This window comes from Variovorax ginsengisoli, from assembly GCF_030486595.1.
GTDB lineage: Bacteria > Pseudomonadota > Gammaproteobacteria > Burkholderiales > Burkholderiaceae_C > Variovorax > Variovorax ginsengisoli_B.
This window is the reverse complement of the sequence record NZ_JAUJZH010000037.1, coordinates 1-57671: the sequence shown is the minus strand read 5'-3', so window position 1 is coordinate 57671 and position 57671 is coordinate 1. Positions and strand designations below refer to the sequence as shown.

General features: G+C 66.3%; 49 protein-coding genes and 3 pseudogenes (1 of these 52 running past the window's edge). 24 read left to right on the top strand and 28 right to left on the bottom strand.

Annotated elements, in window-relative coordinates:
* Both QZH52_RS33790 and cls read left to right on the top strand, forming a co-directional pair.
* Window positions 1–438: the 3' portion of a type 1 glutamine amidotransferase domain-containing protein gene (locus QZH52_RS33790; protein WP_301815572.1), read on the top strand. 132 nt of this gene lie to the left of the window's left edge; the window shows 438 of its 570 coding nt (coding positions 133–570); its start codon lies off the left edge, out of view; the stop codon is at window positions 436–438.
* Between the two features lie 206 nt (window positions 439–644).
* A complete protein-coding gene (gene cls / locus QZH52_RS33785) occupies window positions 645–2075 on the top strand; it encodes a cardiolipin synthase (RefSeq protein ID WP_301815570.1) in 1431 nt (476 codons plus the stop codon).
* A gap of 21 nt (window positions 2076–2096) precedes the next feature.
* Here cls and QZH52_RS33780 read toward each other — a convergent pair whose 3' ends face one another.
* The gene (locus tag QZH52_RS33780) at window positions 2097–3455 is read right to left on the bottom strand and encodes an NAD(P)/FAD-dependent oxidoreductase (protein WP_301815569.1); all 1359 of its coding nucleotides are present in this window, start codon (window positions 3453–3455) and stop codon (window positions 2097–2099) included.
* A 436-nt stretch (window positions 3456–3891) separates the two neighbouring features.
* On the opposite strand from QZH52_RS33780, the gene QZH52_RS33775 reads away from it, so the two are divergent.
* The 3 genes from QZH52_RS33775 to QZH52_RS33765 all read left to right on the top strand — a co-directional run bounded on the left by QZH52_RS33775 (window position 3892) and on the right by QZH52_RS33765 (window position 9057).
* Window positions 3892–4857 (top strand): NADP-dependent oxidoreductase, encoded by a 966-nt coding sequence (locus tag QZH52_RS33775; protein ID WP_301815567.1) that lies wholly within the window; start codon window positions 3892–3894, stop codon window positions 4855–4857.
* A gap of 237 nt (window positions 4858–5094) precedes the next feature.
* Complete coding sequence (locus QZH52_RS33770; RefSeq protein ID WP_301815566.1) at window positions 5095–6315, top strand: alkene reductase; 1221 nt, start codon at window positions 5095–5097, stop codon at window positions 6313–6315.
* A 90-nt stretch (window positions 6316–6405) separates the two neighbouring features.
* A complete protein-coding gene (locus QZH52_RS33765) occupies window positions 6406–9057 on the top strand; it encodes an excinuclease ABC subunit UvrA (protein WP_301815563.1) in 2652 nt (883 codons plus the stop codon).
* A gap of 11 nt (window positions 9058–9068) precedes the next feature.
* On the opposite strand, the gene QZH52_RS33760 is transcribed toward QZH52_RS33765, so the two are convergent.
* From QZH52_RS33760 to QZH52_RS33745, 4 genes are all read right to left on the bottom strand, one after another.
* The gene (locus QZH52_RS33760; protein ID WP_301815561.1) at window positions 9069–9302 is read right to left on the bottom strand and encodes a hypothetical protein; all 234 of its coding nucleotides are present in this window, start codon (window positions 9300–9302) and stop codon (window positions 9069–9071) included.
* 17 nt (window positions 9303–9319) lie between these two features.
* The gene (locus tag QZH52_RS33755; RefSeq protein WP_301815559.1) at window positions 9320–9700 is read right to left on the bottom strand and encodes a helix-turn-helix domain-containing protein; all 381 of its coding nucleotides are present in this window, start codon (window positions 9698–9700) and stop codon (window positions 9320–9322) included.
* 121 nt (window positions 9701–9821) lie between these two features.
* Complete coding sequence (locus QZH52_RS33750; RefSeq protein WP_301815557.1) at window positions 9822–10133, bottom strand: hypothetical protein; 312 nt, start codon at window positions 10131–10133, stop codon at window positions 9822–9824.
* A 310-nt stretch (window positions 10134–10443) separates the two neighbouring features.
* Entirely contained in the window at window positions 10444–11952 is a 1509-nt protein-coding gene (locus tag QZH52_RS33745) for a sigma 54-interacting transcriptional regulator (protein WP_301815555.1), read from the bottom strand.
* 152 nt (window positions 11953–12104) lie between these two features.
* Between QZH52_RS33745 and QZH52_RS33740 the strand changes: the two genes are divergently transcribed.
* On the top strand, window positions 12105–12770 hold the full coding sequence (locus tag QZH52_RS33740) for an MEDS domain-containing protein (protein ID WP_301815553.1): 666 nt from the start codon (window positions 12105–12107) through the stop codon (window positions 12768–12770).
* Between the two features lie 14 nt (window positions 12771–12784).
* On the opposite strand, the gene QZH52_RS33735 is transcribed toward QZH52_RS33740, so the two are convergent.
* Window positions 12785–13813, bottom strand: a complete 1029-nt coding sequence (locus QZH52_RS33735; RefSeq protein WP_301815551.1) for a universal stress protein — start codon at window positions 13811–13813, stop codon at window positions 12785–12787.
* 38 nt (window positions 13814–13851) lie between these two features.
* Here QZH52_RS33735 and QZH52_RS33730 point away from each other — a divergent pair, with 38 nt between their 5' ends.
* Entirely contained in the window at window positions 13852–14382 is a 531-nt protein-coding gene (locus tag QZH52_RS33730) for a phosphate-starvation-inducible PsiE family protein (protein WP_301815548.1), read from the top strand.
* Window positions 14383–14774: 392 nt separating this feature from the next.
* Here QZH52_RS33730 and QZH52_RS33725 read toward each other — a convergent pair whose 3' ends face one another.
* Entirely contained in the window at window positions 14775–15089 is a 315-nt protein-coding gene (locus tag QZH52_RS33725) for a hypothetical protein (RefSeq protein WP_301815546.1), read from the bottom strand.
* Between the two features lie 256 nt (window positions 15090–15345).
* Here QZH52_RS33725 and QZH52_RS33720 point away from each other — a divergent pair, with 256 nt between their 5' ends.
* The 8 genes and pseudogenes from QZH52_RS33720 (at window position 15346) to QZH52_RS33685 (ending at window position 23626) form a co-directional block, all read left to right on the top strand.
* Window positions 15346–15930 (top strand): response regulator transcription factor, encoded by a 585-nt coding sequence (locus QZH52_RS33720; RefSeq protein WP_366919352.1) that lies wholly within the window; start codon window positions 15346–15348, stop codon window positions 15928–15930.
* A gap of 119 nt (window positions 15931–16049) precedes the next feature.
* The gene (locus QZH52_RS33715) at window positions 16050–16913 is read left to right on the top strand and encodes a helix-turn-helix domain-containing protein (protein ID WP_301815542.1); all 864 of its coding nucleotides are present in this window, start codon (window positions 16050–16052) and stop codon (window positions 16911–16913) included.
* 141 nt (window positions 16914–17054) lie between these two features.
* Window positions 17055–17723 (top strand): BON domain-containing protein, encoded by a 669-nt coding sequence (locus tag QZH52_RS33710; RefSeq protein WP_301815541.1) that lies wholly within the window; start codon window positions 17055–17057, stop codon window positions 17721–17723.
* 26 nt (window positions 17724–17749) lie between these two features.
* Window positions 17750–17947, top strand: a complete 198-nt coding sequence (locus QZH52_RS33705) for a DUF308 domain-containing protein (RefSeq protein WP_301815539.1) — start codon at window positions 17750–17752, stop codon at window positions 17945–17947.
* Window positions 17948–17976: 29 nt separating this feature from the next.
* A pseudogene (locus QZH52_RS33700) lies at window positions 17977–18539 on the top strand (Hsp20/alpha crystallin family protein).
* Between the two features lie 30 nt (window positions 18540–18569).
* The gene (locus tag QZH52_RS33695; RefSeq protein WP_301815537.1) at window positions 18570–19025 is read left to right on the top strand and encodes a PRC-barrel domain-containing protein; all 456 of its coding nucleotides are present in this window, start codon (window positions 18570–18572) and stop codon (window positions 19023–19025) included.
* 19 nt (window positions 19026–19044) lie between these two features.
* Window positions 19045–21867, top strand: coding sequence for an ATP-dependent Clp protease ATP-binding subunit (locus tag QZH52_RS33690; RefSeq protein WP_436411660.1), 2823 nt, complete (start codon window positions 19045–19047; stop codon window positions 21865–21867).
* A gap of 82 nt (window positions 21868–21949) precedes the next feature.
* Window positions 21950–23626: a sensor histidine kinase gene (locus QZH52_RS33685; RefSeq protein WP_301815533.1), complete on the top strand. Its 1677-nt coding sequence runs from the start codon at window positions 21950–21952 to the stop codon at window positions 23624–23626.
* Here QZH52_RS33685 and QZH52_RS33680 read toward each other — a convergent pair.
* On the bottom strand, window positions 23610–25097 hold the full coding sequence (locus QZH52_RS33680; RefSeq protein ID WP_301815532.1) for an aminotransferase-like domain-containing protein: 1488 nt from the start codon (window positions 25095–25097) through the stop codon (window positions 23610–23612). The genes QZH52_RS33685 and QZH52_RS33680 overlap by 17 nt on opposite strands.
* Before the next feature lie 193 nt (window positions 25098–25290).
* Here QZH52_RS33680 and QZH52_RS33675 point away from each other — a divergent pair, with 193 nt between their 5' ends.
* A complete protein-coding gene (locus tag QZH52_RS33675; protein WP_301815531.1) occupies window positions 25291–25728 on the top strand; it encodes a hypothetical protein in 438 nt (145 codons plus the stop codon).
* 99 nt (window positions 25729–25827) lie between these two features.
* On the opposite strand, the gene QZH52_RS33670 is transcribed toward QZH52_RS33675, so the two are convergent.
* Window positions 25828–27156 (bottom strand): EAL and HDOD domain-containing protein, encoded by a 1329-nt coding sequence (locus tag QZH52_RS33670; protein WP_301815530.1) that lies wholly within the window; start codon window positions 27154–27156, stop codon window positions 25828–25830.
* 194 nt (window positions 27157–27350) lie between these two features.
* Between QZH52_RS33670 and QZH52_RS33665 the strand changes: the two genes are divergently transcribed.
* From QZH52_RS33665 to QZH52_RS38765, 3 genes are all read left to right on the top strand, one after another.
* A complete protein-coding gene (locus QZH52_RS33665) occupies window positions 27351–27929 on the top strand; it encodes a hypothetical protein (protein WP_301815528.1) in 579 nt (192 codons plus the stop codon).
* A 457-nt stretch (window positions 27930–28386) separates the two neighbouring features.
* Entirely contained in the window at window positions 28387–28968 is a 582-nt protein-coding gene (locus QZH52_RS38770) for a GntR family transcriptional regulator (RefSeq protein ID WP_366919351.1), read from the top strand.
* 1 nt (window position 28969) lies between these two features.
* Window positions 28970–29806: an aminotransferase-like domain-containing protein gene (locus tag QZH52_RS38765; protein WP_366919350.1), complete on the top strand. Its 837-nt coding sequence runs from the start codon at window positions 28970–28972 to the stop codon at window positions 29804–29806.
* Between the two features lie 66 nt (window positions 29807–29872).
* Here QZH52_RS38765 and QZH52_RS33655 read toward each other — a convergent pair.
* From QZH52_RS33655 to QZH52_RS33640, 4 genes and pseudogenes are all read right to left on the bottom strand, one after another.
* Window positions 29873–31474, bottom strand: a pseudogene (locus QZH52_RS33655) (cation:proton antiporter domain-containing protein).
* A 12-nt stretch (window positions 31475–31486) separates the two neighbouring features.
* Window positions 31487–32530 carry an LLM class oxidoreductase gene (locus QZH52_RS33650; protein WP_301815527.1) on the bottom strand — a complete coding sequence of 348 codons (1044 nt, stop codon included), beginning with the start codon at window positions 32528–32530 and terminating at the stop codon, window positions 31487–31489.
* Window positions 32524–33027 carry a hypothetical protein gene (locus tag QZH52_RS33645; RefSeq protein WP_301815526.1) on the bottom strand — a complete coding sequence of 168 codons (504 nt, stop codon included), beginning with the start codon at window positions 33025–33027 and terminating at the stop codon, window positions 32524–32526. The genes QZH52_RS33650 and QZH52_RS33645 overlap by 7 nt, the downstream gene beginning before the upstream one ends.
* Window positions 33028–33079: 52 nt before the next feature.
* Window positions 33080–33268 carry a hypothetical protein gene (locus QZH52_RS33640; RefSeq protein ID WP_301815524.1) on the bottom strand — a complete coding sequence of 63 codons (189 nt, stop codon included), beginning with the start codon at window positions 33266–33268 and terminating at the stop codon, window positions 33080–33082.
* A gap of 765 nt (window positions 33269–34033) precedes the next feature.
* Between QZH52_RS33640 and QZH52_RS33635 the strand changes: the two genes are divergently transcribed.
* Complete coding sequence (locus tag QZH52_RS33635; protein ID WP_301815523.1) at window positions 34034–34405, top strand: response regulator; 372 nt, start codon at window positions 34034–34036, stop codon at window positions 34403–34405.
* 139 nt (window positions 34406–34544) lie between these two features.
* On the opposite strand, the gene QZH52_RS33630 is transcribed toward QZH52_RS33635, so the two are convergent.
* The 12 genes from QZH52_RS33630 to QZH52_RS33575 all read right to left on the bottom strand — a co-directional run bounded on the left by QZH52_RS33630 (window position 34545) and on the right by QZH52_RS33575 (window position 47639).
* Complete coding sequence (locus QZH52_RS33630) at window positions 34545–35207, bottom strand: ABC transporter ATP-binding protein (protein WP_301815522.1); 663 nt, start codon at window positions 35205–35207, stop codon at window positions 34545–34547.
* Between the two features lie 37 nt (window positions 35208–35244).
* Window positions 35245–36036 (bottom strand): ABC transporter ATP-binding protein, encoded by a 792-nt coding sequence (locus QZH52_RS33625; protein ID WP_301815521.1) that lies wholly within the window; start codon window positions 36034–36036, stop codon window positions 35245–35247.
* Entirely contained in the window at window positions 36033–37058 is a 1026-nt protein-coding gene (locus tag QZH52_RS33620) for a branched-chain amino acid ABC transporter permease (RefSeq protein WP_301815519.1), read from the bottom strand. The genes QZH52_RS33625 and QZH52_RS33620 overlap by 4 nt, the downstream gene beginning before the upstream one ends.
* Complete coding sequence (locus QZH52_RS33615; protein WP_301815518.1) at window positions 37051–37944, bottom strand: branched-chain amino acid ABC transporter permease; 894 nt, start codon at window positions 37942–37944, stop codon at window positions 37051–37053. Before QZH52_RS33615 ends, QZH52_RS33620 begins: the two co-directional genes overlap by 8 nt.
* A 30-nt stretch (window positions 37945–37974) precedes the next feature.
* Window positions 37975–39144: an ABC transporter substrate-binding protein gene (locus tag QZH52_RS33610; protein ID WP_301815516.1), complete on the bottom strand. Its 1170-nt coding sequence runs from the start codon at window positions 39142–39144 to the stop codon at window positions 37975–37977.
* 36 nt (window positions 39145–39180) lie between these two features.
* Window positions 39181–39993, bottom strand: a complete 813-nt coding sequence (locus QZH52_RS33605; RefSeq protein ID WP_301815515.1) for an enoyl-CoA hydratase/isomerase family protein — start codon at window positions 39991–39993, stop codon at window positions 39181–39183.
* Window positions 39980–41554: an AMP-binding protein gene (locus QZH52_RS33600; protein WP_301815514.1), complete on the bottom strand. Its 1575-nt coding sequence runs from the start codon at window positions 41552–41554 to the stop codon at window positions 39980–39982. Before QZH52_RS33600 ends, QZH52_RS33605 begins: the two co-directional genes overlap by 14 nt.
* Complete coding sequence (locus QZH52_RS33595; protein ID WP_301815512.1) at window positions 41547–42062, bottom strand: (2Fe-2S)-binding protein; 516 nt, start codon at window positions 42060–42062, stop codon at window positions 41547–41549. Before QZH52_RS33595 ends, QZH52_RS33600 begins: the two co-directional genes overlap by 8 nt.
* Entirely contained in the window at window positions 42059–42895 is an 837-nt protein-coding gene (locus QZH52_RS33590; protein WP_301815510.1) for an FAD binding domain-containing protein, read from the bottom strand. Before QZH52_RS33590 ends, QZH52_RS33595 begins: the two co-directional genes overlap by 4 nt.
* Complete coding sequence (locus QZH52_RS33585; RefSeq protein ID WP_301815509.1) at window positions 42892–45897, bottom strand: xanthine dehydrogenase family protein molybdopterin-binding subunit; 3006 nt, start codon at window positions 45895–45897, stop codon at window positions 42892–42894. Before QZH52_RS33585 ends, QZH52_RS33590 begins: the two co-directional genes overlap by 4 nt.
* 161 nt (window positions 45898–46058) lie before the next feature.
* Window positions 46059–46946, bottom strand: a complete 888-nt coding sequence (locus QZH52_RS33580; RefSeq protein ID WP_301815507.1) for an AraC family transcriptional regulator — start codon at window positions 46944–46946, stop codon at window positions 46059–46061.
* A 396-nt stretch (window positions 46947–47342) separates the two neighbouring features.
* The gene (locus QZH52_RS33575) at window positions 47343–47639 is read right to left on the bottom strand and encodes a LysR substrate-binding domain-containing protein (protein ID WP_301815506.1); all 297 of its coding nucleotides are present in this window, start codon (window positions 47637–47639) and stop codon (window positions 47343–47345) included.
* Between the two features lie 13 nt (window positions 47640–47652).
* Between QZH52_RS33575 and QZH52_RS33570 the strand changes: the two genes are divergently transcribed.
* From QZH52_RS33570 to QZH52_RS33555, 4 genes are all read left to right on the top strand, one after another.
* The gene (locus tag QZH52_RS33570; RefSeq protein ID WP_301815505.1) at window positions 47653–47838 is read left to right on the top strand and encodes a hypothetical protein; all 186 of its coding nucleotides are present in this window, start codon (window positions 47653–47655) and stop codon (window positions 47836–47838) included.
* 522 nt (window positions 47839–48360) lie between these two features.
* Window positions 48361–49509: a response regulator gene (locus QZH52_RS33565; protein WP_301815503.1), complete on the top strand. Its 1149-nt coding sequence runs from the start codon at window positions 48361–48363 to the stop codon at window positions 49507–49509.
* Between the two features lie 62 nt (window positions 49510–49571).
* Window positions 49572–53639 carry a PAS domain S-box protein gene (locus tag QZH52_RS33560; protein WP_301815501.1) on the top strand — a complete coding sequence of 1356 codons (4068 nt, stop codon included), beginning with the start codon at window positions 49572–49574 and terminating at the stop codon, window positions 53637–53639.
* Window positions 53640–53646: 7 nt separating this feature from the next.
* Window positions 53647–54270 (top strand): response regulator transcription factor, encoded by a 624-nt coding sequence (locus QZH52_RS33555; protein ID WP_301815500.1) that lies wholly within the window; start codon window positions 53647–53649, stop codon window positions 54268–54270.
* Between the two features lie 69 nt (window positions 54271–54339).
* On the opposite strand, the gene QZH52_RS33550 is transcribed toward QZH52_RS33555, so the two are convergent.
* From QZH52_RS33550 to QZH52_RS33540, 3 genes and pseudogenes are all read right to left on the bottom strand, one after another.
* A complete protein-coding gene (locus tag QZH52_RS33550; protein WP_301815498.1) occupies window positions 54340–56562 on the bottom strand; it encodes an EAL domain-containing protein in 2223 nt (740 codons plus the stop codon).
* Window positions 56559–57086, bottom strand: coding sequence for a hypothetical protein (locus QZH52_RS33545; RefSeq protein ID WP_301815497.1), 528 nt, complete (start codon window positions 57084–57086; stop codon window positions 56559–56561). The genes QZH52_RS33550 and QZH52_RS33545 overlap by 4 nt, the downstream gene beginning before the upstream one ends.
* A gap of 132 nt (window positions 57087–57218) precedes the next feature.
* Window positions 57219–57671, bottom strand: a pseudogene (locus tag QZH52_RS33540) (hypothetical protein); the annotation flags it as partial.

The following is a 57671-nucleotide window of genomic DNA, read 5'->3' as shown; positions in this document are numbered from 1 at the left end:
GACCAGCGCGTGCGTGCTTGGGAGTTCACGGAGTGGGGCGACGAGTTCCCGGTCGACGTTCCCCTCGATCAAGCCAAGGCGGAGGACTTCGACGCGCTGTTGCTGCCGGGTGGCGTCATCAATCCCGACGCGCTTCGCATCGAGCCCAAGGCTGTTGCCTTCGTGAAAGCCTTCTTCGATGCCGGCAAACCGGTGGCCTCGATCTGCCACGGGCCATGGACCATCATCGAGACCGGCGCAGCACGGGGACGCCGCATGACATCGTGGCCTTCACTCAGGACCGACCTGAAAAATGCCGGCGCGGATTGGGTGGATCAGGAAGCGGTTGTGGACCGAGGTCTGGTCACGAGCCGCAAGCCCGATGACATCCCGACGGCATTCAACAAAGAGATGATCAAGCTCTTTGCCGAAGCGCGAGGACGCCGTCATGCTGCGTGACGCCTCACGGAGCGAGCTGATGGGCCTCGCACGCCGGCATTTTGGTTCCCTCCGACGTGAGGTCGCGGTGATCGAGCCGCCGGCAACGAACCGGCGCTGGTGGCGGCGCTGACGGGCGCCACGCCGGTGCTGGGCCTGGTGTACTGGTCTCTCCGCGAGCGCGATGACCGCCTCGCCCCGGATGGGCTCGAGCCTGAGGGGATCGAATGACGGCGGCGCAGGCAGGCGTCCTCGGCGCGGCGTACGCGTTGCTGCAGGCGCTGGGCGTGCTGGCCGCGGGCCGGGCGGTGATGGAGGCCCGCACCGCCCAGGGCGCGGCCGCCTGGGCGGTGGCGCTTGTCGCCTTCCCTCTGCTCGCCTTGCCGCTGTTCCTGGTGTTCGGCCAGAGCCGGTTCGCGGACTACGTGGCGACGCGGCGCGAGGCGCTGGCCGGGTTGCAATTCATGCGACACATGAAGATGACGCTGCGACGCCGCGGCCTGCTCACGGACACCCGCTATACCCGCGACGTGCCGTTCGAGCGGCTGGCCAAGCTGCCGTTCACCGCGGGCAATGCAGCGACGCTGCTGGTCGACGGCGCGGCCACCTTCGACTCGATCTTCGCGGGCGTCGCTGCGGCACGCGACTACGTTCTGGTGCAGTACTACATCCTGCGTGACGACCGCGTGGGGCGCGAACTGCAGGTACGGCTGCTCGAACGCGCGGCGGCCGGCGTGCGCGTGCACCTGCTGTACGACGAGGTCGGCAGCCTGGGGCTGCCGCGCGCCTACGTCGGCGCACTGCGTGCAGGTGGCGTGCAGGTGCAGACCTTCCACGCGCTGGGCCGCGGCGGCGCCCGGCTGCACCTGAACTTCCGCAACCACCGCAAGATCGTGGTCGTCGACGGTCGCCGCGCGTGGGTCGGCGGCCTCAACGTCGGCGACGAATACCTCGGACGCGACCCGCGCATCGGCCCCTGGCGCGACACCCACCTGTGCGTCGAGGGGCCGACCGTGCAGTGCGTGCAAGTGGCGTTCTGCGAGGACTGGCACTGGGCCGCAGGCCATCCCCTGCGCCTGCAGTGGGAGCCGGCAGAAGCGGCCGGTGGCAGCTATTCGGTGCTGTGCCTGCCCAGCGGGCCGGCCGACGAACTGGAGACCTGCACCCTGTTCTTCATCGCGGCCATTGGGCGCGCGCGCTCGCGCCTGTGGGTGGCCAGCCCCTACTTCGTGCCCGACGAACAGTTCGTGACCGCGCTGCAACTTGCCGCCCTGCGCGGCGTCGACGTGCGCGTGCTGCTGCCGGAGCGCTCGGACAACCCGCTGGTGGGCCTGTCCGGCTGGTCCTATGTCGAAGCGCTGGAGCAGGCCGGCGTGGCGATGTACCGGTACCAGGATGGCTTCATGCACCAGAAGGTCACGCTGATCGACGACGACTGGTGCACCGTGGGCACGGCGAACTTCGACAACCGCTCGTTCCGCCTGAACTTCGAATTGACGATGGCCGTGCTGGACCGGGGGCTGGCAGCGCAGGTGCATGCAATGCTTGAGCGCGATTTCGGGCGGGCGCGGCGCATGGCCGCGGCCGACCTGCGCGCGCGTCCGCCCTGGTTCCGCTTCGCCGTGCGACTGGCGCGCCTGTCGGCGCCGGTGCAGTAGACGCCGCGGATGCAGCGGCGCTCAGCTTCCGTCCAGCACCCGATGCACGAAGGCGACCGCCATCGCGCCTTCGCCGACCGCCGCGGCGCAGCGCCGAACCGCGTTGTGGCGCACGTCGCCGATGGCGAACACGCCGGGGAAGCTGGTCTCCAGGTAGTAGGGATCGCGGTCGAGGGGCCACCCCGGCAGGCGCCCGCGCGGCAAGTCCGGCCCCGTGACGATGTAGCCGGACTGATCGCGCACCATGCCGATGCTCTCGGCCCACGACGTCTGCGGATCGCCGCCGATGCAGACGAACAGCCAGCGTGTGGGCACGCGGCGCTCGGTGCCGGAGCCGTTGTGGCGCAGTGTGATCTCGCGCAGCATGCCGTTGCCATGCAGCGCGGTGACCTCGGTGCGCGCCAGCACCTCGACGTTCGGCGCCGCCTCGATGCGATCCAGCAGGTACTGCGACAAGGTGCGGCGCAGCGAGTCGTCGCGGATCACGATGCTGACCTGCTGTGCACGCGGCGCGAAGTGCATCGCGGCCTGGCCGGCCGAATTGCCGCCTCCGACGACGAACACGTGCTCGCCTGCGGTCAGCGGCGCTTCGCTCGCGCCGGCCCCGTAGTAGAGGCCGGCGCCCAGGAAGCGGTTCTCGTCCGGCAGGCCCAGGCAGCGGTAGGCCACGCCCGTGGCGCAGATCGACGCGCGCGCGACGATGCGCGTGCCGTCCTCCAGTATGCCGACGCCCCGGCCCGGCTGCAGTTCCGCGCCCCGTCCTTCGCGCGCGAGCAGGATCTCGACGCCGAACTTGTCCGCCTGCCGGCGGGCGCGCTCGGCCAGCTCGGCGCCACTGACGCCTTGGTCGAAACCCAGGTAGTTCTCGATGCGGGAAGTGCTGCCCGCCTGGCCGCCGAGGGCCCAGCGCTCGACCAGCACCGTGCTCAGGCCGTCGGCGGCGGCATACACCGCCGCGCTCAGGCCGGCGGGGCCGGCGCCGTAGATGGCCAGGTCGTATTCGGTGCGCGAGGGATTGCGGAACCATCCCAGTTTGTCGGTGATCTGCCGGATGGTCGGCGCCGCCATGCGGGTGCCGTCGGGGAACACGCACAAGGGCTCCGCTGGCGCGTCGTCGTGCAGCTGCACCCACTCGAACGGCACGTCGCAGCGGTGCAAGAAGTCCCGGATGGCGTAGGCCGCGGCATTGCCCGGGCGGCCGTAGATGCGAACCTTTCCCTGGTCGCCGGCTTCCGCAGCGGCCGCATGCCGCTCCGGCCCCAGCGTCCAGGAGGGGGGATCGCTGGCCGGAAAAGACTCCCGCAGGGCCTCGTCGATCCGTTCGTCGAGTCCGGCATCGGCCGGTGCGCCCGCGGCTTCGTGCTTCTCGTGCTTGTCCATTGCCCGCCTTTCACCGCGAAGTCGCGGTTGCCGCCGCCCGGTACCGTTCGAGCGCCGCGATGCGTGCTTCGACCGGCGGATGACTCGCGAACGTGCCGAACACGATCGCGGTTTCCATTCCCACTATAGGTGACGGCCCACGGGCCGCACGGAGCCGGACGAAGTTAACCGCAGCTTCCGGCAAAAGAGCATTCCGTACGCAGGTAGCGGCCCGTGCTCTCGAGCTCCTGCAAAGAAGGCCTCCCGCACACTCACGCCAGCGAGATCGCACACACGCAGCTTGCTGTCCAGCGCCAGGCGCGTGACCGGGATTGCCTGGGATTGCTCGCAAATGACCAAATCCTGCGGGGTCTTGCTCTTGCGGGGACGTTTCATGCGTTCCCGGGTTTCAAATACCTGGAGGCCGGCGCACCAGCGCCATGACAGGAGGCCAGCCATGAGCGACAAAGCAGGTTCCCGAGCCACGATGCGTGGCTGGGCCATCAGGGCCTATGGCGAAGAGATGGTGCTGATGAACGAACTGCCGATTCCGACACCGGGTCCGCACGACATCCTGATGCAGATGCGCAGCGCCGAAGTCGGCGATTGGGACGAACTGGTGCGCGCGGGAGAATGGGACATGGAGCGGCCGTTTCCATTGGTCCTCGGTCTGGCCGGCGCGGGCAGGATCGCCGCGGTCGGCGCCGCGGTCACCGATTTCTCCGAGAACCAGGAGGTCTACGCCTACAGCTATCCATTGCACGACAACGGCGCCTGGGCCGAGTTCATGCTGGTGCCGCAATCCCATGTTGCGCCCATACCGGCGTCGCTCACGCCAGTCGAGGCGGGCGGCGTCCCGATCGTCGGCCTGACCGCCCATGAAACCCTGATCGACGTCCTGCGCGTGACCCGGGGCGAGGTGGTGCTGATCAACGCGGCCGCCGGCGGTGTCGGCCACATCGCCGTGCAGATCGCTTCCGGTCTCGGCGCCCACGTGGTAGCCGCAGCCAGCCGCCGCAACCATGATTTCGTGGCCGGCCTCGGCGCCGCCGCAGTGATCGACTACGACGCCACCGGCGACGTGGCCAAGGCCATCCGTGCGCAGTATCCGGGCGGGGTGGACAAGGCCCTCAACTGCGTGTCGGGCAAGGCGGCGAACGACTATGTGGCGGCGCTCGCGGATGGCGGGAAGATGGTTGACCTGCCGGGAGCGGTATCGGTGCAGCGAGCTGGCGTGCAAATCATTTCGGACTACGTCGTGCGCGGGAACGGCGCGCGGCTGGCCGAGCTGACCCGGCGGTTTGATAGTGGCGCCCTGCGCCTGGTCGTTCACGAGATCTTCCGGTTCGACGAGGCGCCGCGCGCGCTCGACCTGGTGCTTGCCCGTCACGTGCGCGGCAAGGTAGTGATCAGGACGACATGACCCGCGACCGTCAACCCCCCGCCCTCGTTAGACGTCGGGGGTCGCGCTAACTGTGAGTGTGTTCATGCACCGAAGGTAGCCGCGCGCCCCCGGGGTTTATTTCGGTTTCCTGCTGTCCATGGCGGAGCCCGGCTGATACTTGGAGCCCGGACACGCGGCGTGCAGCCTCGCCGCCGGCCCAGGGTCCACACTGCGGCCATGAATGACTACGCCTCTCCCCGGCAGAAGGAGTTCTTCATGTCCGCCACCATCGAGTCGCCAGCCGCGACAAACCAATCATCCGAGCCCGCGCACGCGGAGCAGCAGTTGTTGTTCCAGCCCATCAGAGTCGGTCGCTTCCAGTTGCCGCACCGCATCGTCATGGCACCGCTGACCCGGTCGCGTGCACGCCAACCGGGGAACGTGCCGTGGGCGCTGAACGCCTGCTACTACCAGCAGCGCGTCTCGGCCGCGCTGCTCATTTCCGAGGCGACGCAGATCTCGATGCAGGGGCAGGGCTACGCCTGGACTCCGGGCATCCACACCCGTGAGCAGGTAGAGGGGTGGCGCCTGGTCACCGATGCGGTGCACGAAGCCGGCGGACGCATCGTCCTGCAGATGTGGCATGTGGGCCGGATCTCCCATCCCTCGCTGCAACCCGACTGCATGCCACCGGTCGCGCCCTCGCCGATCCGGCCGGAGGGGATGGCCTTCATCGAGAACGACAAGGGCGAAGGCGAGCTGGCGCCCTTCGTGACGCCGCGAGCGCTGCAGCTCGAGGAAATGCCTTACCTCGTGCGCCAGTACGAGCGCGCGGCGCGCAACGCGATCAAGGCCGGTTTCGACGGCGTGGAGGTCCACGGTGCCAACGGCTACCTGCTCGACCAGTTCTTGTGCAGCGGCACCAACCGCCGGACCGACGCGTACGGCGGTCCGGTCGAGAACCGCGCGCGCCTGCTGCTGGAAGTCGTCGACGCGGTAACGCAAATCTGGGACGCCGACGCGGTCGGGGTGCGCCTGTCGCCGATGGCAACGGCAAACGACATCCGCGACGACGATCCCCTGGCCACCTTCACCTATGCCACGCGCGAGCTGAACGCCCGCAAGCTGGCCTACCTGCACGTCGTCAACCCGGCCATGGCCGCGCTGGAGAGCAAGACACCTCCCGGTGCGGCGGCCATGCAGATGCTGCAGCGCATTCGCGAGGCCTGGAGCGGCCCGCTCATGCTCGCCGGCGGCTTCGACGCCGAGACGGCCGAACAATGGCTGAGGGAGGGCCGGGCCGACCTCATTGCCATCGGCCGCAAGTTCATCGCCAATCCGGACCTTCCGGAACGGCTGCGCGCGAACGCGCCTTTGAACGCGGACGACGGGTCCACGTACTACGGCGGCGGCGAGAAGGGCTACACGGACTACCCCAGCCTGGCGCAAGAGCGCGGCGAGGTGCCCAAGGCTTGCGTGGACGAGAGCTGGCGCTAGGCACAATCGAGCGGCGGCGCGGGGAACGGGCGCCTGATCGACCCATCGGGATCGATCCCATCGCTATCGCACGAAGCGCAGGACAAGAGCATGCCCAACCCTTCTTTCGGTGAATCCTCTTGTACTGCTGCCGCCAGCGGCCTCGTGGATGTGCGCGGTGCGCGCGAGAACAACCTCAAGGACGTGGACGTCTCCATCCCGCGCAACGCGCTGGTGGTGTTCTCGGGCGTGTCCGGCTCCGGCAAGTCCTCGCTCGCCTTCGGCACCATCTATGCCGAGGCACAGCGGCGCTACTTCGAGTCGGTGGCTCCCTATGCACGGCGCCTGATCGACCAGGCCGGCGTGCCGGATGTCGATTCGATCGACGGGCTGCCGCCCGCGGTGGCGCTGCAGCAGCAACGCGGCGCCAGCAACGCACGCTCTTCCGTGGGCAGTGTCACAACCCTGTCCAGCCTCGTGCGGATGATGTATTCACGCGCTGGCGCCTATCCGGCCAATCAGCCGATGCTGTACGCCGAGGATTTCTCGCCCAACACGCCGCAGGGGGCATGCCCGACCTGCCACGGCCTGGGCCATGTGTACGAGGTGACCGAGGCCATCATGGTGCCCGATCCTTCCCTGACCATTCGCGAACGGGCGATCGCTTCGTGGCCACCTGCCTGGCAAGGGCAGAACCTGCGCGACATCTTGGTCAGCATGGGCTACGACGTCGATCGACCGTGGAAGGACCTGCCAAAGAAGGACCGTGACTGGATTCTGTTCACCGAAGAAACGCCGACGGTGCCGGTGTACGCCGGCTTCACGCCCGCCGAAACTCGCGCAGCGCTCAAGCGCAAGCTGCAGCCGAGCTACATGGGGACCTTCACTGGTGCCAGGCGCTACGTGCTGCACACCTTTGCCAGCACTCAGAGCGCGTTGATGAGAAAACGTGTGTCCCGCTTCATGGAAGGCAAGCCGTGTCCCGCCTGCCACGGCAAGCGGCTCAAGCCCGAAGCGCTGTCGGTCACCTTTGCCGGGGTGGACATCGGCGAGTTCATGCAGTTGCCGCTGGATCTGTTGGCGGCATTGCTCGAACCTATCGCCCAGGGAGATTTTCGCGCCCATGTGGCGGGAGCGGGGGCCGACAGGGAAGCCACCCGACGCGATCGCGCAGAACGCGCTGCCTCCGGCCGTGCGGTCCATGCGGTATCTCCCGACGTGCGTCGGACCTCCGCGTTGTCGGAAGAAAAGCTTCTCGCCGCGCGGCGCCTGGCCAACGGGGTGATGGCGCGTCTGCGTCAGTTGCGTGGGCTGGGGTTGGGCTATCTGACGCTGGACCGCGCCACGCCCACTCTTTCGGCCGGGGAACTGCAGCGCCTGCGGTTGGCCACGCAACTGAGTTCCCTGCTGTTCGGCGTCGTGTACGTGCTCGACGAGCCCTCGGCGGGCCTGCATCCCTCCGACAGCCAGGCCCTGTACGATGCGCTCGACCGACTGCGCGATGCCGGCAACTCGGTGTTCGTCGTGGAGCACGACCTGGATCTCATGCGCCGCGCACAGTGGCTGGTTGATGTGGGACCCGATGCTGGAGAGCGTGGCGGTCGCGTGCTCTACAGCGGTGCGCCGGACGGCTTGCGTCAGATTGCCGAGTCGCGCACGGCACGCTACCTGTTCAACGAAATCCCCGCGACGGGCAGCCGAGACCGCAAACCCTCGGGATGGCTGGAGTTGCAGGGCATCCATCGGCACAACCTGCGCGGCGTGGATGCACGGATTCCACTCGGCGTGCTCACCGCTGTCACGGGCATCTCCGGTTCGGGCAAATCCAGCCTCGTCGCTCAGGCCCTGCCGGAACTGGTGCTGCTGCACCTGGGCCACGAGCCCGAGGACGATGCAACCGAAAGCGGCACCCGCGAAGGGCCCGCGGTCATCGAAGCCACCGGAGGCCATCTGGCGGGCGACGCGGACGCAGTTCAACGACTGGTGCAGGTCGACCAGAAGCCGATCGGGCGTACCCCGCGTTCGAACCTGGCCACCTATACAGGCCTGTTCGATCACGTGCGCAAGCTGTTCGCCGCGACCCCCGATGCTCGCCGCCGCCACTATGACGCAGGACGGTTCTCGTTCAACGTGGCCAAGGGACGCTGCGAGACCTGCGAGGGCGAGGGCTTCGTCAGCGTCGAGTTGCTGTTCATGCCCAGCGTCTATGCGCCATGTCCGACGTGCCACGGCGCTCGCTATAACGAAGCCACGCTGAAAGTGCGCTGGAACGGGCGGAACATCGCGGAGGTGCTTCAGATGACCGTGGACGAGGCACGAGACTTCTTCACCGGCGAAGATGCGGTGGCGCGGCCGCTCCAACTGTTGCGCGAAATCGGACTGGGCTACCTGCGCCTTGGCCAGCCGGCTACCGAACTCTCCGGTGGTGAAGCGCAGCGCATCAAGCTGGCGACCGAACTGCAGCGCAGTCAGCGCGGACGCAGTCTCTATGTACTTGATGAGCCGACCACTGGACTGCATGCCTCGGATGCCGACCGGCTGCTGGTGCAGTTGCAGCGCCTGGTCGACGGCGGCAACAGCGTGGTGATGATCGAGCACGACATGCGCGCGGTGGCCCAGGCCGACTGGGTGATCGATGTGGGCCCGGGCGCGGGCGATGCCGGCGGCAGCATCGTGGTGGCCGCTTCCCCTCGGCAGGTGGCCCGAACACCTGGCAGCCGGACCGCTCCGTTTCTTGCGCAGGAGCTGGCGCGCGCCGGGTAGCTCAGCTTGCCTCAGCTTCCGAGCCCGCTCTGCGGACCGCTACGCGCCACCCGCGGCCACGCGTACTGCCGCCCCAGCATTGCCCTTGCGTACAGATAGTTGTTCCTGAGACGCTCGGTGAAATGATCGAGGTCGACATGGCCCTCGCTGTCACAGGGAAATGCCAGCGCGCGGCCCTGCGCGTACAGCGACCGGAACTGGAGTTCGAACGCGGCGGCTTCTTGCATGGAAGTTTCATTGGTCATGGTGGTCTCCTGATGGGTCAGCGGGGTCCGCTAAATTCCTCACGCGCGTTCAGCCGGAATACCTTCGGCGTGAACCCGGTGTAGCGATGAAAGACGCCGGTGAAGTGGCCTTGGGTGCGAAAGCCCACATCGGCGGCCACTTCGACGATCGGCGAGTCAGTGCCGGCCAAGAGCTCCTTGGCGCGCTCGATGCGCTGCAGCAGGACGTGCAGGTGCGGCGACTGTCCCGTCGATTGCTTGAACATCCGCGCGAAATGAAAGGGGCTCAGATGCACTGCATCGGCCAGCTGTTCGACGCGGATCGTCTCGCCCAGGTGCTCGGAAATGAACTTTCGGACGCTGCGCATCTTGTGGGCCGCCAATCCAACGCTGACGGCCTTCGTCGGTGCCGCGACCACGTAGTTCCTGGCGACGTGCGCAGCGAGCAGGGCAGCCAGTGCATCCAGGGAACTCGCCGTCAGCCGGTCCAGGCTCGGGAATTCACGGTCGACAGCGTCGCCGACTTCGCGGATCAGCGAATCAGGCGTGGCATGCGGTTCGGCGAAGCTCAGCGTCTCGCTGCCCAGCGTGGCACGGGCCGTCTCGCTGAAGAAGGGGCTGCGCGATGCTGAAGATGAGCGTGTTCGAGCCGGGCTTGTCGGCGAGCGAGTGCGGGAGCGACGGCGGAACGATGGAGACCAGTGGCGCCCGGACGAAAGCGACCCGGTCGCGCGCAGCCTCCGTGCGATGAGTGGTGAACAGATTCGCGGTCTCCTTCGGCACCAGGATGTCGAGGGAATGACGTGTGCGCACGCTGCCGAGGTCCGCTGTGCCCAGATAGGCGATGCGCATGACCGGAGCGCTCCGGCTTCCTGGAGATGGTGGAGACGGCCGCGTCGGCGCATGGACGCTCGACGAACCGTCGCTTCCGGCATGGATTCCCGTCAGCATGTGTGACCCCTTTCAGCTTCGGCTTTGCGCTGCCGGCGGCAGGCATGCTGTTCATTGCATGGGGCGTGCCGATGCCGCGGCTGAGGCGCGGTCTTGCAGAATCACGAGGCGTGACAAGGGTTTGGGCAAGGCGGACTGCGCTTGCGCGACACGTTGCCGGCGTTCGGCTGCCGGCCGCCCGGCAACCGCTGCCGGCCCTCCGGCAGTACGGTCAACTGCGTCCGATGCCGAGCTTCTGCATCCTGTATTGCAGCGAGGTGCGCTTCATGCCCAGCTTGGCGGCCGCACCGGCGGGTCCGGAGATGACCCCGTTGCATTCGTCCAGGACCCGCAGGATGTGCAGGCGCTCCATGTGCTCAAGGCTTTCGCCAGTTGCATCTTGATCGCTGGGTCTAGGCTTCAATTCGCCCACAGGGACTTCAAGCGTGGCGCCTTGCGTGAGGATCACGCAGCGTTCGATGAAGTTCGACAGTTCGCGCACGTTCCCCGGCCAGGAATACCGCACGAGGGCCGCCAGGCCTTCCGGGGCCATGGTCGTGATCGGCCGGTTGTTGGCAAGCGCGTGCGCCTGCAGGAAGTGCTGCGCCAGCATGGGGATGTCGTCCACGCGCCGGCGCAATGGCGGGATCTCGATCGGGAACACCTTCAGGCGGTAGTAGAGATCGTCGCGGAACGTACGGTCCGCGACCATCTGGGCCAGGTCGCGGTTGGAGGCCGCGATCAGGCGTACGTCGGATTTCTGCGTGTGGGTGCTTCCCAGGCGTTCGAACTCGTGTTCCTGCAGCACTCGCAACAACTTGGCCTGCAGCTCGAGCGGAATCTCGCCGACTTCGTCGAGGAAGATGGTGCCCTTGTCGGCCAGTTCGAAGCGCCCGATGCGCTTGCCGATGGCTCCGGTGAAGGCGCCCTTTTCATGTCCGAACAGCTCGGCTTCGATCAGCCCGGTGGGGATGGCCGCGCAGTTGAGCCGGACAAAGGGGTGTTGCCGGCGGTGGCTGAGCCGATGGATGGCACGCGCGATCAACTCCTTGCCGGTCCCGGTCTCGCCCTGGACGAGGACGCATGCGTTGGTCGGCGCAACGCGCTCCACCAGTGTGAGCGCCTCACGGAGCACCTTGCTGCGGCCGACGATCTCTCCCCAATGCTGTTCTGTTTCCTGGCGCAGGTAGGCGTTGTGCGCCGTGATTTCGTCGTTGAGCTGCTCCGCGGTCTCGGCGCGCTGGCGGACGGCCGCCAGCTGTGCCCGCTGCAGTTCGACGAGCGCCTGGTTCACGGCCACCCGCAGCAGCAGCGTTTCGGTCGAGCTCGGGAACCCGGGACGCCGGGAAGCGGCCAGCACCACCCCGACCTCTTTCCTGACCCCGAGCCACAGGTGCGTGACGCGGAGTTCGCCTTGCTGGAACGGATTCGGTACGGCATACGGCACGCCCGGGTGCTGTGCCAGCAGCCACGGTTCTATGACTGCGCCCACCTCGTCTGCGCGTCGCGCAATGTCGGGCAGATGCTCACTGCGGGCCAGCTCCAGCGCCGGCACCAATGCACCCTCATCCAGCCTCGCGTACGCTAGGTCCAGGTCCAGCATGCGCGCCAGCATTTCGAGCACCGTCCGGAGGACCTCCGTCGGATCGCGGCTGTCCCACAGGGACGGCAGCGCGAGGAGGCTCATCAGCCCGCTGAGGCAGTCCCGAAGGCGGCGGATTTCGACGGCAGTTTCATTCATGTCAGGCAACAAGCAAGCGTGGCACGGATCAACGCGAGCAGTCGCACTTTTTCCAGAAACTTGCTAAAAGATTTCGATGATGTGCCCGATTGCTCCCGGTGCCCTGTTTTTGGCGTACGTTGGCACTGTCGAAGGTAACCTGGAGAAACCTCATGGATTCAAGCTTCACCGGCCTTATTGCCTCCGAGTCCGGTCAGAGCGAGCAGGTCGCTATCGAAATCGCGGGATCGACATTGGGCAAGCACCGCCACATCTGCGCCTTCTTCCGGAACGCCGAGGAGGAAAACCGAATCATGATGCCCTTCATCAAGGATGGGCTCGAGCGTGGCGATCGGGCCTGCCAGATGGTCGACCCGTCGCTTCGTGATGAACACCTGCGTCAGCTCTATGCGGCCGGTATCGACGTCGCGCAGCAGGAACGCGACGGGCAACTCGAGGTCCTTTCGGTGTTCGACATGTACCTGCGCGACGGGCATTTCGATCTGGCGCGCATGCTCGACGTCATCCAGCAGCATATTTCAGGCGATTCCAAGACCCCGATCTCGCGGATCACCGGACATGCCGAGTGGGCCGGCGAAGACTGGCCGGGGGTGGAAGACTTCCTCGAGTACGAGGCCCGCCTCAATGATGTGGTGCCGGAAGGGCGCGACACCGTGGTCTGCCTGTACGACCTTTCCAAGACCAGCGCGTCGCTGGTGGCCGACGTGCTGCGCACGCACCCTGTCATCATCCTCGGTGGCGTGGTGCACGAGAACCCCTTCTTCACGCCTGTGGAGCAATTCATCGCCGAACTTCGTGCGCGCAAGGAGGCGTCCTGAAGGGCCGCCTTCCTTCAATGCGCCATGAGCACCGGCAGCGTCATCGAGCGCAGCACGGTCCGCGTCACGCCGCCAAGCAGCAGCTCGAGAATGCGGTGGTGGCCGTAACAACCCATCACCAGCAGATCGCTGGCCTGATCCGCGGCATGGGACAGCAGCAGCTCGCCCAGGTTGTCGGGCTCGTCGGGGTACCGGTTCGCAGTGGCCTCGATGCCATGCCAGCGCAGCGCGCGCACGATGCCGAAGGTGGTCTCGGCCGGGCCGTAGTTGTCCGGTCCCCAGGAAACGACGTGCACGCGCTTGGCACGCCGCATCAGCGGCAGTGCGCCGGCGACGGCGCGGGCGCATTCGCGCGTGGGCTTCCATGCGACCAGCACGTTCTGGCCAACGACCGGATAGCGCCCGGCATAGGGAATCACCAGGGCCGGCTTGCCGCTTTCCATCACGACCGATTCCACAAAATCCCTCGGCACGTCCCGCGTCAGGGGGTCTTCGGGGTCATGCTGACCGAGCACCATCAGATCGACATAGAGCGAGGCCTGCGCCACGCCCCAGACGGGCGGATCGCCCGGCACCTCGGCCCAGGTCATCGCCGGATTGCCGGAACTCAGGGCCTCGTCGAACAGGGTGCGGGCGAGCTCGCGATGCTCAGGATCGATCTGGGGCACGATCGGCGCGGCGGATGCCTCGACATTGACGCGCAGCGGCAAGGGCAACAACCGTGGCTCGATGGCGAGCAGCGCCACGAGGGTTGCCGCACCGTGGGCCGGCGCGATCCTGCGCGCCGAGGCGAGCCGCTCCGCGCAGCGCGGCGAGGCGTCCATGTGAACCAGAATGGATTGATAGCCGTCCATGTCATTGCTCCTGGTGCGTTGCCGTGCGCCGTTGCTGCATTGCTCGCGCGTGACCTCGTCGATCAGCGCCCGGTGGGCGTCATGGATCGAGCATAGGATCGCACCTGCGCCGTGTCTTCCTGCGGCCTGCGATTCCTGACCTGTTTCTGGGATCAGGGCGGCAGCGGGCTTATCCTGACGGCCCCGCACGGCACAATCGCCTGCTCTCAGCAGCGAGGAGGTTCCCGATGCCACCGCAACGCAAGCCCTGGTTCCTGCGCGAGACGCGCCGCTATTGGCCGCTGATGACGATCAACGAGCGCTTCGAGCACCTCGTCGCCTTCGCGCTCGGATTCATCATCGCGACGATGGTCGCGCTGGCGCTGGTCCAGTTGCTGCGGCGCGTTGTGCCGCTGCTTCTGACCGGCGCACTCGATCCGTTGGACCACGAGGTGTTCCAAGGCCTGTTCGGCATGGTGATGACGCTCCTGATCGCGCTGGAGTTCAACCACTCCATCGTCCGAGTCGCGCTGCGGCGTGATGGCATCGTGCAGGTCAAGACGGTGGTGCTGATCGCCCTGCTGGCGCTCAGCCGCAAGTTCGTCATCCTCGACACGAAGTCCACCGAGCCCGAGACGGTGGCCGCCATGGCCGGCGCGGCCCTGGCGCTGGGCATCGTGTATTGGCTCCTGCGCGAACGCGACGACAGGATCGAACCGCCCGATGCACACGAGAACTTCGGCGCTCGCGAGCACGAGAGGCCCGACCCCACCGCGTGAAGAACGCGATGCTCAGCTGGCGTCGAGATGGCGGTGCACGAAAGCCACCGCCATCGCGCCTTCGCCCACTGCCGATGCGACGCGGCGCACCGCGTTGTGCCGCACATCGCCGGCCGCAAACATGCCTGGGATGCTGGTCTCGAGGAAGTACGGCTCGCGGTCCAGCGGCCACCGCGGCGGGCGTCGGCAGCCCTGCAGCAGGTCGGGGCCGGTGAGGCGTTCGGCAGGCCGAGTCGCCGGTAGGCCACGCCGGTCGCGCAGATCGAGGCGCGCGCGACGATCCGTGTGCCATCCTCAAGCACGCCGACGCCGCGTCCGGGCTCGACCAGAACCGTCGACAGTCCATCGGCCCCGGCGTAGACCGCAGCGCTGAGCCCGGTCGGGCCGGCGCCCTAGATGGCCAGGTCGTATTCGGAGCGAGACGGATTCCTGATCCAGCCGAGCTTCTCCGTGATCTGCCGGATCGTCGGGCATTCCATGCGGGTGCCGTCTGGGAACAGGCAGACCGGCAGTCGTCCATCGTGCAGGTGGTCGACCTGGGCTTCACTGCGTGCGCTGTCGTCGTTTGACAGCGGAACCCACTCGAAGGGTACGTCGCTGCGGTGCAGGAAGTCGCGTATCGCCCAGGCGGCGGCATTGCCCAATCGCCCGTAGATCTTCACCAGCGCCGCCCCTGGCGGCGACGGCGGGTCTCTGGCGTCGCTCAAGGTCACGATCGAAGCCTCAGCGTGCCCGTGGCTCGGCGCTCGCGCGCTGTCCCGCGGTGTCGAGGAAGAGGAACGGGCGTTTCATCGGGTCTTTCCGTTGTCGGCAGCGTAGGCCCGGCGGAAGCGGCCGTCTTCCGGATTGCTGCGCAAACTTGCCAAGTCCGGCGCTGGACAGACCTCCGCGCCGGGCACACACTTGCACTTCCCGGGAGGTTCCATGTCATTCGTCACCGGCCGCGGGCGCCCGAAGTCGATCGTGTACATCGTCGACGACGACGCATCCATGCGCGAAGCGCTCAGCAGCCTGATGCGCGCGTTCGAATGGCAGGTGCGGACCTTCGAGACCGCGGCGGAGTTTCTCGCCCATGCGCGCCCGAACCTGCCGGCTTGCCTCGTGCTCGACGTGCGGCTGCCGGTCACCAGCGGGCTGGAACTGCAGCGCATCCTGGCCCAACGCGGCGATGCACTGCCGATCGTCTTCATGACCGGCCACGGCGATGTCCCGATGAGCGTGAAGGCGATGAAGGCGGGGGCGGTCGAGTTCCTTCTCAAACCCTTCAGCGATGTCGAACTGCTCGATGCGATCGACCTGGCGCTCGAACGCGATGCCGCCGGCATTGGCGAGCGGGCCGAACTTGACGAAATCCGCCAGCGCATGGCGTCTTTGTCGCCGCGCGAACATGAGGTGCTGGCCCTGGTCGTGGAGGGCATGCTGAACAAACAGGTCGCGGCCAGGCTCGATATTGCGGAGGACACGGTCAAGGTGCACCGCCACAACCTGATGAAGAAGATGGGCGTGCGTTCCCTGCCCGATCTGGTGAGGCTGGCGGAACGGGTGTAGTCCAACGCGCCGTGGTGGTGCGGGAGCAGGGCGCATTCACCGTAAACCAAAGCGGCATGGCATAGGGAGCCGGCAGCGCGTATGGTTCAGTCGTCCACAATATTTGCGAGGTGACGACCATGACCCCTGCAATGCCTGAGGAGGTCGAGGTCACCCAGTGCGCGCTCCTGCCTTTGGCAAACGAAGAGACCGAGCGCCGGCGGGATGCGATCGAGATCCTGATTCCGACCGAAGGCGCGGCGGTGGACATCGCCTACCGCACCGATGACGGCGAGGAACGCAAGACATTCCTGAGGGCACCCCTGGTGGCCCTGATTCCGGACGGCCGGATCTGCCGCGTTCAGTGTCGGCCGCCTGGCGGCACTTTGCTGCTACGGATCGCGCCCGACTTCCTGGCGCAACAGACTCGCGCCGCGCTCGGAGTTGCGGTGCCGCGTCTGGCGACCCGCTATTCCACCCTTGATCCGTTCGTCCGCGAGGTCGGCAACGCCTTGCAGGAAGAACTCCGCAGCGGCTTGCAGCCGAACGCAGCCTACCTGGAGCCGCTGGTCCGAGTGCTGGCCGTGCATCTGGTACGCCATTACGGTGGGGTGGCCTCGAGCGGGGTGCTGGGTACCGGTCTGCCGCAGCACAAACTGCGGCGGGTCCAGGCCTTCATCGACGAGCACATCACCGAACCCCTCCACGTCGCGCAGCTCGCGACCGAGGTGCACATGAGCTCATTCCATTTCGCCCGCATGTTCAAGCAGGCAACCGGCCAGCCGCCGCATCTCTACGTGGTGATGCAGCGCGTGGAGCGTGCGAAGTCGCTTTTGTCCGCCAGTGACCTGGCGCTGATCGATGTCGCGGCGCAGGTGGGCTTCCGAACGCAGGGCCATTTCTGCGGCGTGTTCCTCCGCTACACCGGCTTCACGCCGCGTACCTTCCGGCTGGACACCTGCACGGCACTGTCGTCCAGCGTTGCCCGCAATTTTGCGACATAGCTGCGCAGCTCTGTGAAAGACCGCGGCGGCCGGCAAGCCTACTGTTGATGGGACCGACCGATGCGCCGCCGCGCCCCGCGCGCCGATGTCGGAGGCGATTTTTTCCTCAAGCGGGCGCCAGTCGAAAGACAAGGAAACATCATGACCGTCGCTACCGCTGTCCGCTCCGACGTCGAGATCCAGAACGAGGTGCTGGCCGAACTGAGATGGGAACCACGTGTGCAGTCCAACGAGATCGGCGTCGCGGTGAAGGAAGGCGTCGTCACGCTCACCGGCTATGTCGATTCCTACACCAAGCGCTGGGCGGCGGAAGAGGCTTCTCACCGCGTGCGCGGCGTGAAGGCCGTGGCCAACGACATCGAGGTCCGGCTGGGCGCCGGCTACGAACGCACCGACCCCGATATCGCCGCAGCTGCAGCGCGCGCCCTGCAATGGGACATTCTGCTGGAGCGGGAAAAGATCGATGTCACCGTCTCCAAGGGCTGGGTCACCCTGAAGGGCACGGTCGACTGGCAATACAAGAAGCAGCAGGCCGGGCGCGTCGTGCGCAATCTCGCCGGCGTGAAGGGCGTCAGCAACCTGATCGACGTGAAGCCGATGGTGCAACCTTCGGACATCAAGAAGAAGGTCGAGGAGGCGCTGGTACGCAGCGCGCAGACCGACGCCGAGCGGATCACGGTCGAGGTGGACGGCGGCAAGGTGACCCTCAAGGGCAGGGTGCGCGCCTGGGCCGAGCGCGAGGAAGCGGAGCGCGCGGCGTGGAAGGCGCCCGGGGTCAGTGCGGTCGAGAACCGCATCACGATCGGCTGAGGCCGACTCGCAGCAGGGCGCCGCTGGTGCTGAGCGGCATCGTCTCGCTGCTGTTCGGCGCGCTGGTGCTCGCGGCACCGGGGCCGGGCGCGCTGGCCATGGTCTGGCTGATCAGCCTGCACGCCGTGCTGACGGGCGTGCTGTTGCTGAGCCTGGGCCTGCGTATCCGGCGCGCAGCGCATGACCATGCGCCGGATCAGCCGCTGGCAGCCGGCGGGCAGTGAATACCTTCATATCCGGCAAGGAGCATGACATGGCAATCGATCTGCAGAAATGGAACCCCTTCAAGTTCTCCCGGGGCAGCACCGAGGCGCGGCCGGCATCGGACGGCTCGGCGGCCGAGGCCGCGCCGCGGCCGCGCCCGCCCGCCGAGTGGACCGAGCCGGCGCGACTGCTCCAGGCCCTGGATCCCTTCAGCATGCTGCCCGGCTTCTTGCGCGGCCCCCTCGGCGGCGCGGGACGCTGGTTCGGCGACTTCAGTCCGGCCATGTTCCAGCCGAAGGTCGATTTCGTCGATGACGGCGACGCCTTGCGCCTCACCGCGGAGCTGCCCGGCATGGAGAAGAAGGACCTGGAGATCGAAGTCGAAGACGGCTTCCTGATCTTGCGCGGCGAGAAGCGCGTGACGCCAAGCAGGAAGAAAAGGGCTGCTATCGGCTGGAGCGGGCCTTCGGCAGTTTCCAGCGCGTGCTGCCGCTGCCCGACGGCGTGGACCTGGAGCATGCCGAGGCGCGCTTCGACCAGGGCGTGCTGACACTGCGGCTGCCGAAGAAAGCCGCAGACGCCAAGGCCTCGCACAAGCTGGTCATCCAGTGATTTCACCAACCTTCAATGGAGCGTCACATCATGAACTCGAACCTTCTTCGCACCAGCATCGCTTGCGCATTGCTGGGCATGGCCCAGCTCTCCAGTGGCCAGGCGACCCCGTCACCCGCCCCCGGGACGACCAAGGAGTCGGGGGTCGCCAAGGCGCCTGCGGCACCGGTGGCTGCGCGGGCCGTGCTCGGCGTGACCATCGCCGAAACACAGCTGGTTGCGACGGGCTACCGCGCGTCCAAGTTGATGAACCAGGACGTCTACAACGACAAGGGCGAAAAGATCGGCAAGGTGGACGACCTCGTTCTTTCGCCCGACGGCACCCTCTCCACTGCCGTGGTGAACGTCGGCGGCTTTCTCGGCTTGGGCAAGCACCTGGTCGCGATTCCGGTGCGCCAGTTCACGCACATCGCGCCGAAGGCCGTGCTGCCCAATGCCAACAAGGAAGAACTGAAGGCGTTGCCGAAGTTCGAATACGCGGCCTGACCGCAAAAAAGGAGTGATCATGGCCAAGTGCGACGTGTGCGGACGCCCCGCCACCACCCAACTCACCCTGCGCGAAGGCGGCAGGTCCCGCGAGGTCACGCTATGCGATGAACACTATGCCGAGGCGATGGGCAGCGCCTTCGAGCGCTCGCCGCTCGAATCGCTGTTCCGCGGCGGACTGTTCGACGAGTTCCAGAGCTTCTTCGGCCATCGCCCCTCGCTGTTCGGCGACCGGACGGCCGCCGGTGGCGGTGGCGGTGGCGGTGCGAACCGCCCGCGGGCAGATGCACCGCGCCGCCAGCGCTCGCGCGAGGCGGTGGACCTGCGCAGCTTCCTGAACGAAACCGCGATGGACCGGCTGCAGGCCTCGGCGGAGAAGTCGCTGAGCTACGGCAAGGACGAGGTCGACACTGAACACCTGCTGCTGGCCTTGGTCGACAACGAGGTGGTGCAGGAGATCCTGCGCGAGTTCAAGCTGTCGGCGCAGGACATTCAGTCGAACATCGAAGAGAACGCGCCGCGCGGTGAATACAAGGCCGCCGAAGGCGAGACGCCGCAGATCGGTGTCTCGCCGCGCGCCAAGAGTGCGCTCGACCATGCGTTGATCGCCTCGCGCGAGCTGGGCCACAGCTACGTCGGGCCGGAGCACATCCTGCTCGGCCTGGTCGAAGAGGAAGACGGCTATGCCGGCGACCTGCTGCGCAAGCTCGGCCTCAATTCGCAGTCGCTGCGCCAGAAGACCGTCAAGGTCGTGGGCAAGGGCGCGGAAGAGGGCAAGCTGCAGCAGCGCAGCGGCACGCCCACGCTCGACAAGTACGGCCGGGACCTGAGCGAGCTGGCCCGACAGGGCAAGCTCGACCCGGTGATCGGCCGCGCCCAGGAGATCGAGACCACGATCGAGGTGCTGGCGCGCCGCAAGAAGAACAACCCGGTGCTGATCGGCGAGCCCGGCGTCGGCAAGACCGCGATCGTCGAGGGCCTGGCCCAGCGCATCGTGCAGGACCAGGTTCCCGAGGTGCTGCGCGGCAAGCGCGTGATGGAACTCAACATCAACAGCCTCGTGGCCGGCGCCAAGTACCGCGGCGAGTTCGAGGAGCGCGTCAAGCAGGTGCTCGACGAAATCATCGACCGGCAGGACGAGCTGATCATCTTCATCGACGAGCTGCACACCATCGTCGGTGCGGGCGCCGGCGGCGGCGAGGGCGGGCTGGACGTGGCCAATGTCTTCAAGCCGGCGCTGGCGCGCGGCGAGCTGCACCTGATCGGCGCGACGACGCTCAACGAGTACCAGAAGTACATCGAGAAGGATGCGGCCCTGGAGCGGCGCTTCCAGCCGGTCAACGTTCCGGAACCCAGCGTCGCGGACACGATCGAGATCCTGCGCGGGCTGCGCGACCGCCTGGAGGCGCACCACAAGGTGAAGATCAGCGAGGCCGCGATCGAGGCAGCGGCGAAGCTGTCTGCGCGCTACATCGCCGCACGCTTCCTGCCCGACAAGGCGATCGACCTGATCGACCAGGCGGCGGCGCGGGTGCGCATCCAGGCCAGCTCGCGGCCGCAGGAACTGCAGCACATCGAGGCCCGCATGCGCAAGCTGCACCAGGAGCAGGACACCGCCGGCGCAGCCAAGCAATACGACAAGGCAAAGGACCTGGGCGACCGCATCAAGGACGAAGAGAAAAAGCTCGCCGTGGCCGCCGCGGACTGGAAGAAGAAGCGCGGCACCAGTTCCTCGGAGGTGAGCGCGGAGCACGTGGCGCAGATTGTCTCGGCGCTGACCGGCGTGCCGCTCTCCGAGTTGACGGTCGAGGATCGCGAGAAGCTCCTCAAGCTCGAAGACCGGCTGCGTGAACGCGTGGTCGGCCAGGAGGAGGCCGTGCATGCGGTCAGCGAAGCCGTGCGCCTGGCGCGCGCGGGCCTCGGCGAGGCCGGCAAGCCGACGGCGACCTTCCTCTTCCTCGGCCCCACCGGCGTAGGCAAGACCGAACTGGCCAAGGCATTGGCGGCGACGGTGTTCGGCAACGAGGACGCCCTGGTGCGCATCGACATGAGCGAGTATTCCGAACGGCACACGGTCGCCCGGCTGGTCGGCGCGCCACCCGGCTACGTAGGCTACGAGGAAGGCGGCCAGCTCACCGAGCGGGTGCGGCGCCGGCCCTACAGCGTGGTGCTGCTCGACGAGATCGAGAAGGCGCACTCCGAGGTCCACAACATTCTGCTGCAGCTGTTCGACGAGGGGCGCCTCACCGACGGCAAGGGCCGGGTGGTCGACTTCACCAACACCATCGTCATCGCCACCAGCAATCTCGGTTCCGACGTGATCCAGCGCAACCTCAAGGCCGAGGATCGCGAAGTTCTCGAGTACCCGGCGCTGCGCGACCGGCTGATGGAACTGCTGCGGCACCACTTCCGGCCCGAGTTCCTGAACCGGGTCGACGAGGTCGTGGTCTTCCACGCGCTGGGCAGGCCGGAGATTCGTGCCATCGCCGGGCTGCAGCTGCGGCGTGTGGCGCGCATCGCGGCCGCGCAGAACGTGCAGCTCGAGTTCGACGACTCGCTGGTCGACCACCTGGCGGAGATCGGCTACGACCCCGAGTTCGGTGCCCGCATGCTCAAGCGAAAGCTGCGCTCCGAGGTCGAGTCGCGGCTGGCAACCGCCATGCTCAAGGGCGAAGTGTCGGCGGGCCAGAGCGTGAAACTCGGCTACGACCCGGTCGAGAAGGCGCTTCGCATCGACAAGGCGTCGGACGGGACGGCGCCGGGCGCGAAGCAGGGCGCCGGCGCGAAGAAGACGAAGACGCAGTCAGAGGCGGCGGCGGAGGCTGGCCCGGTGGCGGCGTAGGCGCCGCGCGAAGGCGGGCATTCGAACGACGTGCCAAGAGGATGCTGCAGGATTATGCTGCAGCATGAACAGGCTGTCACGAATGCTGAGGCCCGGCCTGGCGGCACGTCTGGACCGCGAGGCCAGGGAGCGCGAGCAGGCGGTGCAGGACGCGAACGAGGCCGCGGACTTGCGACGACTGCATGAGTTCTCGAGACGGCTGCTCTCCATCAGGGGCTTGCAGCCGCTGTTCGAGGAGGTGCTCGACGCGATGATCGGGCTGCACGGGGCCGACTTCGGCGTCGCGCATCGGGTCGAACGCGAGAGAGGCGACCCGGTGGCCGTGGCGCAGCGCGGGCTCTCCGAGGAATTCCTCGGCTATTTCGCCCGGACCCACGACGACGGCATGTCCTGCAGCCGGGCGTTGCGCAGCGGCGAGCGGGTCATCGTCGAGGACGTGATCGCCGACCCGGGCTATGCGCCGCACCGTGCGATCGTCGAGGTCAGCGGCTTTCGGGCGGTGCAGTCCACTCCGCTCATCAGCCACACGGGCGAGCTGCTCGGCATCATCACCACGCATTTTCGACAGCCCCACACGTTCTCGCAGGGCGTGCTGCGATGCACCGACCTGTACGCGCGCTATGCGGTCGACATCATCGAGCGCAACTGGGCCGAGGACAAGCTGCGCGCCGGCGAGGAACGCTTTCGCCGCTATTTCGACCTGGGGCTGATCGGCATGGCGCTCACCAAGCCGGACACGGGCTGCATCGAGGTGAACGACGAGCTGTGCCGCATCCTCGGCTATTCGCGCGACGAGCTCCTGCGCATCCGCTGGCCCGACATCACGCATCCGGAGGACCTGGCCGCCGACCGGGCGCAGTTCGAGCAGGTGTTGGCGGGCGAGCAGGACGGCTATCTCCTCGACAAGCGTTTTATCCACAAGGACGGCCGCCCGATCTACTGCACGATGGCCGTCAAGTGCTTGCGCACGAGCAATGGCTTGGTGGATTGCTTCGTCGCACTGGTGCAGGACATCAGCGAGCGCCGCGAGGCGGGTGACGCCCTGCGGCGCGCGCGCGACGAACCCGCGCACGTGGCGCGCGTAGCGGCCATGGGCGAACTGGCGGCGTCGATTGCGCACGCGATGAACCAGCCGCTGGCGGCAATAGAGACCAACGGACACGCAGCCGTCCGATGGCTGGCGATGCGACCGCCGAACCTCGGGGAGGCGGTCGTCGCCATCGAACGCATCGTCGCCGACGCGCATCGCGCCGGCGAGGCCATCGCCAGGATCCGCGCCTTCGTGCAGCGCGGCGAGACTCGGCGCTCCCAGGTCCAACTCCACGGGTTGCTGCGCGAGGTGGCCGACATGGTCGAGAGCGAAGCCCGCGCGCGCGGCATCGAACTGGACATCGAGCCCGAGCATCCGGTGCTGGCGCCGGTGATCGGCGACCGGGTTCAGCTGCAGCAGGTGGTGCTCAACCTGGTTCTGAACGGCATCGAGGCCATGGCGACGACGCCCGCGCCGCTGCGCCGCCTGAGGATGGAGGTCAGACAGGACGGGCTGCAGATGCAGCGCGTGCTCGTGCGCGACGCAGGCGTCGGCCTGCACCCGGACGAGCGCGATCACGTCTTCGACGCCTTCTACAGCAGCAAACCGAGCGGAATGGGCATGGGGCTTGCAATCAGCCGATCGATCGTCGAGGCCCACGAAGGCCGGCTTTGGTGCTCGGCGAACGAAGAGGGCGGCGAAACCTTCAGCTTCACGCTGCCGGTCTGATGGTCCTGTCTTGTTGCGGCGGTGCACCGCTTCCCCCCGCCACGCCGCGGCTTTCATCCATGACCAGTTTCGCGAGCTCGCCGACCGCCCGCAGGGCTGGCACGAAGCGAGGATCGCCGCCATGGCCGTAGTTCAGCCGCAGGCATTGCCTGAAGCGCCTGTCACTCGAAAACAGCGGTCCCGGAGCGAGGCTGATGCCCCGCTTGCAGGCGAGCGTCTGGAGCTGGAGCGCGTCAACGGCGGACGGCATCTCGATCCACAGGAAATAGCCGCCTTTCGGCAGGGCCATGAGCGTGCCATGGGGGAAATGCTCCTGCACGGCGTCGATGGCGATGGCCTGATAACCGGTCAGCGCCTGCCGCATTCGCCGCAGGTGGCGGTCGTAGCTACCCTGGTCCAGGTAGGCGGCGATCGCAGCTTCCGATGGAATCGCTGGCGAAATCGTGTACATGAGCCGGAGCTGCTCGATCTTCTTCGCGAATCGACCTCCCGCCACCCAACCGACGCGATAGCCCGGCGCCAGGCTTTTGGAGAAGGAGCCACAGTGCATCACCAGGCCTTGAGTGTCGAAGGCCTTGGCCGGCGGCGGCTTCTTCTCGGTGAAGTACAGCTCGCCGTAGACGTCGTCCTCGATCAAGGGAATCTCCTTGCTCGCGAGCAGTTCGACCAGAGCCTTCTTGCGATCCTCCGGCATCAGGCTGCCCAGCGGGTTCTGAAAGTTCGGCATCAGCCAGCAGGCCGCGACGCGATGCTGCTCGAGCGCGGCCGCGAGCGCATTGATGTCGATGCCTCGGTCCGGCGCGGTCGCAACCTCGACGGCCCGCAAGTGGAGGCGCTCGATGGCCTGCAACGCGCCATAGAAGGTGGGTGACTCGACCGCGACGATGTCGCCGGGGCGTGTCACTGCGCGGAGGCACAGGTTCAGCGCTTCCATGGCGCCGTTGGTCAGCACAATTTCCGCGGGATTCACGGCGATGCCGTCCGTCATGTAGCGCAGCACGAGGTTGCGGCGCAGCGCCTCGTTGCCTGGAGCGAGATCTTCGATCAGCCGCCACGGATCGAAGTCGCGCATCTCGGTCCAAAGGTGCCGTGCCAATCGCGTCAGCGGACACAGCGAGGGACTCAGGAATGCCGATCCGAGAGGCACGAAGTCGCGCCGCCCCGCCAAACCCAGCAGGTCGAACACGAGGTGTCCGATGTCGACATCCCTGGATACGCAAGCCGGTGTCGAATCCTCCGGCGCCGAGAATTTGACCGGAAGGCGGTGGACCTTCACGTAGTAGCCTGAGCGCGAACGGGCCTCGATGAGACCCCGCGTCTCCAGCAGATAGTAAGCCTGGAACACGGTTGAGCGACTCACCCCGCGCGCGGCGCTCGCCTCCCGCACCGAGGGCAGTCGATCGCCGGGCCGCAGAGTGTTGTTGCGGATGAGTTCCGCGATGTCGTTGGCGCAGCGCTCATAGAGTTTCATGACTCCGCCTGGAGCGCGATGCGCCCGATCCATTGTGGCACCCGTGCTGTCGGCGCACAACGGAACGTCGCCGGCAGGGCTATCTGGACCGCTCGAAGTTGCGATCAACTGATTCTGTCCGGTGGACGCAAGACAGCGAACAATCGAAGGCCTTGACCAAGGCAATGTTGCCGCAGCGGCACGTACACGTCCAATGAAAATAACCCAGATTCTCGAGATCGAGCGTGCCCTCCAGTCGATCGAAGTGATGCTTGCTGGCTGCCATGGCGACGATGAATCCGCGCCCGGGTTCGGCCTCACCCGTCTCAGCGAGCCGCGGCCGCCTGGAAAGAAAATTGCGGCGGGCAGCGTGAAGGAAGAAAAGTTCGCGTCGCAGGAATGTGCGGCCATCCACCTTTGCCTGACGTGCGCCGCCACGCTGCTGGCCGTGGTTCAGCGCCTCATGACCGAACCAGCCATTCGATCGCCCAAGGAGCGCGCCGAGCGCCTGTGCAAGCTTGTCTCCGATATCCGTGCCGGAGGCCGCACCGCCTTTCGCGCCGGACTGGTGCTGGTCGGCCAGGACACGAGTCTGGCAGGGCCTATCGATAGATCGCAGGATCAGGAACAGGCCGCACGCGAGACCGCCTGAGCTGGATGTGGCCACGGAAACGCCACCGGCTCGGTGGCCTCGTGGCGGCGCATGGCCTGTAGAGGTGACATGGCTCTGGTCCGACCCCCGCGCACGGGCTCAAGCGATTGCTTCCGCCGGGCTGACTTCCTGCGCCCAGGCGAGCGCCGACAGATGCGCCGCATTCACTTTGTCCGCGCTGATGAACAGCGCCTCCGCCAATTGCGCCGCCTCGTCGGCATCGTCCTCGCAACGTTCGGCCAATGTGACGAATGGCCCGTATGTGCCCTCGCGTTTCAGGATCGCGAGCTGAACCGATTCGGGCAGCTGCACATTGTCCAGCACCTCCTCGATCGGGACGCCGAGCAGGCGGTCGATCAGCGAGAACATGCCAGCCACGAACAGGTTGTCAGCCTCATCGGGAGGCAGAGTGCCCCGCCCCATCAGTTCGACGAATCTGCCGCGAACGATCGCCTTCTTGGCCATGAAGGCCGCGCCCTTGTTGCTCGTCACGAGCAGAACCGAAAGCCAGCGAAAGAGCGGCGCATAACCAATCATTGATATGGCGTGGCCGATCGACTGGATCTGGACGCCGATCCCCATGCCCGGCGAATTGATGAATCGCAGCAGGCGATAGGTCAACGCAGCATCGTGTTTGAGTGCAGCCTCGATGACCCGAACGTCTTCATTGCGCTGGATCAGTTGCATCAGATGGACGATCAACATGGATGTCGGCGTCAGGGAGCCGCCTGCTTCCTGGGCTGGGGTGATCGCGTCTCTTCCCTTCACGAAGGCGCTCACTTGGCGTGCGGCGCAGGCGTCGAAGTCCCGCCAGTTGGCGACCTGCGTGGCGATCGGTTCGATACGCGGCATTCCCGGCGGCGGTTCTTGACGAATGCTTGCGACGAGGTCCGACCGGCCGTCGCCTGCGTCCATGTGGGTGACTATGGCCCGCATCTCGGGATCCTCGGGGAGGTCATCGGCGTCGCAAAGCATGAAGCCGAAGCCTTGCGCGCGAAGGTGCAGCATCATTGAGCGCGCGTCGGCATCCGCAAGGTCGTCAAGGCCCATGCACAGCACGACGTTCTCAGGTGGCAAGCCTTCCAGTTCCCTCAGGAAGAGGCCGTCGACCGTGAGGTCGAAAAAGACGAGCAGTGCGCCGAGCCGCCACCCGGTCTTGCGCCCATTGAGGTTCGTCGACACACACGAAAGCAGGGCCCTGAAGTTCTCCGACGCGGACGATGCGCCATGCGGCGAAGCCGCGCGCCATGCCAGCCTGTAGCCTCTGACGCGCTTGTGCGCGTCGAGCAGCAGGGCGTAGTTGACGAACCCGGCTGACCCGATGCTGTTCGTGACTTCGGGTGGCTCGCTGATATCGACATGGAGCGCAGCCGCTTCGTCTGCGACGGGCGCCGAGAGCCCCCAGCGGCGAAAAATTCCAAATCGCATTGTTCAGGTCTCGGTCCGGTTCGAACGACTCGCAGGACGTTCCAGTCAATGAAGACGCCGCCCGAGATTCCTCTCGGCCGTGCGAAGTGCCTGGTCGACATCGAGCATTCCAGCCTTCTTCGCCAAGCGTCCCGATTGTTGGAAGTTCGACGCGCGGCGACCAGAGCCAGTTCGAAGGATCTCGGACGGGCCAGTTGCAGGCAGGCGCCTTCTGGTCTGCATCAACTGCTGCAAAACTGGTCCTTTCCAGCACCCGATTGCGCATCGAGAATTTGAGCCGATTCGAGCCCGGGGCACCTCCCGAGGTGAACAAAGAGATGGCTATGAAATCCCTAGACCTAGAAACCGTTCAAATGGTCAGAGTCGCGCTACAAGAAGTCATCTCGGCGCGTGAGCATGGCGTTCATGCAGTGCCGTACTTCGCTCCCACTGACATTGGCGCGCTCCCTCCCTCCGAGCAGGAGAAGGAATTGGGCGTGCGGGAAGAGACCGACTACGGAAATCGTGCGCGTGCTGGCATCCACTTGACGCTGTCTGCGGCAGTTTCAGCGCTCGAGGTCGCAGAAGTTCTCATGAGGGACCTCACCATCGTGGATTCAAGGGATCGCAAGCGCGAGTTGCTGCGATGCTCGCTGAATGCTCGCATGGCCCGGGACGCCGCTGCTGAAGCCGCGGCCGTCTTGTCGGGACAGCAGGCACCAAAGTCAGACGCGAGGGTGGAGGTCAACCGGTTGAAGTCGGAACTCTTCGAGCGGTTCGGGCTCGGCGAGTAAAAGGCCACGGCTGGCGTGAAAAAAAGAACATGACATCGCCTTCGGAACCCGACGCTCATGCATCCGGCGGTACGTTGCGGGGCACCAGGGCGTTCTCTCGTTTGTGAGCCAGTTCTAAGGATCTCGGGCCGTCAATCGCAGGCAAGCGCCTCTGGCCTGCATCCATCGATGCTGAACTGGCCCTTTTCGGCCACCCACTTGCGCATCGAGATTTCGAGCTGATTCGAGCCCGCGGCCCAAGGCCTGGCTTCAATTCCATTGGTCGCGCGGGGGTGACTGCCCGACTGTCCAGCTACTCGCCTCCTCCATCAGACGCCCCTCTTGCCTACGTAGGTCGGCAATTTGCCGGTGCCCCGTTCCCAACACGCCCGCGCCAAGGGTCTTCCGACCATTGCCCGCACGAATCAACCAGCATGACACTCGCCGGAAGGTATTTGACCCATCGGGCCGTGCTCCCATGAGGCGCTACGAGCGCTATGCAAGCGAGATAGCGGATCTGATCGACGCCGGCGCCCTGAATCCTGGAGATCGCCTGCCTTCGGTGCGCGAGGCGAGTGCCATGCAGGGCCTGAGCCGAACCACCGTCTTTGCGGCCTATTACCTGCTCGAAGCGCGTGGACTCATTCACGTCCGGCCCCGGTCGGGTTACTTCGTCCATGACCGCTCCCACCGCGCGGCCGCAGTTGCGCCGAAGACTTCGCACGCGAACGCACCCTCCGCGGAAGAGGAGATCGATGATCTCTCGATGGAATTGATCCGGACCGCAGGATCGCGCGAACTCGTTCAGCTGGGATCGGGCTTTCTCAGTCCGACGCTATATCCGCTATCCCGGCTGGCGCGCCATCTATGGAACAGCATGCGCGACCTTGATCCTTTTTGCGTGTCTCATGATTCAGTGCCAGCCAAGGATCTGCGACGCCAGATCGCGTTGCGATACCGGCTCGCCGGTACGGCCGTTGACGCCGAGGAGATCACTCTGACCGCTGGCGCCATGGAAGGATTGCACCTGTGCCTGCCAGGCCGTCACCCGGCCCGGTGACGTGGTGGCCATCGAGTCGCCGACCTTCTACCCGGCATTGCGGGTACTTGAACGTCTGAAGCTGCGAGCGCTCGAGATTCCGACTCACTCGCGCTATGGCGTCGACGTTGAAGCGCTGGGCGTCGCGCTCAGGAAAAGCCGAATGGCGGCGTGCTGCTTCATGCCCAGTTTTCAAAACCCTCTGGGCAGTCTGATGCCGCAAGACTGCAGGGAGGCCTTGGTGAGGCTGCTTGCGCAGCACGAGATTCCCTTGATTGAACACGATGTCTGCGCCGAGCTCTATTTCGGGGACCGCAGGCCTTTGCCGGCAAAGCACGATGACAAGGCAGGCCTCGTGATGCATTGCGGTTCGTTCTCCAAGTCGCTCGCGCCCGGGTATCGCATCGGTTGGGTAGCAGGCGGCCGGTATGCACGCACTATCGAACACTTGCGGCTGTTGCATTCGCTCGCACCGGCGGTTCCATCCGTTGCCGCGATCGCCAGCTACCTGACAGCAAACCGCTACGACAGGCACTTGCGTCAGATGCGTGCGACGCTGAACTGCTACAAGGTCGTCGCCGTGAACGCTGTCCGCGAATTCTTCCCTTGTTCGACCCAGGTCGCCGTTCCGGAAGGGGGCTACTTTCTGTGGCTCCAACTGCCGCGGAGCGTCGATGCGCTGGCCCTGCATCGGCTTGCCCTCGCGCACAACGTCACGCTGGCGCCAGGACACATGTTCTCGATCGACAGGCGCTTCACCCATTGGGTGCGCATCAACTTCGGCCACGGCGGGGATCCGCGCTTCGTGTCTGCATTGCGCACCGTCGGGGAACTGGTTGCCCGACTTGCGGGGATGTGAACCTGAGTGTGGCGCTGCAAGTGGAGGCTCAGCATCGGCGACGGCGCGCAGTGTGAAGAACTCGCCCTAGCGGCCCGCGTCCGGCCGCGTGGTCAGCGGTGTGGGTTTGAGTCGGTTGCTGTGCATCAGCTCGAGCCCGGCCTCGATGCCGCCGGCCGTCTGCAACTCCAGCCGCTCCTCGTCGCGCCGCAAGGCATCTGCCGCGATTTGCGCTGCTTCGTTGGGCGGAACGCCGATGGCGCGCAACGCGGCTTCGCCGAACTCGCTCGCCCCCGCGAAAGTCTCGCGCACCAGGTACTCGACGTTGCCCGAGAGCAGCTGGAGGGCATGGCCGCGATCGAAGGCGCGCACGAGCAGCTTGGCGTGCGGGAAGGATTCCTTGGCCAGGTCGACGATCTTCAGCCTGCGCCCTTGTCGTCCACACATACGGCAATGGCCTGCGCCGTCGCTGCCCCGGAGGCATGCAGAATGTCCAGCCGGGTGCCGTCGCCGTAGTAGACCTTGAAGCCGAAGTCCTCGGCGCTCTGGATCATCTCGGTGTCCATGTCGATGATGGAGACGTCGACGCCGCGCGCGAGCAGCGGTTGGCTCGCCACCTGCCCGAAGCGGTCGAAGCCGATCATCAGCACGCTGCCCGTCAGGCCCTCGGCTTTGGGAATGCCCTCCATGTCGACCGAGCGCTCGGGCAGCATCCAGCGCAGGGCGCCCACTGCCAGCGGCGTCAGTGCCATCGACAGGATCACGATCGCGGTGAGCACCGCGTTGGTCGGGCCGTCGATCGAACGACGTCGAACTCTCCGCCCTGCGCCATCAGCACCATCCGATGCAAGGCGTCCTCGTGCCTGGCGCCGAGCACACGGCCCACGCCGTAGATGCCCGCAGCCTTCACCAGCATGAAGGCGATGACGCCGCCCACAACCTGGGGCCAATGGGTTGCGAAGATGGCCAGGTTCAGCGCCATGCCGACGCTCAGGAAGAACAGGCCCAGCACCACCAGCAAGGCGGCAGCGGTCATGACATCTCGCGCATGGGCTGCGGCGAGCACGTGAAAGAGCGGATTGAGGAGCCACCGTCCAGCGGCCGTCAGGCTGGCCACGGCGGCCAGCGCCAGTCCGACCCTCTGCCAGATGGAGGAGCCGTCCGCGGCCTCGGCGGGGGCCAGCAGCGCCACGATGGCGAGCAAGGGAACGATCGCCAGATCTTCCAGCAGAAGAATCGACACCACGCTCTGCCCACGGACTGTCGTGGTCTCGCCGCGCTCGTCGAGGATCTGCATGACCGTGGCGGTCGACGTCATCACGAAGCCCATCGCGGCGACGAAGGCCACGGCCGGCGACAGGCCCGCAAGCATGCCGACACCGGTCAGCAGGGCACCGCAGGCAACGACCTGCGCCAGGCCGAGGCCGAAGATCTGATGGCGCAGGCTCCACAGGCGCTTGGGGTGCATCTCCAGCCCGGGAACATCACGACGCCGAGTTCCGCCACGTGCAGGATCGCCTGCGGATCGGAAAAAAGCCCCATGCCGAAGGGGCCGATGGCCAGGCCGGCCGCCAGGTAGCCGAGCACCGAGCCGAGCCCGAGCCGTTTGAAGACCGGTACCGCCACGACGCCTGCCGCGAGCAGCGAGGCGACTCGGACCAGTTGCTCGGTTCCTGCTTCGACTGCCACTTGCACCCGTCCTCAATGCTGCGGCGCGACTGTGTCGTCGACCTCGGCATCGCTCGGTTCCAGCTCGACGGCGGCAGGCTTGTCGGCCCGCGCGTCGGTCAGGCGCGGCAGCACTTCGGTGCCGATCTCCTCGAGCACCTCGGATGCCGGCCGCGCGCCGTACTTGAAGTTGAGGATCACGTGGTTGACGCCGACACCGCGCAGCGAGTCGAGAAAGCTCAGCAGGAAGTGCCGCCCCGCCCTGAAGCCGAGGTGGATGGGCGTCGGCGCCAGGTGCGGATCGTCGGCGAGGTCGACGTAGAGCGATTGCACGAACGGTTTGAAGGCCCCCGGTCTGGCGGCATGGACCTCGCCGCGCCAGCGCGTCACCGTTTCGGCCTGGCGGTCGATGCCGCGAGGATAGGTGATCCAGCCGTCGGCGTGCCCGGCGATCCAGGGCAGCGGCTGCCCGCTGTTTCCGGTGACGAGCATCGGCAGGCGCCCCAACGGCTTGGGCACGAGGTCGGCGTTGGCGGCGAGCACAACGGCCGTCGACTTCAACATCGGGTACTCGAGCTGCAGCACGCGGCGGATGACCTCGAAGTACTCGCGGAACAGGACGGCGCGCCGTTCGATGTCGACGCCGAAGGCCGGGAACTCCACCGGCCGGTCGCCCGACGCCACCCCCAGCACCAGCCGGCCGCCCGACAGCTGGTCGATCGAGGCTGCCGCCTTGGCCACATGCAGCGGATGCCGCAGCGGCAGCACGATGGAGCCGGTGGCCAGCGCAATCTTTTGCGTGTGTGCCGCGATCCAGCCGAGGTACACCCAGGGATCGTAGATCTGCCCGAGGTCGCCGAAGCTCGGATCGCGCAGCGGCACGTCGCGCACCCACAGGGCGGCATATCCGAGGGCCTCGGCGCGCTGCGCGAGCCGCTCCTGGTCGTGCATCGACGGCTCATCGCCCTTGAAGGCTTCGATGGGGAAGAAGACGCCGAGCGTGAGGCGGCCCGCGCGGAACATGCGACGAAAGCCTGGCGCTTCGTCGACGGTGGCCATCGGGTTGACGTTCAGCATGGGCACTCCTGTTCGATGTCGGCAAGCGTACGCAGCGCGTCGGCGGCGGTATTCCCGATTGCTGCGAAAACTGCCCAAGGACGGCGACCACGTGCTGGCAGCCACGACGTATTGCGAGGTAATCGCATCTTTCGACAAACTGACCCGGTCTCCCCCAAAAGCATCAATCGCGACAAGCACTTGTGATGGGAGAGGAAGACATCAGTTTGAAAATTCATGGCAAACATCAGCATCAGGATGGAGAAGGAGATCAGGATGTTGAGTCCTTGCATCAGAACCTCCCATCCAGGCAACAGCCGGCCGAACCAGCCGTCGAAGGCAGCGAGGGCCGTGCTCACGAGCGAAGAGACCAAGAGCAGGAAGGCGAGGCCCGGGATCAGTCCCAAAGAGAACACGCGCGCAGGCAGCACGGCCCACACGCCAGACGGCTTTTCCTTCTTCGACACGTGCCAGATGCGATCTCCGACGCACGACTTCGAGTCCTCGTACGCCGCCACGGAATGCTCAAAAAAATGGGCCCCAGTTGCTGGGGCCCCACTGTCCGGAACCTCAGATCGCTGGCGGATCGTTCTCGCGACCGAAGTGCCGGTGCAAAGCCATGGCATCGAAGAAGTCGGCGGCTGCTGCGTCGGCCGCCGAAGAATCGGCCAGGATCAGCCCCGGATCGGCCGCGCCGTCGGGCAAGGTCAGGGGGATCCGAGCCTCGCCCAACAGGGCCTGTGAAGCACCGAAGGCCAAGATGGCCTTGCAGTGCCACTACTGCGCGCGCAGGAATTCGAGGGTAGACGCTGTCACCGGCCGATCACCCATCGTGACAAGGCGACGGATCACCGTCGGCTCAATTCGAAAGGTCCGCCCACGACGTGAGCAGTTTGACCAGCTTTGCTGGATCGCCTGTACTCGGTGTGTCAGGTTCGACCGCTAATACTTGCGCAGGATCTCGCCCGCGGCTTCCCACCCGGACGGTACCGCGTCCCACGAGGAGGCCGCGCGGATGCGCACGGGTCCAAAATGCGTGGAAGGTTTGAGCCCCCGAAGGCGTGAGTGCGTGCCAGTCCGTGTTCAGCCGTACCCACAATGCGCAGACCGTGCCCAGACGTCCTCGCCATGCCGGCGCACAAACGAAGAGGCCAACGTCTCCCTGACGCAGCTTCACAAGATGCGTGGGGTAGTCGTACATCTTGAGCCAGTTCATCGGTTCCTGCCTTTCGGACACGATTTCGAGAAGCGGTTGACGAAGTCGGCGGAGCTGTTGGACGAGGTCAATGATTCTCTGGAGCAAGCGGTGCAGGGCGGCGAGGTTTGCCACGGCAGTCCGGCCGACGATCCGCCCGCTCGAAGTTCCCGAGACCTTTGACCCATAGCGGCGCGGCCCGTAGGACGCCATAGCCGGGACGCGCAGGCTGTTGACCTACATGATGGCAGTGGCACTGTCTGCGCCAATACGTGCCGCAAGCAGACCCCGCGTGGCGATTCACAACCGAGCGCCTCAGGCGTACCACGATGCCGCTCCATACGCTCCTCATCGAGGACAGCGAGACAATTCGCGAGAACCTGATTCCGACATTGGCCGAGCTGGCCGATGCGCAGGTGATCGCCGTCGCCGAGGGCGCCTCGGAGGCCATCGATGCCTTGAATCGGTACGGCGATGAGTGGGACCTGGTCATCGTGGACCTTTTCCTGAAGGAGGGCTCGGGGCTCAGCGTGCTGCGCGCCGGTCAGAACCGGTCTCCGCACCAGCACATGCTGGTCCTGACGAACTATCCCACGGCAGAAATTCGCCGCCGGTGCATGGATCTCGGAGCGGATGGCGTTTACGACAAGTCCACCGAACTCGAGGCTTTCTTCGACCGCTGCCAATCGTATCGTCCATAGCCGAACAGCTGGCACTTGATGGCTTGCGTGCTTCGTAGACAACCATGCTATCGACCCTTGGTCAGCCACTCCGCATTTGCCTTGAACCACTTGCGCGGATCGCCGCCGGCTGGAAAGCCAAGGCAAGTGCCATTCGCCCTCAAACCGCGATGCGCTCGAACAGCGCCTCCCGGTCCGTCGCCACGTCGGCACGCCCCGTCGCCACGACCTGCCCGCGCTCGATCGCATAGAAGCGTGTGGTCAGCTCGATTGCGCGGCGCACATTCTGCTCGACCAGCACGATCGGAATACCGTCGCGACGGAGTCCCTCCATTAGTTCAAAAATCTCGTCGACGATCTTGGGTGCCAGTCCCTCGGTCGGCTCGTCGATCAACAGCAGCTTGGGCTGGCCCACCAGCACACGCGCCATGGCCAACATCTGCTGCTCGCCGCCGGAGAGCGTGGTGCCGAGTTGTGTGCGGCGCTCGCCGAGGCGAGGGAAGCGAGTGTAGATCTCGTCCAGCCGGCGCCTGGACTCGGTGCCCGACCGGCGCGGCACCTGCATGAAGCCGAGCATCAGGTTCTCCTCGACCGTCAGGCCGGGGAAGATGCGCCGGTCTTCCGGCACGAAGCCGATGCCCTGGCGGCAGATGATGTCGGACGCGCTGCCGCCGATGTCGGTACCTTCGAAGGCAATGCGTCCTTCGCTCGGCGCCAGCCAGCCGGCGATGGTTTTCATGACCGTGGTCTTGCCCACGCCGTTGCGGCCGAACAGGCCGACCACCTCGCCGGCCTTGACGCTGATCGAGATGCCCTGCAGCACATGGCTCAGGCCGTAATGCGCATGGACGTTGCTGAGTTCAAGCATGGTTGGCGTCTCCGAAGTAGGCAGCCTGCACCGCCGGGTCGCTGCGCACTTGCTGCGGTGGTCCCTCGGCCAGCTTATGGCCCTGGTGCATCACCACCACGTGGTCCGACAGGTTCATCACCAGGTCGACATCGTGTTCGACCAGCAGGATGCTCAGCGATTCGGCCGCCAGGCCACGGATCATGGCCGCCGTCTCCTGGGTGTCGGTGTGGCTCATGCCCTGCGTCGGCTCGTCGAGCAGCAGCATGCGCGGCCGCGCCGCCAGCGCGACGGCGATCTCGAGCCGGCGCTGCTCGCCGTGCGACAGGAAGCCCGCGAGTTCGTCGGCCTTGGGTTGCAGGCCGAAGCGCTCGATCAGCTCATCCACGCGCTGCAGCGCCGCGCGGCCCGAAGCGACCGGCCTGAGCAACCCGCGGCCATTGGCGAGAAACTGCGCAGCCAGCCGCAGGTTCTCGCGCACCGGCAACTCGAAGAAAAGGTTGGTGATCTGGAACGAGCGCGCGAGGCCCGCCGCGAGCATGCGATCCGGGCTCGCGCCCGTCACCTTGTGCCCGTCGAACACCACGCGTCCGGCGCTCGGCCGGAAGGCGCCGCTGATCAGGTTGAACAGACTGCTCTTGCCCGCGCCATTGGGGCCGATCACCGAAGTGATGTGGCCGCGCCGGGCGTCGAAGCTCACGCCGTTCACAGCCACCAGCGAGCCGAAGCGCACGGTGAGGTCACGCACCGAAAGGATGGCGTCGACGCGCGCCGCCGACGCCACGGATTCACGCACCGCGCTCATGATGGGTTCTCCTTGCGCGCCCAGCGCCGTTCGAGCGCCGGCACCAGATAGCCGATCAGGCCCTTCGGAAAGAAGATCACAGCCATCACGAAGATCGCGCCGATCACGAGCTGGTGGTGCGCGGTGAACGAGCCCACCACCGACTTCAGCACCGTGAGGATGGACGAGCCGTAGAGCGCGCCGATCAGCGTGCCGGTGCCGCCGACGATGACGTTGATGACCGCGTTGCCCGACACCTGGAAGAACATCAGTTCCGGCGAGACGAAGCCGCGCAGCATCGGGTAGAGCGCGCCCGACAGGCCGGCGACGTTGGCCGCCAGAACGAACGCTGCGAGCTTGTAGCGCCACGGATCGAAGCCGAGGAAGCGCACGCGGTGCTCGTTGGCGCGAATGGCGTCCAGCTGGCGGCCGAACGGGGTTTCCATCAGGTAGGCCAGGCCGGCGTACAGCGCGGCGATGAAGACCAGCACGAACAGGAAGAATCCGCCCGGGCTGGCGGCATCGACGCTGACCAGGCCGAGCGAGATCTGCGGCACCGGTATGCCAATGAGGCCGTCCGATGCGCCCAGTTCGCGCGTGTTGAACACTACCTTGGATATCACCTGCGCCAGGCCGAAGCTGATCAACGCGAAATACACGCCCTTGGCGCGGATCGCGATCACGCCGCTCACCAGGCCGGCCAGCGTGGTGCTCGCCAGCACCACCGCCATCGCCAGCCAGAACGAAGGCAGGCCCTCCTTGAGCACCAGCGCCGAAACATAGGCGCCGAAGCCGAAGAACAGCGCCTGGCCGAGCGGCAGCAGGCCGGTGCGGCCCAGGAGCAGGTCGACCGAGAGCGCGAGACCGCCGAAGATCAGTGCCTCCGTCCCGAGCCGGAAGAAGAACACGTCGCCCTGCACGCCCGCGATGGCGGCGAACACCAGCGCGAGGCCGAAGAACAGGAACGCGAGCCAGCGGATCGGGTTGCGCTTCTTTGCCGGCGTGGTGGTCAGCACGCCTGCCGTTGCCGTCATTTCATGCATGGCCAAGCCTCCCGAACAGGCCTTGCGGCCGCCACATCAGTGTGAGCACCATGATCCCGAACAGCAGCGGATCGCTCCACACCGGCGAGATGTACAGGCTCGAGATCGACTGCACCTGCGTCAGCAGCAGCCCGGCGACAACCGCGCCCTTGATCGACCCCATGCCCCCAATGATCACCACCGAGAACGCGATAAGCACGAAGTCGCGGCCCATGGTCGGGAACACCGAATAGATCGGCGCCAGCAGCACGCCCGCCAGCGCCGCCAGCGCAACGCCAAACGCAAAGGTGCCCGCGTACACCACGCCGACCGGCACGCCGAGCGAGGCCGCCATGTGGCGGTCGAACGCCGCGGCACGCACCATCGCACCGAGCCGCGTGCGGAACACCACCAGCCATACCGCGCCGATCACCACCGCACCGAAGGCCATCAGGAACAGCCGGTAGTTCGGGAAGAAGAGGCCGAACATTTCGGTCGCGCCCGCGATCGGCGACTCCAGCCGCAGCGGATTGGCACCGAACGCCAGCTTCAGCACGTCTTCCAGGATGATGGCCAGGCCGAAGGTGAGCAGCAGCGTGAGCGTGTGGCGTTCCCGCGAATGGAACACCCGTTGGATCAGCACCCGTTCGCAGGCATAGCCCACCACCGCCATCAGCACCGGCGTGAGCGCGAGCGCCCACCAGAAGGGCAGGCCGGCGGCCAGCAGCGCCACCGCGGCGTAGGCGCCGATGGCGTAGAACTCGCCGTGCGCCATGTTGATCACGTCCAGCAAGCCGAAGATGATCGTCAGTCCCAGCGCCATCAGCACCACAGCAACGCCGATGGACGCGCCGTTGATGACTTGTGGCGCCAGGACAAATTGCAACCAGTCGAGCAGTTCGCCCATGGTGTGTCTCCTGAAACGAGGCGGACCGGTTCAGAACCGGGTGCAGGTATCGGCGCCGATCGCCGCGACCGCGCCGACCTTGCCAACGATCTTGAATTCACCGCCAACCACGCGCACCGCATACATCTCCTGCATGGCCTGGTGGTCGCCGGCGCGCAGGGTCTTGGTGCCCTGCGGCGTCTGCCATTCGATGCCGCGCATGGCCGCACGCACCTTGTCGGTGTCGGTGCTCTGCGCCTTCTCGACGGCCGCCTTGTAGAAGAACAGCACGCCGTAGGAATCGGCGCCGTACAGGTCGGGCCTGGCCTTGGCGGCGGCTTCGAACTCGCTCACGAACTTTCTGTTCTCGGCGCTGTCGATGCTGGGCGAATAGCCCACGCCGGTGACGAATCCGTCGGCCGCCTTGCCGATCGCGGCCAGGTTCTGCGAGGTCACGGTGCCAGAGGCGCCCACGATCTGCACGTTGCGCGACACGCCGAACTCGGCGAGCTGGCTGAACAGGCGCACCGTGTCGTTGCCGGCGACCGAGGTGTAGATCACGCCCGGTCGCGACGCGCGCACCTGTCCGAAGAAGGGCGAGTAGTCCTTGTTGTCGAGCGGCGCGTAGACCTCGCCCACCGTCTTCGAGCCCTTGGCTTCGGCCGCCGACTTGAAGGCTGCCACCGTGCTGCGGCCCATCTCGTAGTCGGGGCCGAGGTAGAACACGGTGGCCTGCGGCTTCTCCCTGGCCAGCCAATCGGCCAGCGCCGCCGACTGCATGCCGGCGCGCGCATTGACGCGGAATACATTGGGCGAGCACTTGTCGGTCGTGATCGAATCCGCGAACGACACCGTGGTCGCGATCAGTTTGTTGTTGCGCTCGGCCAGCTGGCCCACGGCGAGCGTCGAGCCGGAGTTGACCGTGCCCGTCAGGAAGTCGACTTTGTTGACCTGGAACAGTTTCTCGGCCTTCTGCGTCGCGACGGCAGGGTTGGCCTCTTCGTCTTCGTAGATCAACTCGAGCTTGCGGCCCATCACGCCGCCGCCCGCGTTGATCTGCGCGGCTGCGAGGTCGAGGCCCCACTTGACCTGCTGGCCGATGCCGGCATAGGTGCCCGACAGCGGCGTGACCACGCCGATCCTGATCGGCGCGGTCTGCGCCGCGGCGAAGAGTGGTGCGGCCAGTGCGGCAAGGAAGGCGGTGCGTGCGAGTGTCTTCATGTCTGTCTCCTTGGGGTGGTTCTTGAAAAAATGGGATCACTTGCCGGTGAAGTTGGCGCGCCGCTTGCCATGGAAGGCCTCGACGCCTTCGCGAAAATCTTCGGAGCTGCGCAGCCGCGAATAGCAGTGGCCTTCGAGTTCGATTGCGATCGACAGCGGCGAGTCCTCGGTGTCGTTGAGCAGCTTCTTGGCGGTGCGCTGGGCCAGCGGCGAGAAGCTGCGCAGTTCGTCGACCAGCGCATCGGTCGCGGATTCGAGTTCGGCGTCGGGCACGCATTCGGTGGCCACGCCCCAGTCGAAGGCCTGGCGGCCGCCGATGCGGCGCGAGCGCATCACGATGTCCTTGGTGCGCGTGATGCCGACCATCTTCTGCAGCCGCGCCGAGCCGCCCGAGCCCGGGATCTGGCCGAGCTTCTGTTCGGGCAGTGCGTACAGCGTGGTCTCGGTGGCGAGGCGGAAGTCGCAGGCCAGCGAGATCTCGAAGCCGACACCGAAGCAGTAGCCGCGGCCGGCCGCGATCACCGGCTTGCTGCAGCGCGTCGGCGCCGCCACGTTCCAGGCCAGCTTCGACACATGTTCGGGCGACGCTTCCAGAAAGCCGCGGATGTCGCCCCCGCTGGAGAAATGCTCGCCCTCGGCGCGCAGCACGATCACGCGCACGCGAGCGTCGGCATCGAGCGCCTCGAAGGTGATGCGCAGCTGTTCGCGCCCGCGCATGCTGATCACGTTGAAGGGCGGGCGCGCGAGCACGATGTCGGCGCGCTCGCGCTTTGCATCGATGTGCACCGAGAAGCCGTCGAGATCGACCGGCAGCGCGAGGGCCGGGTGGCCGAGTTCATTGAGTTTCATCTGGCTTTTCCTTGGGGTGAAGGGGAGGGGTCGGTGGCATGGGCGCGGCCTGCTCGAACTCGCCGGCGACGAGCTTGCGGCGCAGCACCTTGCCGACCGGGGATTTCGGTATTTCGTGCACGAACACGTACTCGCGCGGACGCTTGAAGTTGACGAGGTCGGAGACACGGCAATGGGCGTCGAGCGCATCGGGCGCGACCGGTGCGCGTGTCTTCACGAAGGCCACCACCTTCTGGCCCCAGCGCTCGTCGCGCAGGCCGGCCACGGCCACTTCGTCGACCGCCGGGTGCAGCGACAGCACCGACTCGATGTCGACCGGCGAAATGTTTTCGCCGCCGCTGATGATCATGTCGTCGACACGTCCGGTCACGTACAGGTCGCCGTCGGCATCGACATAGCCGGTGTCGCCGGTGAAGTACCAGCCGTCGCGCAGGCTTTTCGCGTTCGCGTCGGGGCGGTTGTGATAGCCCTCGAAGGCCTCGTCGCCGAGGAGGTCGGCAATGATCTGGCCCTCTTCGCCCTGCGCGGCGTTCCGCTCCGGCGTCTCCGCGACGAGCGGAATCACCCGCAGTCGCGTGTTCATGCCGGCCCGCCCCGCGGCGCCCGGCTTGGCCACCGCGTTCTGGCTGATGGCGAAGGTGTAGATCTCCGAACTGCCGTAGTGATTGACGAACAGCTCGGGCCGGAACGCCGCGTCGAGCCGCTGCAGCAGTCCGTCGTGCATCGGCGCACCAGCGAAGCCGAGCTTCCTCACGCTCGTCACGTCAGTCTGCGCGAAGTCGGCATGCGACAGCAGGTCGTGATAGAGCGTCGGTACCAGATAGAGGTGCGTGATCCGCTCCCGTTCGATGGCGGCGAGCGCCGAGCGCGCATCGAACTTCGGTATGCAGACGAAGCAGCCATCGAGCAGCGCCAGAGCGAGCAGCGAACGCACGCCCATCGTGTGATACAGCGGCATCACGCCGAGCGTGCGCTCACTGATGGCGTAGCGGTTCTGCGCGACGTGGGCGAGCGCGGCGATGCGCTCGGCGCGCTGGCGGCGCGGCACGCCCTTGGGCTTGCCGGTCGTGCCCGAGGTGTATAGCATCAGTGAGAGGTCGTCGGCCACGGCGTGCGGTATCGGTTCGCACGGCGCGGCGAGCCATTCCTTGAAGGCGATGGTCGCGCCCTGCACTTCGCCGACGCCGATGCGGATGCGCTGTGCCGCCAGTGCGGAACCCGCCACCGCGGCTTCGGCCGCCGGCTCGCAGACCAGTGCCCGCGCGCCGGAATCGGCCAGGCAGTAGTCGATGTCCTCGCTCTTGGCGCGCCAGTTCAAGGGCGTGATCACGATGCCCGCGAACTGGCAGGCCCAGTGCAGCGTGGCCATCTCCCAGCGGTTCTGCATCACGACCAGCAGGTGATCGCCGCGTCGCAGGCCGGCCCGGGCCAGGCCCTGCTGTACGGCGCCGACGCGAAGCGCCCAGTCGGCATAGCTCCAGCGCAGCGCGCCGTCCACCAGCGCCGTGGCGCGCGGGCTGCGTTCGATGCTTTGGAGCAGCGTGCGGCCGAGGTCAAGCATGGGTGGCTTCCTTCGCCGTCTGGCGCGCGCGTGCCACCTCGAGCACGGCGGCGACGATCGGCGTGTAGCCGGTGCAGCGGCACAGGTGGCCCGAGAGCATCTCGCGCACCTCGTCCTCACTCGGTTGGCTCACACGGCCGAGCCAGTCGGCGCACGACATCAGGATGCCGGCAGTGCAGAAGCCGCATTGCAGCGCGTGATGGCGCTTGAAGGCCGTCTGCAGGTCGTTCAGCAGGCCCTGCGCGTCGGCCAGGCCTTCCACCGTGTCGACACGGCGCCCGTCGACCTGCAACGCCAGCGTCATGCAGGCGCGCTGGGCCACGCCGTCGATGCGCACCGTGCAGGCGCCGCAGACGCCGTGCTCGCAGCCCACGTGGGTGCCGGTCGCGCCGAGCGCGTGGCGCAGGAAGTCGCTCAGCAGCATGCGCGGCTGCACCTGGGCGCTGCGTGCGCTGCCGTTGAGATGGAGGCGCACCGGATGCAGTGCGTCGCGGGCCAGGACGGTCATGAGGAACTCCGGTTCGATAGGGCTTGATTGGCGGCGCGCCGGCCAAGGCGTCGCACCAGTTGGCGGCGCAGCGCGGCGCTCGCCTGCGGTTCGTCGCGCGCGTCCAGCGACCACGCGAGTTCGTTGAGTGCGTCGTCCAAGGCGCTGCCGTCGAGCAAAGGAAAGTCGCGCGCGGTCGGCCGGTCGGCGACGCCGCCCACGGCGACGCGCAGGCGCTTTGCATCGGCCATCGCGGCCACCGCGCAGACCGCGAAATCGCCATGACGCATCGAGAACTCCTCGAAGCCATGGCCCACGCCCGGTTGGCCCAGCGGAAAGCGCACCGCCTCGAGCAGTTCGTCGTTCGCGCGCGCCGTGCTCAGCATGCCGGTGAAGAAGTCCTGTGCCTTCACGCGTCGTGTGCGCTTCGCGTTGCGCAGCACGACTTCGCCTTCGAGCGCCAGCAGGCACAGCGGCAGCTCGGCCGAGGGGTCGGCGTGCGCGATCGAACCCGCGACGGTGCCTCGGTTGCGAATCTGGAAATGCGAGATGTGCGGGAAGGCCAGCGCCAGCAGCGGCAGCTCCTGCCGCAAGCCAGGGCGCCATTCGATGCTGGCCTGCGTGGCCGCAGCGCCGATGCGCAGCCAGCCGCCCGGCTCGGTGCTCACCTTCGCGAGCGGCGCCGAGCGCGAGATGTCGATCAAGAGCGACGGTTGTGCAAGGCGCATGTTCAGCACCGCCATCAGCGACTGGCCGCCCGCAAGGATGCGCGCGTCGTCGCCGTGCGCGGCGAGTGCGGCGACCGCCGCGTCCGCGCTGTCGGCGCGCAGGTAGTCGAAGGCTGCGGGTTTCATGCGTGCTCCTTGGCACCGATGCCGAGCCGGCGCCGCAGTCGCTGCCACGCCGTGAGCGGTACGGCGCCCGTCGCCTGCCGCCCGAGCGATTCGAACAGCTGCGCGAGCACGATGCGCGCTGCGCCTTCCAGCATGCGGCTGCCGACCGCGGCCACCTTGCCGCCGACCTGCGCGGCGTAGTCGTAGTGCAGGCGCGTGCCGGCGTCGCTGGACTCCAGGCGCACCGTGCCGCTGCCGGCGCCGGTGCCCAGCGAGGAGCTGCCTTGCCCGGCGAGCCGCAGGCTGTGCGGCGGGTCGATCTCCGACAGCGCGATCTGTGCCTCGTAGCGCGCCTTCACGAGCCCGACGCCGACCGTGACGTCGGCGCGATAGCGGTTGGCGCCGATCACGTCCAGCGCATGGCAGCCCGGAATCACTTTGGCCAGCGCCACCGGGTCGAGCAGCACCGCGAACACGCGTTCCGGCGGCGCGGCGATGTCGATCACGCCACTGGCGCGCAGCGCAAGGCCGTCACCCGCCGGCAGCGCGGGTGCTGCGGCCCGCGCCATCGAGGCCGGCGCTGCGGGTTCATCCGCGCCGATCGCGGCCAGCACGCGCGAGGGCGTTAGCGGCAGCCGCACATCGTCCACATCGCGCAGCGGCCGCAGCGCATCGGCGAACGCATTGGCAATGCACACCGGCGTGCTCATGTTGTTGCCTTCGCCCAGCCCCTTGGCGCCGAGCGGCGTGAAAGGCGAGGGCGTCTCCATATGGACGATCACCGGGTCAGGCACCTCACAGGCCGTGGGAATCAGATAGTCGGCCAGCGTCCCGGACTGGAAGCCGCCGTCCGCCGCGTAGCGGAACTCCTCGTACAGCGCGGCGCCGAGGCCTTGCGCGAACGCGCCGCAGATCTGCCCGTCGGCCAGCGCCGGGTTGAGGATGCGGCCGGCGTCGTGCGCCGTGATGTAGCGGTCGACGCGCACCCGGCCAGTGTCCGGATCGACCTCGAGGCCACAGATGTCGAAGACGAAGCCGTACGCGGCCGAGGTGTTGACGCGGTCGTTCGCGTCCGGCGCGGCCAGTGTCTCGGGGGTCCAGAAAGCGGTCTCGCGCAAACCTGGCGCCATGCCTTCGGGCAGCAGTGCGGGCGCCCAGTGCGGGCTCGCGGCGAGGCGGGCAAAGGGCTGGCTGCGCTCCGTCTGTCGGCTGTCCATCACCTGGCCTTGGATGAACACGATCTGGTCGAGCGCACAGTCGAACTGCGCCGCCGCGATACGCGCCAGCTTGTCGCGCAGCTTGACCGCGGCCAGGTGCACCGTGCCTGCGACCGCGCCGGCGAAGCGGCTGGAGTAGTTGCCCGCCGCCACCGACCATGCGTCCTTGGCGGTGTCGAACTCGACGTTGACGGCGATCTGTTCCGGCTTCAGGCCGAACACGTCGGCCACGACCTGTGCGCACACCGTCATGTGGCCCTGACCGGCTGGCGCCGAAGCGATGCCGACGTTGATGCCGCCCAGCAGGTCGATCGACACCGTGGCGCTCGCGATCGCGCCGTTCTTCGGCCCGGCCTTGGCGCGCTGCGCAGGCGTGAGCACGGTGCTGATGTAGCCCATGTTCGACACCGATGGCTCGACGATGGCCGCGCAGCCGATGCCATAGAGCTTGCCGGCCGCCCGAGCCGCATCGCGCCGCGCGATCAGCGCGGGCATGTCGGCCGCCGCGCGGGCCAGGTCCAGGGCCTGCGCGTAGTCGCCGGAGTCGAGCACCGCGCCCGCTGCGGCGTGGTAGGGGAACCGGTCCGCCGCCACGAAATTGCGGCGCCGCAGTTCGAACGCGTCGATGTTGAGCTCGACGGCGATGCGGTCCATCAGGCGTTCCAGCGCGAAGTACACCTGGGGCCCGCCGAAGCCCCGCACCAGGCCGGTCGGCGTCTTGTTGGTCACGACCACGCGGTTGCGCACCTCGAGGTGAGCGATGTCGTAGGCGCCGGTCAGGGCGCCGTGCATGCGGTAGAAGGTGGCCGGCTCGGGCGCACGAAGGTAGCCGCCGACCTCGTCCATCTGGTCGTAGCGCAGTGCCAGCACGCGGCCCTCGGCGTTCACCGCGGCCTCGATTGTGGTCAGCCGGGCGGTCGCCGAGGTCGCGGCGGTCAGATGCTCCAACCGGTCCTCGACCCACTTGACCGGGGCGCCGGCCTTGCGCGAGGCCAAACACATCAGCACCACGTACGGAAACACCGCCTGCTTCACGCCGAAGCTGCCGCCCGAGTCGCGCGGGATGCGATGGCGCAGCTTGTTGCCGGGCACCTGCAAAGCCAGCGCCATCACGGCGTGCAGCGAGAACGGCCCCATGAAGTTCGACAGCACGTCGTAGCCTTCGTCGCCCGGCAGGTGCTCGGCGACGACGACACCGCATTCGATCGGCGTGCAGGTGTTGCGCGGGTAGTGCACCGTGAGCGCCACGCGGTGCGGTGCGTCGGCAAAAGCTGCAGCGGCATCGCCGTAGGCGAACTGCCGGTCCGACACCACGTTGCTGCCGACATCGGCATGCAGCACTGGCGCATCGGCTTCGATGGCGCGTTCGATGTTCACCACCGCGGGCAGCGCGCGGTACTCGACGCGAATGGCGTCGAGCGCGTCTTCGGCGAGATAGCGGTCTTCGGCCACTACCACGGCGACCGGCTCGCCGGCATAGCGCACGCGGTCCACTGCCAGCGCCCAATGCCGCATCGGTTGTTTGACCCCGACCACGAAAGGTTGCGACCAACGCTGGGCGTCTTCTCCCGTGAGCACGGCGCGCACGCCGGGCATCGCCAGCGCCGCGGCCGCATCGATCGCGACCAGTTCGGCGTGGGCGTGCGGTGAGCGCAAGACGGCGGCGTGCAGCGTGCCGGGCGTCACGCCCAGGTCGTCGCCGTAGCGGCCGCGGCCGGTCAGCAGGGCTGCGTCTTCGAGCCGCTCGATTGGCTGGCCGAGGGTGGGCCGGCGCAGTTGCTGCGCGAGGGCCGGTTCGCTGTGCATTTCGCTGGTCTCCTGCTTGCTTTGTCTCTGTGTACAGAGCGTAGGCCGGGGCCTTCCATCAGCGTGAACGCCAGCGTCCAGTGAAGGACCAATTCGTCTGATTTTGGTTCGCGCAGTCCGGCGACTTGCGTGCTGCAGCGCGGAAAGCGGCTAGATCGCGGCTAGATCTCGGGCTCGCGCGTGGTCGAAAACCGCGCGGGGGGATCGAACAGGTTGACCACTCGCCGGTAGTCGGTCGGCGTGATGCCCTGGTGTTGGCGGAAGAAGCGCGCGAAGTGCGTCGAGGCCGAGAAGCCAAGGTCATGCGCCACATCGCCGACCGGCTCGCTCGAATGCGACAGCCGCTGCACCGCGGCCTCGAAACGCAGCACGTTGGCGTACACCGCTGGCGTGACGTGGGTGTCGCGCTGGAACAGCGAGAAGAAGTGTGCGCGCGACAGGCCGGCATGCGCCGCCAGGTCTTCCATGTCGAAGTCGCGCGAGAGGTTCGCGCGCATGTGGGAGATCACCTTGCGCGTGCGCGGGTCCATCGCCGTGGGTGGCCGGGTGCGCAGCAGGCCGGCGAGATCGCGCCAATTCGAGTAGCTGTCGATGACCGAGATCACCAGGTTGAACAGCAGGTCCTCCAGCCGCGTGGCGGCCACCTCGTCGGCCCACCACAGTTCGAGCACGAACTCCTCGACGATCTTGCGCGTGCCGGGCCGGATGCCGACACACGGTTGGGGAAAGAAGCGGGGGTGCGCCGACAGCGACAACGAACGCTGGATGTCCGCCAGCCACGACGGCTCGATGTACAGAGCCAGGATCAGCGTCTGCGCCTCGGGCGGCGCCTCGTGGATGTAGGCGTGCGGCTCCCAGGCGTTGATCAGCACCGCCGTCTCGTCGGTCAGCGGCTGGCGCTCACCGCGCACGGCGAAGGCGCCGTCGGCTCCGCCGGCCTTGATCAGGATGTGGCAATGGTGGTGCGCGTGCGGCACCAGTGATGCCGTCATGTCCAGCAAGGCGACGCGGCCGAAGCGGCCCTGGAAGATCTTGATGGCTTTGGACAAGGGAGCGGCTCGGATGGGTCAGGTGGACGCTAATAGCATAGTTCGCCCGGAATCTTGCGCCATCGGGGGAATCCGCACCCGCTGTGGCGGCATTCGGTCCAGAGGTGCCACGCCAATCGCGTGAGCGGGCACAGCGATCGGCTCAGGAAGGCCGATCCAAGCGGAGCGAATTCGCGGCGCACCATCGTGCCCAGCAGTTCGAGACGAGCTGGCCGATGTCCACGTTCCTGGCTCTTCCATCCGACCTCGAATCCGCCGGCGCCTGCAGCGTTGGATCACGGAAAACGAGGGGACCCCACGAAGCGCGGCACGATGCCACCTCTGGGGAGCACCGGGCAGGAGGGGTAATCAGGTAATCCAGTGCTTGTCTGGACAGCTACGTCTTTGAAGCTGGGGTCAGCTGTGCGCGTCCCATTGCCTCGCCAAGTCCTGCAGCTGCGCCAGAAATTCCGCAGCCAATGGCGACAGCCGCTTGCCTCGCGGCCACAGAACCGACCAAGACGAGGGTACGGGGAATCGGTCAACCGCCAGCACGGCCAGGCCCTCGGCGGCAGGATCCTCCGCCAGCGCATGGCGCGATACCAGGCCCAGCCCCATGCCGGCGGCCACCGACTGTTTGATGGCCTCGTTGCTGCCCAGTTCCAGCCGCACCCGGGGGGACAGCCCGAGTTCCTCGAAATGCACCGCGGCCATTGAGGCCGTACAGATGCACTTCCCCGCCGGCACGCGCATGGCGGTTCCGGAAGGCGGCTATTTTTTATGGATCGAATTGCCCAACACCGTCGACGCGATCGAATTGCACACACTCGCGAGAGAACGCCGCATCAGCCTGTCGCCAGGGCCGCTCTTTTCCGCCGCGCGGCGCTTTAGAAACTGCGTGCGGCTGAACTAAGCCATGGCGCTGACCCGCGCTTTTTGCCCGCACTGAAGACCGTCGGCGAACTCGCGACGCAGTGCGCGGCGAGTCGTCACGAGCTGGCCACCGCACAGCCATAAAACAGACGACTTTCGTCGTCTCGACCGGATCATGCCGACAGCACGGCGCGATGCCGGTTTCAAGGCTCGTGTGCGGCGACATTCCTGAGGGCAGCGGCGAAGGTTGTCAGCTCTTCAGCTTGGCTGAGGTCGATCGACCTCAGTGATCTGGCCCGCTCAATTGCGGCGGAACTGAGCCTGTTCAGTGGATCCTTGCCAGCCGAGAATTTGCCTAGATTCGACCCCGCTTCCTTTGAAGGTCCGAGATTGAGAAGTTGCTCGAAAAAGGACGGCTCAAGCACCGCTATTCGACAGCTGCGTCAATCTGACCCGCCCTCGCCCCGCAGCGCGAATGCGCGCGGAACCTTCAGGACCCCGAACTCCGACAGCACCACGCCTGCGCTCTGGTCGCCTTCGGTCGACCGTTCCCTCTTCGGGCTTGCTCATCGGCTTCCGAAACCCTGGTCATTCACCCGTTCAGATCGTTCTCTTCGCCAAAAAATGGAGATTCCCAGATGTATGCAACGCCATTGATGACGATCGAGGCGCTTCGCTCGACAGCAAACGCTCGACGCTGCGCAGGCGGATATCCTCAAGCTGCCAACCTGCCAATGCAACCGAGCCCGAAGAGGATGTCATGAGCAGGGTTCCGGTAACACCCCGCCCAGGCGAATTGCTCGCCCGGGCGATCGACGTGATCGAAGAGGCGTCACACCATATGTTCAGTGAACAAGCATCGGTGAGCTTTCGATCTCCGACCGACCTGATGGCGCTGAGCCCGGATGAACAGGATGAGATCCGACGAACCGAGGACTTGAGCTTCCAGGCTCGTCCGGTAGTCTCCGCGATCAGTTTCTGCCTGCGCTCCGCGGTCTCCTTGCTTGCAGTGGCGCATTCCCTGACCGAACCGTCAGACGAAATGTCGCCGTCCGATCGGGAGCGGGCCTGGAAACAACTCGCCGCCCATACCAAGCTCGCGGGCCGCGCGGCCTATCGGGCCTCGCTCATTCTCTGCGACCCGAGCGCCGGTACCGTGCGAGGCGAACCGATCACTGCCGCGCCGCCGAACGCCATGCAGGCCAGGGTGCCTTTGGAGCCGGGCAGCGGCACAGGAGAACAGGTCCGCATCCTCGTCGTCGACGATGACAGCGTCATTGCGCTGCTGCTGCAGCGAAGTCTGGCACGGCTTGGCTACGAAGTCGCGGGTGTCGCCTCGACGCGCGACCAAGCGGTGGAGATGGCGCAACGCACCCAGCCCAGCCTCGTGCTCATGGACATCAATCTTGGCCCCGGGGGCGACGGCATCGAGGCCGCCGAAGCCATCGTGCGTGAGCGGCGCACGCCTGTCATCTTCCTGACCGCCTATTCCGAGGATGCGGTCCTGGGACGCGCTCGCGGAAGCGGCGCCTGCGGCTACCTGCTGAAGCCTTTCTCCGAGCGCGGCCTTCACGTGACCATTCAGATGGCCCTTGAGCGCTATCGCAGCGAAAGCCTCCTGGCGGACAGCGAAAGACGTCTGAGGCATGCCCTCGATGCCGTCCGCGAGCCGAGGGCCCCCGAGGCGTCTCCAACGCTGGCAACGGCCTGATGGACTCGGCATCTGCATTCGCGCCACAGCCAGCCCTGAACCCCGTAGCACCTGCGCGCCGCATGCTGGCATCCGACCCGCAATTCGCAACGCTGCTCACCGAGGTGATCGACGCACTTCCGGCGAACATCGCAGTCCTCGATCGGGAGGCGAACATCGTGTCGACCAACCGCCGCTGGCGCGAATTCGCACGCTTCGAAGGGCTGGCGAGCGGGTCTGACGGGATCGGCCTCAACTACCTGGAAGTCTGTGATCAGGCGGTGGGTGACGACGCCAAGTCCGCGCACGAGGCCGCGGCAGGCGTGCGTTCCGTGCTCAGCGGCAACGCCCCGAGCTTTGCGCTTGAATATCCGTGTCATTCTCCCATCGAGCGGCGGTGGTTCCAGATGACGGCAACCTCGTTGGGCACAGGCGGGCCGCACGGTGTCGACGGGGCGATCGTCGTGCACAGCGACATCAGCAAATACATGCGCGCGGACGAGGTGCTGGCCGAGACCAGGGAGCGCTTGCGCTTCCTCCACGAACTTACCGAGGCGACCTGCGGGCTGACCGACCCGACCCAGATCCTGGCCACGACCTGCCGGCTGCTTGGCAAGCAGTTGCGTGCACACTGCGCGTACGCAGAAATGCACGAAGACGGCGACCGCTTCGACGTCGTTCATGGCCGCGTGGCAAGCTGTGCGGGCGCGCAAGCCAGCCGCCTCCTGTCAAGCTTCGGCGTGCAAACGGCTGCCGAACTGCACGGCGCCCGTTCGCTCGTGTTTCGCAACACCGGCATCGAACTGCCATCGGGCGAGGGCAGGGAGATGCTTGCTGCGATGGGTGTGGCGGCGATCATCTGCTGCCCGCTGAGGAGGCGGGGCCGCTTGCAGGCAATGATCGCCGCCCATCAGGCGCGACCGCGCGACTGGACTGCGGGCGAGATCCTTACTCTGCAGGAAGCCGCCGAGCGCTCATGGGCCGCCGTCGACAGACTCAGTGCCGAACAGCGGCTGCGAGAGAGCGAATCGCTGCTGCGCATCGCAGGCCGTACCGCGCACCTCGGAGGCTGGGCGGTGGAGCTGCCCAGCGGGCGGGTCGCATGGTCCGATGGCGTCTGCGAGATCCTGGAGGTGCCCGCCAGCACCGTGCCCAGCCTTGAAGAGGCCTTTGCGCGGTGGGCACCGCAGTCGGTCGGGGTGATCAAGGCGGCGTTCGACGCCTGCGCACAGGAGGGCGTGCCGTTCGACGTCGAGCTCGAAATGCGCACGGCCACGGGACGCGCCATCTGGGCGCGTTGCACCGGAGAAGCGCAACGCAACTTTGCCGGCCGGACCACGCGCGTGCACGGCGCGCTGCAGGACGTCACGCTGCAGAAGCGCGCTGAATCGGAGCGCGCGCGCCTGGCCGCGATCCTCGAGTCGACCACTGACCTGGTCAGCATCAGCGGCCCCGACGGGCGCCTGCAGTATCTCAACTTGGCCGGCCGCAAGGCGCTCCAGGTGGAACCGTCGGAAAACCTGGCCGACATCTCCGCCTGGGACTTCGTGTCGCGTCCCGGCGGCGAGCTTGCCGAGGGCGTGCTCACCGCCAAGCGGGAGGGCACCTGGAGCGGCGAGACCGTCCTGACGACCCGCAACGGCAAGGAAATCCCCGTGTCGCAGGTCCTCATCGCACATAAGGGGGGCGATGGCCAAGTCGCCTCGGTGTCGGGGGTCATGCGCGACATCAGCGAGCGCAAGAGGACCGAGCTCGAGATCGCCAACAGCCACCAGGAACTGCAGCGCCAGCGCATGGAGCTGCGCATCCTGTTCGACCTGATGCCCGCGATGATCTGGTTCAAGGACACGCAGGACGTCATCGTGCGCCTGAACCGTCGCGCCGCCGAAGCCGTCGGCCAGACCGTGGACGCGATCGAAGGCCGCCCCGCGCAGGAGATCTATCCCGACGCCGCGATCATGCGCGCCGACGACCTCGAGGTGATCCGCTCCGGCCAGCCCAAGCTCGGCGTGCTCATGGAAAGCCACAGGCCCGATGGCGAAGTCATCTGGGTCCAGACGGACAAGGTGCCATACAGCAATGCCGCCAAGGAGGTCATCGGCATCGTCGTGATGTCCCAGGACATCACCGAACGCAAGCGAGACCAGGACCGGCTCAGCGAAATGAATCTGGAGTTGGAGGCACGCGTGCGCTCGCGCACTGCGGAGCTCGAACTGGCGCGCGACGGTGCCGAACAGGCCAGCCGCGCCAAGTCTGCCTTCCTGGCCGCCATGAGCCATGAAATACGCACGCCGATGAATGGGGTCATCGGAATGATCGACCTGCTTCACCGCAGCAGCCTGATGGGCGAACAGCTCGAGATCGTGGACCTGATCCGCGACTCCGGCTTCTCGCTGCTCGGCATCATCGAGAACATCCTCGACTTCTCCAAGATCGAAGCTGGCAAGCTGACGCTGGAGGCGCAGCCATTGCTTTTGGGCGATTTGCTGGAGAACGTCTGCGGCATGCTCGATCACAAGGCGACCAAAGGCGGCGTTCACCTCACGGTGCATGTCGATCCTGCCATTCCATCCCAAGTCGTGGGTGACGAGACGCGGTTGCGGCAGGTGCTTGTCAATCTGGTTGAAAACGCGATCAAGTTCACCAGTGGCCGCGTGGGCGTGGGGCAGGTATCGGTGCGCGCCGTGCTCGTCACGAAAGAGAAGGAAGGGGTGACGGTCGACCTCGACGTAACCGACAACGGCATCGGCATGGACGAAGCGACCCTTGCCCAGCTGTTCACGCCGTTCTCGCAGGCCGATGTCTCCACCACGCGCCGCTTCGGCGGCACCGGGCTGGGACTGGCCATCTCCAGCATGCTGGTGGAGTCGATGGGCGGGAAAATCTCGGTCGAGAGCTCGCTCGGCCTGGGATCCCGCTTCACGGCACGGCTTCGATTGCCCTCGCCAGCGGACGAGCCACGAGAGACCGACGACTTTTGGTCGGTGGCAACGGGCCTGCGCTGCCGCATCGTCGGCCACTTGCAACCGTTGGCCAGCGACATCGTCGACTCCCTTCGCCATGCGGGCGCGGTGGTCGACTCGTTTCATGACCTGGAAAGCCTCGCAGGGGCTGAGTGGGCGCCGGGCGAGCAGTTGGTATTGATCCTGCCCGACCAGCCGGCAGGCGATCCGGCCCGGCTGCGTGCATGGGTGCCGCCGCATCTCAGCGGCGAGATCCGTTTCGTGGTGTTCGGTTGGGGTGAACGCCGTCGACCGCGCATCGAAGCGGCCGACCTGCTGCGCATTGACGCCAACGCCCTGCCGCGCCGCACGCTGTTCAAGGCGCTCGGCCTGGCCTGCGGACGACTGCGGACAAGCCTCCAGGCCGACGAGCTGCCCCCGAAGACACTTCCACGGTCGAGCGCAGGCGAGCCATCGGGATCGGCCACAAGCCGCGTTCTGATCGCGGAAGACAACGATACCAACCGCAAGGTGATCCTGCGGCAACTGGCACTGATCGGCTTCTCCGCAGACATCGCTGCCGATGGGCGGCAGGCCCTTGCGCTCTGGCGCAGCGGCTCCTATTCGCTCGTCCTTACCGACCTGCACATGCCCGTGATGGACGGCTATGCGCTCACTGCAGCCATCCGCCGCGAGGAAGCTGCCGGTCACCACACGCCGATCATCGCGCTGACGGCCAACGCCGTGGGCGATGAGAAACTGCGCTGCCTCTCGGCCGGCATGGACGCCTACTTGAGCAAGCCGGTGCGGCTAGAGGATCTCAAGGCAGCCCTCGATGCGGCCATCGCCGTTCCTGCCCTCGAGGCACCGGCGGACCTGCGCGTCCTCACGGACTTGATCGGTGACGACCCGCTCAGCGTGGCAGAGGTGCTCGGCGCCTTTGGTGCGTCCGCCGCGCAGGCCCGCGAAGCCATGTGGCGTGGATGGCAAAACAGTGACCTGCGCCTGGTCGCTGACAGTGCCCACAAATTGAAGTCTTCCGCGCGCGCCATCGGCGCGATGCGCCTGGGCCAGCTGTGCGCAGATATCGAGGAGCAAGCCGAGACGGAGCAGGCGGCCGGCCTCGACACGCTGGTGAAGCGCTTCGACCGCGAGATGAACCTCCTTCAACACTTCCTCGACGCCCGCCAGCCCGATGCCGGAAGCTAGCCCGCCGGTGCTTTCACCGCCCGCGATGGTTCTCGCCGTTGACGATGACGACTTTGCGCGAGACCTCCTACGGCGCACGTTCACGACCGCGAAGCTCTGTTTCAGAACCTTCGTCTCGGCACAGGACCTGCTTGCCCATGCCGACCTGCAGTCACCGGCCGTGCTGCTTCTCGATGTTCGCATGCCTGAAGTGTCGGGATTGAAATTGCAGACCTTGCTGCGCGAGCGCGGCGTGATGCTGCCGATCATGTTCCTCGCAGGTAATTCGGAAATCGCAGTGGCGGTGACTGCGATGCGAAACGGTGCCGTCGACTTCGTCGAGAAGCCCTTCGACGCCGCGGATCTCGTGGCGCGCTTGCGCCGCGCATTCGCCGTCCATGTCTCCACTTCCGCACGGCCGAGAAGATCCGGCACCTCGGCGCACGCCGGGCGGCTGGCGGCACTGACGGCGCGCGAGCGCGAGGTGTACGACCGGATGGTGCTCGGCATGACCAGCAAGGAGATTGCCAAGGAATTGGGCGGGAGCTTCCGCACCATCGAGATTCATCGAAGCCGCGTGTTGGTGAAGATGGGTGCATCCAACGTGGCAAACCTGGTCCGTCGGAGCTTGATTGCCGTCGTAGGCCCATGAGGCCGCGTGCCCCAGCCTTTCAAGCTCGAAGCGAACATTGACTCCTGGTGCAACCCGATGGCGTGCATCTCAGGAACATATGCTCAGCCCATGCAGGCTTTGACTCGGCGCACGGGAAGCAGCGTCGGGCAAGTCGTCGAGCAATCCATCAATGGGCTCTGGTTGATGAACAAGAAAGCCTTGCGCATAGTCGACGCCCATCCGCTCAAGCCGCGACATCACCGCCGGACTTTCCACGAACTCCGCAATCGTCTTCATTCCTACGACCTTGGCGACGTCAACGAAACAGCGCACGGCCGCTTCATTGAGCGCATCAGTGAGCATGTCGCGCACGAACTGACCATCGATCTTGAGAAAATCTACTGACAATTTCTTCAAGTACCCAAACGACGCGGTGCCAGAGCCGAAATCATCGAGCGCCACTCGGACACCCCGGCTTCGAAGCTCCGCGATGAAGGCCGCGGCTTGCGCAAGGTTCGCCACGCCCGCGGTCTCGGTGATCTCGAAACACAGCCTCGAGCAAAGGGCCGGACCGGCCTCGTCGAGCTTCCCGCATGCCCAGACGTGGAAAGCGGGGTCTCCCACCGAGTGGCCGGACAGGTTGACGCTGAGCATGTCAACGCGCGTCTGGTTGGAGGCGCTGCGCAGCCAAAGAAGTGTTCGAAGCAGCACCCAACGATCAATTCGCGACGAGAGGTTATGACGCTCTGCCGAAGGAAGAAATGCGCCGGGGGGCACCAATGCGCCGTCGCGTGCGACCATTCTCAAGAGAATCTCGGCATGCACCCCGTTCACTGGGCGGTCGAGGGGTACGATGCGTTGGGCGAACAGTTCGAACCTGTTCTCGTCGAGCGCCTGTTCGATCTGCGTGGCCCACCTGAGCCCTTCTTCTCGCGCCTGCACCGCCAGGTCCGTTTCCCCCCAGAGGTGCACCCGGTTGCGCCCGGCGTCCTTGGCAGAAAAGCACGCAGCGTCGGCGGCCTGTAACAGCGCCGCCTCCGTTCGCCAGTGGTCATCGATCTTCACCACGCCGATGCTCGCACCGATTCGAAACTTCAGTTCGCCATGAGCGAACCTGAAATCTTCCATGTGATCGCAGATTTCCTGCGCCAGGCGCCTTGCGTCATCGAGGGCGCAGTCTTCGAGGATGACGGCAAATTCGTCGCCGCCCAGCCTTGACACCGTGTCACCGCCCCGGACCGTCGCGGTGAGCACCCTGGCGAACTGCTTCAGGAGCCGATCGCCCGCAGCATGGCCGCACGCATCATTGAGCCGCTTGAACTGGTCAAGATCGATGTACATCAATGCATGCTGTATTGGCGTGGTGCGCGCCGTATGGAGCGCGCGCCCCAACTGCGTCTCGAATTCTGACCGATTGGCGAGTCCGGTCAGCATGTCATGCGTGGCCCGATAGGCAATCTGCGCATACGAACGACGCTGTTCGGTCACGTCGCGAAAGACGCAGACCTCGCCCAACACACTACCGTTGTCCTTGAGGATGGGAGTCACGGACCTCTCGATTCCGTACCTCCGTCCGTCGCGAGAGACGAGCAGATCATGGTTGCACGACCGGCTTGCGACCGCGGAGGCATCCACGATCACATGCAAGACTTCCGACAGTGCTCTGCCCCGGGCTTCGCTGGTCGACCACCCGGTCAAACGTTCAGCGACAGCATTGAGGAGACTGACGTTGCCCTCCGCATCGGTCGTCACAATTCCGTCCGCCACCGACTGCAGCGTGACGCGAAGCAGCTCGTGCTGCTCGGACAGGCGGTCCACCAACCTCAAGGTCTCCCGAATCGCGTAACGGCCCTGCATCGCGTGGGCCACGATGCGCGAAAGGCATCGAAGCGTTTCGCGCTGCTTCTCGCTCAGTTGACGGGGCTTCCTGTCCATGACGCATAGCGTCCCGACGCATATTCCATCGTTCAAAAGGACGGGCGCGCCGGCATAGAAGCGGATGTCGGGCGGACCCGTCACCAGGGGATTGTCGGCAAACCGACTGTCCTGCATGGCATCGGGAACTTCGAACAGGTCGCCACCGAGGACGGCGTGAGCGCAGAACGCAAGCTCGCGCGGCGTTTCGGCGATGCCCGGAAGTCCGACATTGGCCTTGAACCATTGCCGGTCATGGTCGATCAGGCTGATCAGCGAGATTGGCGCGCCACAGATTTCCGCCGCCGTTCGCACGATGGCATCGAACTCGGGCTCCGGCTCGCTATCAAGTATTTTTAGCGCGTGGAGCGCGGCTAGAGCTGCGTCCTCATCCTTGCGCTTCGGCGCGGCTTTCATCTGACGAGATCCCGCCAAGACTCCCCCTGTACACTTTCAGACAAGGGGCGGCCAACACCAAGTATGACCATGGAGGACGGGTTCGATTCAGTCATCTTCATCCTCGTTGAGCGCGAGTTCCACTGCATGACCTGCGTCATCCTTCTATGAGTGCGACCCCGAGTTGCCCTCAGGGTCGGCGATTGGGCTTTAGACAGACAGCGCCTTGTGCCGCCCCGTCGACTCTCGACCACGGCCATCGTGCCGTGATCGGAAGATAAGCTGTCCGCCCGCCGCAGCCCATACGTGCGCATACGTACGTTGCGCGCCGACGTCATGACGCCAGCCCGATCGACGGCAAGATCAGCATCAGCGCAGGCCACGAACTGGTTGTCGGCCTCGTCCGGTGGCACTATCCCCTGGCCCATCAGCTCGACAAACCGGCCGCGGACAATCGCTTTCTTCGTCATGAACGCCGCGCTGTCCTTGTTGCTCGTCGCCAGCAGCACCGAAAGCCATCGGAACAGCAGCGAATAGCCGAACATGGCCACCGCGTGGCGGAGCGACTGGACCTGCACGCCGGTTCCAATGCCGGGTGCGAATTGATGTGGCGCAACAGGCGGTAGGTCAGCGCGGCGTCATGCTTGAGAGTGGCTTCGATGGTGCGTAAGTCTTCATCACGTCGGATCGTCTGCATGAGACGGACACGGATTCCGGCCGCAAGGTGGCAGCGTCGACCGGATGTCCGCGTTCATCAGGTCGTCGAGATCCATGCACAGGACGACATTCTTCGGTGGCGAGGCCTTCAGCTTCAGTCCCTCGACTGTCATGTCGAAGAAGAGGACCAGCCCGCCAAGGCGCCAGCAGGTCTTGCGAGGATTGAGGTTCGTCGCGACGCCGGAAAGGAGCGCCCTCAGGCTCTCGAAAGCGGTCGGCTCGACGCCAGGCGATGCCATGCGCCATGCGGGCTTGTAGCCCTTGACACGCTTCTTAGAACTTATCCGTAAATAGGTAAACTGTCGATCCGAGCCGCATTGGGCGCGGCGATGGATCGAGATCTTGGCGAAACGTGTTGAGTCGTGGGTGGTGACCGATGAGTTCTGGCAGCGTGTGGAGCCGCTGATTCCTGC

Coding starts and splice junctions, on each gene's coding strand:
- cls (WP_301815570.1), top strand. CDS start 645: ATGACGGCGGCGCAGGCAGGCGTCCTCGGCGCGGCGTACGCGTTGCTG.
- QZH52_RS33780 (WP_301815569.1), bottom strand. CDS start 3,455: ATGGACAAGCACGAGAAGCACGAAGCCGCGGGCGCACCGGCCGATGCC.
- QZH52_RS33775 (WP_301815567.1), top strand. CDS start 3,892: ATGAGCGACAAAGCAGGTTCCCGAGCCACGATGCGTGGCTGGGCCATC.
- QZH52_RS33770 (WP_301815566.1), top strand. CDS start 5,095: ATGTCCGCCACCATCGAGTCGCCAGCCGCGACAAACCAATCATCCGAG.
- QZH52_RS33765 (WP_301815563.1), top strand. CDS start 6,406: ATGCCCAACCCTTCTTTCGGTGAATCCTCTTGTACTGCTGCCGCCAGC.
- QZH52_RS33760 (WP_301815561.1), bottom strand. CDS start 9,302: ATGACCAATGAAACTTCCATGCAAGAAGCCGCCGCGTTCGAACTCCAG.
- QZH52_RS33750 (WP_301815557.1), bottom strand. CDS start 10,133: ATGCGCATCGCCTATCTGGGCACAGCGGACCTCGGCAGCGTGCGCACA.
- QZH52_RS33745 (WP_301815555.1), bottom strand. CDS start 11,952: ATGAATGAAACTGCCGTCGAAATCCGCCGCCTTCGGGACTGCCTCAGC.
- QZH52_RS33740 (WP_301815553.1), top strand. CDS start 12,105: ATGGATTCAAGCTTCACCGGCCTTATTGCCTCCGAGTCCGGTCAGAGC.
- QZH52_RS33730 (WP_301815548.1), top strand. CDS start 13,852: ATGCCACCGCAACGCAAGCCCTGGTTCCTGCGCGAGACGCGCCGCTAT.
- QZH52_RS33715 (WP_301815542.1), top strand. CDS start 16,050: ATGACCCCTGCAATGCCTGAGGAGGTCGAGGTCACCCAGTGCGCGCTC.
- QZH52_RS33710 (WP_301815541.1), top strand. CDS start 17,055: ATGACCGTCGCTACCGCTGTCCGCTCCGACGTCGAGATCCAGAACGAG.
- QZH52_RS33695 (WP_301815537.1), top strand. CDS start 18,570: ATGAACTCGAACCTTCTTCGCACCAGCATCGCTTGCGCATTGCTGGGC.
- QZH52_RS33690 (WP_436411660.1), top strand. CDS start 19,045: ATGGCCAAGTGCGACGTGTGCGGACGCCCCGCCACCACCCAACTCACC.
- QZH52_RS33685 (WP_301815533.1), top strand. CDS start 21,950: ATGCTGAGGCCCGGCCTGGCGGCACGTCTGGACCGCGAGGCCAGGGAG.
- QZH52_RS33680 (WP_301815532.1), bottom strand. CDS start 25,097: ATGAAACTCTATGAGCGCTGCGCCAACGACATCGCGGAACTCATCCGC.
- QZH52_RS33675 (WP_301815531.1), top strand. CDS start 25,291: ATGAAAATAACCCAGATTCTCGAGATCGAGCGTGCCCTCCAGTCGATC.
- QZH52_RS33670 (WP_301815530.1), bottom strand. CDS start 27,156: ATGCGATTTGGAATTTTTCGCCGCTGGGGGCTCTCGGCGCCCGTCGCA.
- QZH52_RS38770 (WP_366919351.1), top strand. CDS start 28,387: ATGAGGCGCTACGAGCGCTATGCAAGCGAGATAGCGGATCTGATCGAC.
- QZH52_RS33650 (WP_301815527.1), bottom strand. CDS start 32,530: ATGCTGAACGTCAACCCGATGGCCACCGTCGACGAAGCGCCAGGCTTT.
- QZH52_RS33635 (WP_301815523.1), top strand. CDS start 34,034: ATGCCGCTCCATACGCTCCTCATCGAGGACAGCGAGACAATTCGCGAG.
- QZH52_RS33625 (WP_301815521.1), bottom strand. CDS start 36,036: ATGAGCGCGGTGCGTGAATCCGTGGCGTCGGCGGCGCGCGTCGACGCC.
- QZH52_RS33620 (WP_301815519.1), bottom strand. CDS start 37,058: ATGCATGAAATGACGGCAACGGCAGGCGTGCTGACCACCACGCCGGCA.
- QZH52_RS33615 (WP_301815518.1), bottom strand. CDS start 37,944: ATGGGCGAACTGCTCGACTGGTTGCAATTTGTCCTGGCGCCACAAGTC.
- QZH52_RS33610 (WP_301815516.1), bottom strand. CDS start 39,144: ATGAAGACACTCGCACGCACCGCCTTCCTTGCCGCACTGGCCGCACCA.
- QZH52_RS33605 (WP_301815515.1), bottom strand. CDS start 39,993: ATGAAACTCAATGAACTCGGCCACCCGGCCCTCGCGCTGCCGGTCGAT.
- QZH52_RS33600 (WP_301815514.1), bottom strand. CDS start 41,554: ATGCTTGACCTCGGCCGCACGCTGCTCCAAAGCATCGAACGCAGCCCG.
- QZH52_RS33595 (WP_301815512.1), bottom strand. CDS start 42,062: ATGACCGTCCTGGCCCGCGACGCACTGCATCCGGTGCGCCTCCATCTC.
- QZH52_RS33590 (WP_301815510.1), bottom strand. CDS start 42,895: ATGAAACCCGCAGCCTTCGACTACCTGCGCGCCGACAGCGCGGACGCG.
- QZH52_RS33585 (WP_301815509.1), bottom strand. CDS start 45,897: ATGCACAGCGAACCGGCCCTCGCGCAGCAACTGCGCCGGCCCACCCTC.
- QZH52_RS33575 (WP_301815506.1), bottom strand. CDS start 47,639: ATGGCCGCGGTGCATTTCGAGGAACTCGGGCTGTCCCCCCGGGTGCGG.
- QZH52_RS33570 (WP_301815505.1), top strand. CDS start 47,653: ATGCACTTCCCCGCCGGCACGCGCATGGCGGTTCCGGAAGGCGGCTAT.
- QZH52_RS33560 (WP_301815501.1), top strand. CDS start 49,572: ATGCTGGCATCCGACCCGCAATTCGCAACGCTGCTCACCGAGGTGATC.
- QZH52_RS33550 (WP_301815498.1), bottom strand. CDS start 56,562: ATGAAAGCCGCGCCGAAGCGCAAGGATGAGGACGCAGCTCTAGCCGCG.
- QZH52_RS33545 (WP_301815497.1), bottom strand. CDS start 57,086: ATGTTCGGCTATTCGCTGCTGTTCCGATGGCTTTCGGTGCTGCTGGCG.